Source organism: Bradyrhizobium sp. BWA-3-5 (assembly GCF_032917985.1).
Lineage (GTDB): Bacteria > Pseudomonadota > Alphaproteobacteria > Rhizobiales > Xanthobacteraceae > Bradyrhizobium.
Genome location: NZ_CP136626.1, coordinates 4,449,684 through 4,504,801, shown reverse-complemented (window position 1 = coordinate 4,504,801; position 55,118 = coordinate 4,449,684). Strand labels below are relative to the sequence as shown.

Annotated in this window: 61 protein-coding genes (2 of these 61 cut by a window edge); 37 read left to right on the top strand and 24 right to left on the bottom strand. The window is 63.7% G+C overall.

Translation table 11 applies throughout. The annotated features are described in order from the left end of the window. Positions 1-308, bottom strand: partial view of an SRPBCC family protein gene (locus tag RX331_RS21935; protein WP_317251994.1) — the 5' portion only. 148 nt of this gene lie to the left of the window's left edge; the window shows 308 of its 456 coding nt (coding positions 1-308); it begins with the start codon at positions 306-308; its stop codon lies beyond the left edge, outside the window. A gap of 112 nt (positions 309-420) precedes the next feature. Between RX331_RS21935 and RX331_RS21930 the strand changes: the two genes are divergently transcribed. From RX331_RS21930 to RX331_RS21885, 10 genes are all read left to right on the top strand, one after another. Next, entirely contained in the window at positions 421-1,506 is a 1,086-nt protein-coding gene (locus RX331_RS21930; protein WP_317251993.1) for an adenylate/guanylate cyclase domain-containing protein, read from the top strand. Positions 1,507-1,584: 78 nt separating this feature from the next. Then, positions 1,585-1,941 (top strand): metalloregulator ArsR/SmtB family transcription factor, encoded by a 357-nt coding sequence (locus RX331_RS21925; protein ID WP_317258205.1) that lies wholly within the window; start codon positions 1,585-1,587, stop codon positions 1,939-1,941. Between the two features lie 3 nt (positions 1,942-1,944). Continuing rightward, entirely contained in the window at positions 1,945-2,478 is a 534-nt protein-coding gene (locus RX331_RS21920; protein ID WP_317251992.1) for an SRPBCC family protein, read from the top strand. Positions 2,479-2,520: 42 nt separating this feature from the next. Next, entirely contained in the window at positions 2,521-3,270 is a 750-nt protein-coding gene (locus RX331_RS21915; protein WP_317251991.1) for a DUF899 domain-containing protein, read from the top strand. Continuing rightward, entirely contained in the window at positions 3,267-3,542 is a 276-nt protein-coding gene (locus RX331_RS21910; RefSeq protein WP_317251990.1) for a hypothetical protein, read from the top strand. Before RX331_RS21915 ends, RX331_RS21910 begins: the two co-directional genes overlap by 4 nt. A 98-nt stretch (positions 3,543-3,640) precedes the next feature. Then, positions 3,641-4,054, top strand: a complete 414-nt coding sequence (locus RX331_RS21905) for a GFA family protein (protein WP_317251989.1) — start codon at positions 3,641-3,643, stop codon at positions 4,052-4,054. Positions 4,055-4,262: 208 nt separating this feature from the next. Continuing rightward, a complete protein-coding gene (locus tag RX331_RS21900) occupies positions 4,263-5,441 on the top strand; it encodes an alpha-hydroxy acid oxidase (protein WP_317251988.1) in 1,179 nt (392 codons plus the stop codon). An 89-nt stretch (positions 5,442-5,530) separates the two neighbouring features. Then, positions 5,531-5,881: a Lin0512 family protein gene (locus tag RX331_RS21895; RefSeq protein ID WP_317251987.1), complete on the top strand. Its 351-nt coding sequence runs from the start codon at positions 5,531-5,533 to the stop codon at positions 5,879-5,881. Positions 5,882-5,950: 69 nt separating this feature from the next. Continuing rightward, on the top strand, positions 5,951-7,672 hold the full coding sequence (locus RX331_RS21890; RefSeq protein WP_317251986.1) for a dihydroxy-acid dehydratase: 1,722 nt from the start codon (positions 5,951-5,953) through the stop codon (positions 7,670-7,672). 39 nt (positions 7,673-7,711) lie between these two features. Then, positions 7,712-8,293, top strand: coding sequence for a 2'-5' RNA ligase family protein (locus tag RX331_RS21885; RefSeq protein WP_317251985.1), 582 nt, complete (start codon positions 7,712-7,714; stop codon positions 8,291-8,293). A gap of 44 nt (positions 8,294-8,337) precedes the next feature. On the opposite strand, the gene RX331_RS21880 is transcribed toward RX331_RS21885, so the two are convergent. Next, complete coding sequence (locus tag RX331_RS21880; RefSeq protein ID WP_317251984.1) at positions 8,338-8,988, bottom strand: HAD hydrolase-like protein; 651 nt, start codon at positions 8,986-8,988, stop codon at positions 8,338-8,340. 34 nt (positions 8,989-9,022) lie between these two features. After that, positions 9,023-9,895, bottom strand: coding sequence for an SDR family oxidoreductase (locus RX331_RS21875; protein WP_317251983.1), 873 nt, complete (start codon positions 9,893-9,895; stop codon positions 9,023-9,025). An 80-nt stretch (positions 9,896-9,975) separates the two neighbouring features. Between RX331_RS21875 and RX331_RS21870 the strand changes: the two genes are divergently transcribed. Next, complete coding sequence (locus RX331_RS21870) at positions 9,976-10,680, top strand: glutathione S-transferase family protein (protein WP_317251982.1); 705 nt, start codon at positions 9,976-9,978, stop codon at positions 10,678-10,680. A gap of 70 nt (positions 10,681-10,750) precedes the next feature. Beyond that, complete coding sequence (locus tag RX331_RS21865) at positions 10,751-11,116, top strand: ArsC family reductase (RefSeq protein ID WP_317251981.1); 366 nt, start codon at positions 10,751-10,753, stop codon at positions 11,114-11,116. A gap of 2 nt (positions 11,117-11,118) precedes the next feature. On the opposite strand, the gene RX331_RS21860 is transcribed toward RX331_RS21865, so the two are convergent. Continuing rightward, the gene (locus tag RX331_RS21860; RefSeq protein WP_317251980.1) at positions 11,119-11,721 is read right to left on the bottom strand and encodes a PAS domain-containing protein; all 603 of its coding nucleotides are present in this window, start codon (positions 11,719-11,721) and stop codon (positions 11,119-11,121) included. 373 nt (positions 11,722-12,094) lie between these two features. On the opposite strand from RX331_RS21860, the gene RX331_RS21855 reads away from it, so the two are divergent. From RX331_RS21855 to RX331_RS21825, 7 genes are all read left to right on the top strand, one after another. Further along, positions 12,095-12,850: an ABC transporter ATP-binding protein gene (locus RX331_RS21855; protein ID WP_317251979.1), complete on the top strand. Its 756-nt coding sequence runs from the start codon at positions 12,095-12,097 to the stop codon at positions 12,848-12,850. Beyond that, on the top strand, positions 12,843-13,586 hold the full coding sequence (locus RX331_RS21850; protein ID WP_317251978.1) for an ABC transporter ATP-binding protein: 744 nt from the start codon (positions 12,843-12,845) through the stop codon (positions 13,584-13,586). Before RX331_RS21855 ends, RX331_RS21850 begins: the two co-directional genes overlap by 8 nt. 38 nt (positions 13,587-13,624) lie before the next feature. Further along, a complete protein-coding gene (locus RX331_RS21845; protein WP_317251977.1) occupies positions 13,625-14,845 on the top strand; it encodes an ABC transporter substrate-binding protein in 1,221 nt (406 codons plus the stop codon). A gap of 85 nt (positions 14,846-14,930) precedes the next feature. Next, positions 14,931-15,851: a branched-chain amino acid ABC transporter permease gene (locus tag RX331_RS21840; RefSeq protein ID WP_317251976.1), complete on the top strand. Its 921-nt coding sequence runs from the start codon at positions 14,931-14,933 to the stop codon at positions 15,849-15,851. Between the two features lies 1 nt (position 15,852). Beyond that, positions 15,853-16,821, top strand: coding sequence for a branched-chain amino acid ABC transporter permease (locus tag RX331_RS21835; protein WP_317251975.1), 969 nt, complete (start codon positions 15,853-15,855; stop codon positions 16,819-16,821). 151 nt (positions 16,822-16,972) lie between these two features. Further along, positions 16,973-17,617 (top strand): DUF47 domain-containing protein, encoded by a 645-nt coding sequence (locus RX331_RS21830; protein ID WP_317251974.1) that lies wholly within the window; start codon positions 16,973-16,975, stop codon positions 17,615-17,617. 15 nt (positions 17,618-17,632) lie between these two features. Next, positions 17,633-18,637: an anion permease gene (locus RX331_RS21825; RefSeq protein WP_317251973.1), complete on the top strand. Its 1,005-nt coding sequence runs from the start codon at positions 17,633-17,635 to the stop codon at positions 18,635-18,637. On the opposite strand, the gene sugE is transcribed toward RX331_RS21825, so the two are convergent. Continuing rightward, complete coding sequence (gene sugE, locus RX331_RS21820) at positions 18,629-18,952, bottom strand: quaternary ammonium compound efflux SMR transporter SugE (protein WP_317251972.1); 324 nt, start codon at positions 18,950-18,952, stop codon at positions 18,629-18,631. The two genes, RX331_RS21825 and sugE, sit on opposite strands and share 9 nt — an antisense overlap. Positions 18,953-19,105: 153 nt before the next feature. Between sugE and RX331_RS21815 the strand changes: the two genes are divergently transcribed. The 5 genes from RX331_RS21815 to RX331_RS21795 all read left to right on the top strand — a co-directional run bounded on the left by RX331_RS21815 (position 19,106) and on the right by RX331_RS21795 (position 24,884). Further along, complete coding sequence (locus RX331_RS21815) at positions 19,106-20,725, top strand: peptide chain release factor 3 (protein ID WP_317251971.1); 1,620 nt, start codon at positions 19,106-19,108, stop codon at positions 20,723-20,725. Between the two features lie 319 nt (positions 20,726-21,044). After that, on the top strand, positions 21,045-21,647 hold the full coding sequence (locus RX331_RS21810) for a hypothetical protein (RefSeq protein ID WP_317251970.1): 603 nt from the start codon (positions 21,045-21,047) through the stop codon (positions 21,645-21,647). 225 nt (positions 21,648-21,872) lie between these two features. Beyond that, complete coding sequence (locus RX331_RS21805; RefSeq protein ID WP_317251969.1) at positions 21,873-22,457, top strand: NnrU family protein; 585 nt, start codon at positions 21,873-21,875, stop codon at positions 22,455-22,457. Between the two features lie 2 nt (positions 22,458-22,459). Beyond that, a complete protein-coding gene (gene panB / locus RX331_RS21800) occupies positions 22,460-23,281 on the top strand; it encodes a 3-methyl-2-oxobutanoate hydroxymethyltransferase (protein ID WP_317251968.1) in 822 nt (273 codons plus the stop codon). A gap of 10 nt (positions 23,282-23,291) precedes the next feature. After that, on the top strand, positions 23,292-24,884 hold the full coding sequence (locus RX331_RS21795) for a class I adenylate-forming enzyme family protein (protein WP_317251967.1): 1,593 nt from the start codon (positions 23,292-23,294) through the stop codon (positions 24,882-24,884). A gap of 7 nt (positions 24,885-24,891) precedes the next feature. Here the strand turns inward: RX331_RS21795 and RX331_RS21790 are convergent, their stop codons facing one another. Continuing rightward, a complete protein-coding gene (locus RX331_RS21790) occupies positions 24,892-25,746 on the bottom strand; it encodes a hypothetical protein (RefSeq protein WP_317251966.1) in 855 nt (284 codons plus the stop codon). A gap of 243 nt (positions 25,747-25,989) precedes the next feature. Here RX331_RS21790 and RX331_RS21785 point away from each other — a divergent pair, with 243 nt between their 5' ends. The 4 genes from RX331_RS21785 to RX331_RS21770 are packed head-to-tail and all read left to right on the top strand — an operon-like array spanning position 25,990 to position 29,873. Beyond that, the gene (locus tag RX331_RS21785) at positions 25,990-26,643 is read left to right on the top strand and encodes a tetratricopeptide repeat protein (protein WP_317251965.1); all 654 of its coding nucleotides are present in this window, start codon (positions 25,990-25,992) and stop codon (positions 26,641-26,643) included. A gap of 52 nt (positions 26,644-26,695) precedes the next feature. Next, on the top strand, positions 26,696-27,199 hold the full coding sequence (locus tag RX331_RS21780; RefSeq protein WP_317251964.1) for a hypothetical protein: 504 nt from the start codon (positions 26,696-26,698) through the stop codon (positions 27,197-27,199). A gap of 56 nt (positions 27,200-27,255) precedes the next feature. Further along, complete coding sequence (gene der, locus RX331_RS21775) at positions 27,256-28,635, top strand: ribosome biogenesis GTPase Der (protein WP_317251963.1); 1,380 nt, start codon at positions 27,256-27,258, stop codon at positions 28,633-28,635. Further along, the gene (locus RX331_RS21770) at positions 28,632-29,873 is read left to right on the top strand and encodes a TCR/Tet family MFS transporter (protein ID WP_317251962.1); all 1,242 of its coding nucleotides are present in this window, start codon (positions 28,632-28,634) and stop codon (positions 29,871-29,873) included. The genes der and RX331_RS21770 overlap by 4 nt, the downstream gene beginning before the upstream one ends. Positions 29,874-29,978: 105 nt before the next feature. Here the strand turns inward: RX331_RS21770 and RX331_RS21765 are convergent, their stop codons facing one another. The 10 genes from RX331_RS21765 to RX331_RS21720 all read right to left on the bottom strand — a co-directional run bounded on the left by RX331_RS21765 (position 29,979) and on the right by RX331_RS21720 (position 41,275). Further along, a complete protein-coding gene (locus tag RX331_RS21765; RefSeq protein WP_317251961.1) occupies positions 29,979-31,205 on the bottom strand; it encodes an ABC transporter substrate-binding protein in 1,227 nt (408 codons plus the stop codon). Positions 31,206-31,298: 93 nt separating this feature from the next. Continuing rightward, on the bottom strand, positions 31,299-32,363 hold the full coding sequence (locus RX331_RS21760) for a hypothetical protein (protein WP_410708302.1): 1,065 nt from the start codon (positions 32,361-32,363) through the stop codon (positions 31,299-31,301). Positions 32,364-32,660: 297 nt separating this feature from the next. Further along, on the bottom strand, positions 32,661-33,401 hold the full coding sequence (locus RX331_RS21755) for an SDR family oxidoreductase (protein ID WP_317251959.1): 741 nt from the start codon (positions 33,399-33,401) through the stop codon (positions 32,661-32,663). A gap of 157 nt (positions 33,402-33,558) precedes the next feature. Next, positions 33,559-35,073: an amidophosphoribosyltransferase gene (gene purF / locus RX331_RS21750; protein WP_410707967.1), complete on the bottom strand. Its 1,515-nt coding sequence runs from the start codon at positions 35,071-35,073 to the stop codon at positions 33,559-33,561. Positions 35,074-35,095: 22 nt separating this feature from the next. Beyond that, positions 35,096-35,725, bottom strand: a complete 630-nt coding sequence (locus tag RX331_RS21745) for a CvpA family protein (RefSeq protein WP_317251957.1) — start codon at positions 35,723-35,725, stop codon at positions 35,096-35,098. Positions 35,726-35,889: 164 nt separating this feature from the next. Further along, a complete protein-coding gene (gene radA, locus RX331_RS21740; RefSeq protein WP_317251956.1) occupies positions 35,890-37,347 on the bottom strand; it encodes a DNA repair protein RadA in 1,458 nt (485 codons plus the stop codon). Positions 37,348-37,428: 81 nt separating this feature from the next. Next, positions 37,429-38,844, bottom strand: a complete 1,416-nt coding sequence (locus RX331_RS21735; protein ID WP_317251955.1) for an adenylate/guanylate cyclase domain-containing protein — start codon at positions 38,842-38,844, stop codon at positions 37,429-37,431. Between the two features lie 193 nt (positions 38,845-39,037). After that, positions 39,038-39,451, bottom strand: coding sequence for a hypothetical protein (locus RX331_RS21730; RefSeq protein ID WP_317251954.1), 414 nt, complete (start codon positions 39,449-39,451; stop codon positions 39,038-39,040). A gap of 71 nt (positions 39,452-39,522) precedes the next feature. After that, positions 39,523-40,419, bottom strand: coding sequence for a prohibitin family protein (locus tag RX331_RS21725; RefSeq protein WP_317251953.1), 897 nt, complete (start codon positions 40,417-40,419; stop codon positions 39,523-39,525). Positions 40,420-40,552: 133 nt separating this feature from the next. Beyond that, positions 40,553-41,275 carry a sulfite exporter TauE/SafE family protein gene (locus RX331_RS21720; protein WP_317251952.1) on the bottom strand — a complete coding sequence of 241 codons (723 nt, stop codon included), beginning with the start codon at positions 41,273-41,275 and terminating at the stop codon, positions 40,553-40,555. A gap of 88 nt (positions 41,276-41,363) precedes the next feature. Here RX331_RS21720 and RX331_RS21715 point away from each other — a divergent pair, with 88 nt between their 5' ends. Further along, positions 41,364-41,732, top strand: a complete 369-nt coding sequence (locus RX331_RS21715; RefSeq protein ID WP_317251951.1) for a GFA family protein — start codon at positions 41,364-41,366, stop codon at positions 41,730-41,732. Positions 41,733-41,829: 97 nt separating this feature from the next. Then, entirely contained in the window at positions 41,830-42,279 is a 450-nt protein-coding gene (locus RX331_RS21710) for a cupin domain-containing protein (protein WP_283028151.1), read from the top strand. Between the two features lie 62 nt (positions 42,280-42,341). On the opposite strand, the gene RX331_RS21705 is transcribed toward RX331_RS21710, so the two are convergent. Further along, positions 42,342-43,112, bottom strand: a complete 771-nt coding sequence (locus RX331_RS21705) for an exodeoxyribonuclease III (protein ID WP_317251950.1) — start codon at positions 43,110-43,112, stop codon at positions 42,342-42,344. A 48-nt stretch (positions 43,113-43,160) separates the two neighbouring features. Between RX331_RS21705 and RX331_RS21700 the strand changes: the two genes are divergently transcribed. After that, complete coding sequence (locus RX331_RS21700) at positions 43,161-43,382, top strand: cysteine rich repeat-containing protein (RefSeq protein ID WP_317251949.1); 222 nt, start codon at positions 43,161-43,163, stop codon at positions 43,380-43,382. Between the two features lie 35 nt (positions 43,383-43,417). Here RX331_RS21700 and alr read toward each other — a convergent pair whose 3' ends face one another. Together alr and RX331_RS21690 are read right to left on the bottom strand one after the other, a co-directional pair. Beyond that, the gene (alr, locus tag RX331_RS21695; protein WP_317251948.1) at positions 43,418-44,650 is read right to left on the bottom strand and encodes an alanine racemase; all 1,233 of its coding nucleotides are present in this window, start codon (positions 44,648-44,650) and stop codon (positions 43,418-43,420) included. Between the two features lie 51 nt (positions 44,651-44,701). Next, positions 44,702-46,198 carry a replicative DNA helicase gene (locus RX331_RS21690; protein WP_317251947.1) on the bottom strand — a complete coding sequence of 499 codons (1,497 nt, stop codon included), beginning with the start codon at positions 46,196-46,198 and terminating at the stop codon, positions 44,702-44,704. Positions 46,199-46,691: 493 nt separating this feature from the next. Here RX331_RS21690 and RX331_RS21685 point away from each other — a divergent pair, with 493 nt between their 5' ends. Beyond that, positions 46,692-46,994, top strand: coding sequence for a hypothetical protein (locus RX331_RS21685; protein ID WP_317251946.1), 303 nt, complete (start codon positions 46,692-46,694; stop codon positions 46,992-46,994). 21 nt (positions 46,995-47,015) lie between these two features. Here the strand turns inward: RX331_RS21685 and RX331_RS21680 are convergent, their stop codons facing one another. Beyond that, complete coding sequence (locus RX331_RS21680; protein ID WP_317251945.1) at positions 47,016-48,266, bottom strand: cyclopropane-fatty-acyl-phospholipid synthase family protein; 1,251 nt, start codon at positions 48,264-48,266, stop codon at positions 47,016-47,018. Positions 48,267-48,523: 257 nt separating this feature from the next. Between RX331_RS21680 and RX331_RS21675 the strand changes: the two genes are divergently transcribed. The 3 genes from RX331_RS21675 (at position 48,524) to RX331_RS21665 (ending at position 50,680) form a co-directional block, all read left to right on the top strand. After that, entirely contained in the window at positions 48,524-49,513 is a 990-nt protein-coding gene (locus RX331_RS21675; protein ID WP_317251944.1) for a hypothetical protein, read from the top strand. A gap of 100 nt (positions 49,514-49,613) precedes the next feature. Continuing rightward, on the top strand, positions 49,614-50,219 hold the full coding sequence (locus RX331_RS21670; protein ID WP_317251943.1) for a TetR/AcrR family transcriptional regulator: 606 nt from the start codon (positions 49,614-49,616) through the stop codon (positions 50,217-50,219). Further along, positions 50,216-50,680 carry a PaaI family thioesterase gene (locus RX331_RS21665; protein WP_317251942.1) on the top strand — a complete coding sequence of 155 codons (465 nt, stop codon included), beginning with the start codon at positions 50,216-50,218 and terminating at the stop codon, positions 50,678-50,680. The genes RX331_RS21670 and RX331_RS21665 overlap by 4 nt, the downstream gene beginning before the upstream one ends. A 46-nt stretch (positions 50,681-50,726) precedes the next feature. Here RX331_RS21665 and rplI read toward each other — a convergent pair whose 3' ends face one another. From rplI to rpsF, 4 genes are all read right to left on the bottom strand, one after another. Next, positions 50,727-51,326, bottom strand: a complete 600-nt coding sequence (gene rplI / locus RX331_RS21660) for a 50S ribosomal protein L9 (RefSeq protein ID WP_317251941.1) — start codon at positions 51,324-51,326, stop codon at positions 50,727-50,729. Positions 51,327-51,374: 48 nt separating this feature from the next. Then, positions 51,375-52,346: a hypothetical protein gene (locus RX331_RS21655; protein ID WP_317251940.1), complete on the bottom strand. Its 972-nt coding sequence runs from the start codon at positions 52,344-52,346 to the stop codon at positions 51,375-51,377. A 123-nt stretch (positions 52,347-52,469) separates the two neighbouring features. Further along, entirely contained in the window at positions 52,470-52,709 is a 240-nt protein-coding gene (gene rpsR, locus RX331_RS21650) for a 30S ribosomal protein S18 (RefSeq protein ID WP_011441353.1), read from the bottom strand. A gap of 5 nt (positions 52,710-52,714) precedes the next feature. After that, positions 52,715-53,188, bottom strand: a complete 474-nt coding sequence (gene rpsF, locus RX331_RS21645) for a 30S ribosomal protein S6 (RefSeq protein ID WP_065729761.1) — start codon at positions 53,186-53,188, stop codon at positions 52,715-52,717. A 391-nt stretch (positions 53,189-53,579) separates the two neighbouring features. Between rpsF and RX331_RS21640 the strand changes: the two genes are divergently transcribed. Both RX331_RS21640 and RX331_RS21635 read left to right on the top strand, forming a co-directional pair. Continuing rightward, positions 53,580-54,320: a TetR/AcrR family transcriptional regulator C-terminal domain-containing protein gene (locus RX331_RS21640; protein ID WP_317251939.1), complete on the top strand. Its 741-nt coding sequence runs from the start codon at positions 53,580-53,582 to the stop codon at positions 54,318-54,320. Then, a protein-coding gene (locus tag RX331_RS21635) for a fatty acid desaturase family protein (RefSeq protein ID WP_317251938.1) crosses the window boundary here: on the top strand, positions 54,317-55,118 show its 5' portion. Its footprint extends 224 nt past the window's final position; 802 of the gene's 1,026 nt are visible here — the first part of the coding sequence; the start codon lies at positions 54,317-54,319; its stop codon lies beyond the right edge, outside the window. The genes RX331_RS21640 and RX331_RS21635 overlap by 4 nt, the downstream gene beginning before the upstream one ends.

Here is a 55,118-nt window from a genome sequence, read left to right as displayed (position 1 = left end):
AGCAGCGTGCCGCCATCGCGTTCGATCAGGTCGATCTCGATCAGGCCTGATCCTGGCGGCACCTCGTCATTGCCCTCCCAGCCAAAGCTGTAGGCGAGGCGATGCACCGGCACGACCTCGCGAAACGTGCCGCGGCCCGTGGCGCTGCCGACGCCCTTCAGGAGATACAGCCCGCCCGGATGCGTCTCCGTCACGGCCTCGGTGCCCATCCATTGCACGATCTTCTCGGGGTCCGTCAGGAAGGCGAACACGCTGGCGCGCGGCGCGGCGATCTGGGTCTCGCGCTGGACCACAAATGACTCTGGCATCGAAAACCTCGTTGCTAGGTGGGGATGGCGGCGGCTGCAACCGAGCCAACATATGCCAGCTCAGGAATTTACCAAGTGCCCATGACGATGAAACGTGCCACATGATTGGCTCATGCAACTGAGTTCGACGCTGACATGGCTTGTCGATGAGGCCGCTGGATCGCCGGGCGCCGACCGGTTCCTTGCCAAACTCGGCGCGCGCCTGATCAAGGACGGCATCCCGCTCGCCGGCGGCGCGCTGACGCTTGCTGTGCCGCACCCGATCATCGCGCGGCGCACCTGGTTGTGGCGGGCCGAAAATGGCGAGGTGATCGAGGCGGTGGGCTTCGCTCCCTTGGGCCTTGGCGGTGTGGATTCGTCCGGTGATGCCGGCCGGCGCTGGTTGAGCGGGCTCGCCACTGGCGGGGCGGTGCATGAAGACATTGTAGGAGCGGGCGAGGGCGGGCCGCTGCTCGGCTGGATCGGCTCGCGCAGGTTCACGGAAGCAGAGATGGATCGGCTGCGTGAAGCGGCGCGTTTCGCTGCCGCGCCGCTTGCCGCGCTCTCGGCACGCGCAACGCTCTCGGCCGCGCTCGAGGCCTATCTCGGACGGCGCAGCGCGGCGCGCGTGCTGGCTGGGCCGCTGCGGCGCGAGGTCGGGGAGACCATCCGCGCGGTGCTGCTCTATGGCGATCTGCGCAGCTTCACCGCACTGTCGGAAGCGGAGCCGCCCGCTGCCGTCATCGCCGCGCTGGGCGGCTGGTTCGACTGTATCGGCGGTGCCGTCCATGCTTTCGGCGGCGAGGTGCTGAAATTCATCGGCGACGGCGTGCTCGCTATCTTCCCGGTCGGTGACAGGCCGCGCGATGCCTGCGACGCTGCGCTGCGCGCGGTTGTATCAGCGAAAGCCGGCATGGCGCATCTCGACACGACGAGGCGCGGGCAGGGGCTGCCGCCACTGTCGTTCGGCGTGGCCTTGCATCTCGGCGAAATTCTCTGGGGCAATGTCGGCGCGGCCGACCGGCTGGATTTCACCGCGATTGGCCCATCGGTAAATCTCGTCAGCCGGCTGGAGGGGCTTTGCCGGCCGCTTGGCCGCACTGTCCTGATCTCCAGCACGGTCGCTGCCGAAACCGGCGCCGCATTGGTTCCGCTGGGTACGCATGCGTTGCGCGGCATCGCGACGCCCTGCGCCGTCTACACTCTGCCGGACGATTGAGGGCGCTTCCGGAAACCCATCACGAAGATGTTAAACCGATCGGTTGACTATCCACGCTGCACGCCTATACTAAACCGTATGGTTGAGTATTCGATGCATCTCGATGCCGTTTTTCACGCGCTCTCGGACCCAACGCGGCGGGCGATGCTTGGACAATTGGCGGAGCGCGAACTCACGATCGGGGAACTGGCAACTCCGTTCGAGATGAGTTTTGCAGGTGCGTCGAAGCACGTGCGGGTACTGGAGAATGCCGGCCTGGTAACGCGCGAGATCCGCGGCCGCACGCATCTGTGCCGTCTCGAGCCGACGCGGCTTGCGGAGGCTGATGCCTGGCTCCGCCGCTATGAACGTTTCTGGAGCGCAAAGCTCGACACGCTGGAAGCCCTGCTGCGTGCAGAGGACGAGGCGAAAGCAAAGCAAGGGAAGAAGGAGTAGACAATGAACTCAACAACAAAGCCCGATGCCTATGGCGAATTGATCGAGCCGACCACGCTCAGGATCCAGCGGCTGCTGCCCGGTCCTATTGAGCGCATCTGGGCCTATCTCACCGACAGCAAGCTGCGCAGCAAATGGCTGGCTGCCGGTGCGATGGAAATGAAAGTCGGCTCGCCCGTCGAACTTGTCTGGCGCAATGATGAACTTAACGATCCCCCCGGCAAGCGGCCCGAAGGATTCCCAGAAGAGCACCGCATGCAGAGCCGGATCACCGAGCTCGAACCGCTCCGCAAGCTCTCCATCACCTGGAACAACAGCGGCGACGTGACGTTCGAACTGGAGCCCAAGGGTACGGCCGTGCTGCTCACGGTGATCCATCGCCGTCTGCCCGATCGCTCGACCATGCTCAAGGTCAGCGCCGGCTGGCATATGCATCTCGACGTGCTGGTCGCCCGCGCGAGCGACAAGGAACCGGCGTCATTCTGGGACGGCTGGGCCCGCTTGCGCGACGAATATGATCGTCGGCTGCCGGCCTGACCGGCTCGACACACAAGCATCCCAACAAACAGGAGATCAGCTATGCAGATTCATGCTGTTTCAGCGCAGGAGTGGGAAGCCGCACGGCAAAAGTTGCTCGTGAAGGAGAAGGAGCTGACGCACGCCCGTGACGCATTGGCCGCCGAGCGTCGGCGCATGCCGTGGCTGGCGGTGGAGAAGAATTACGTATTCGAGGGACCTCGCGGCAAGGCGAGCCTGCTGGACCTGTTCGAAGGCCGCCATCAACTGATCGTCTACCGCGCCTTCTACGAGCCGGGTGTGTTCGGCTGGCCGGAGCATGCCTGCCGCGGCTGCTCGATGGTCGCCGACCAGGTCGCTCATCTCGCGCACCTCAATGCCCGCGATACCACGCTGGTGTTCACCTCGCGCGCGCCGCAGGCCGACATTGCGCGGCTGAAGGCACGCATGGGATGGGAGATGATCCCCTGGTACACCATCACGGACAGTTTTGACGCCGACTTCGACGTCGGTGAATGGCACGGCACCAACGTGTTCTTCCGCGACGGCAACAACATGTACCGCACCTACTTCATCAACAACCGTGGTGATGAGCAGATGGGTGGCACCTGGAACTATCTCGACATCACGCCGCTCGGACGGCAGGAGGTCTGGGAGGATTCGCCCGACGGCTATCCGCAAACGCCGACCTACAAATGGTGGAATTGGCACGACAGCTACGTCGAAGGCGCCGCGCCCGACAAGCGATGGGTCGAGGTGTCGGATGCGGGAGAGGCGGCATTCCGCAAGCAGAGCGGGAGCGCGAAGCCATGAGCCAAGCTTGCTCCACCCAAGCCTGCTCCGGCGGATTCGACGACAAGGCGCTCCGCCGGAGCGCCGCGGCGCTAAGGTCGTCCAATCGGCTCTATCTCGCCGCCGCGCCGACGTTTGCGATGATGGCGCTGCTGACGGCCGTCCTTGGTGACGGATCGGCATTGTGTACGGTCGCGGGCACGTCACCGCTGAGCGGAATGGAAGCGATGTATTTGCTGATGAGCGTTTTCCACCTGCCGCCGTGGCTCAAGCTGATCGCAAGCAGCATCTGACAATATCTCGAATCGGCGAAAGCCGAACGCGATACGCGTTCGATATGACCTGAACTATTCGTTGGCCAACAATGCTGTTCTACAGAAGGGAAAGACAGATGAGTGCCGCCTATACCGGCGGATGCGCCTGCGGCGCGATCCGATATGAAATTTCTGCAGAACCGATTGAGATGAACGACTGCCAATGTCGGCAGTGCCAGCGCAAGAGCGGCACCGGCCACGGCTCCTATTTGACGTTCCCGCGGCCAGCGGTGAAGGCCAACGGCGATGCAAAGCACTGGGACGTCATCGGCGACGGCGGAACAGTGAAATCCCGCGCCTTCTGCCCGACATGCGGCTCACCGGTTTATCTGACATTCCCCGGCATTCCCGAGATATTCATCGTCCACGCCGGGAGTCTCGATGATCCCAGCCGATACAAGCCGCAAAAAGTTTTGTGGACCGCGGCTGGCCATGCTTGGGATCATCTTGATCCAGCCGCGGCGAAATTCGACAGGATGCCGCCGGGGTGAGGGACGGGCCGGTTTCTACCGAAGCGTTGCATCTATAGACAGTCGGGCTCGGGCCACTTATGCCCGGGCCTGCTTTGCTTGCCGTGCGGACGACGGCCGCCTCGCACCTCACATGTGGATTCCTGTGCCAAGAACTCGGCGAGATGCTAGCCTGTCCTCATGAGAACGCTGCTACGGCAAGCGAGATTGTTATCAACCGAGAAATGCGATGCGTCTGAAGAACTGCCACAACTTCCATGATTTTCGCCGGATGGCGAAGCAGCGCCTGCCTGGACCGATCTTCAATTACATCGACGGCGCGGCCGACGACGAAACGACACACCGCCGCAATACGCGAGCGTTCGAGGATTGCGACCTGGTGCCGAACATCCTGCGCGGCGTGGGCGAGGTGGACATGTCGGTCACGATCATGGGGCAGAAGCTGGCCATGCCGGTCTATTGCTCGCCGACGGCGCTGCAGCGATTGTTCCATCCCCAGGGCGAGCGCGCAGTGGCGGCCGCCGCCGGCAAATACGGCACCATGTTCGGCGTCTCCTCGCTCGGCACCGTAAGCCTCGAGGAAGCGCGCAAGATCAGCAACACGCCGCAGGTCTATCAGTTCTATTTTCACAGGGATCGCGGCTTGAATCGCGAGATGATGAATCGCGCCAAGCAGGCCGGTGTCGAGGTCATGATGCTGACCGTCGACAGCATCACCGGCGGCAACCGGGAGCGCGACAAGCGCACCGGCTTCGCCATCCCGTTCAAGCTGAATCTGGCGGGCATCACGCAGTTTGCGATCAAGCCGGCCTGGGCGATCAACTATTTCTTGCATGAAAGCTTTAAGCTCCCGCAGCTCGATACCCATGTCGACATGGGAAGCGGCACCATGTCGATCAGTCGCTACTTCACCGAGATGCTTGACCCGTCGATGACTTGGGACGACGTTGCCGAGATGGTGCGGCACTGGGGCGGGCAGTTCTGCCTCAAGGGCGTGATGTCGGTGGCCGACGCCCGACGCGCGGTGGAGATCGGCTGCAGCGGGATCGTGCTTTCCAACCATGGCGGCCGGCAGCTTGACGGCTCGCGCAGTGCCTTTGACCAACTGGCGGAGATCGTCGATGCGGTCGGAGACAGGATCGACGTGATCATCGATGGAGGCGTGCAGCGCGGTACTCACGTGCTCAAGGCCCTGTCGCTGGGCGCCAAGGCGGTAGGCCTCGGCCGCTATTATCTCTTCCCTCTGGCCGCTGCGGGCCAGGCCGGCGTGGAACGCGCGTTGGAGCAGATGCGGACCGAGATCGAACGCGACATGAAGCTGATGGGCGTCACATCGCTCGACCAGTTGTCGCGCGAGAACCTGCGCTTCCACGGCAACGGCTTCACTTCTTCGCGCCACCCGTCGTAATATTGGCGATCTGAGGCCCTCGCGCCTCGCTGGTCGTTCGCATGATTGCGGGTGGCTGGTATCTCACTCAAACGATCGAAGGAATACCAATGGCACGCGTGCGCTGTATCACCGAGATGGGCATGGGCGTCGACGTTCACGGGCGCGATGCCACCAAGGCGGGCAAGCGCGCCGTGTCCGACGCCATCCGCCACTCCAGCCTCGGCTTCTTCCGGATGCTGGGCAAGACCGCCAATGACATGTTCGTCGATGTCACGATCGCCGTACCCAACCCGGAGGAGGTCGACACCGCTGTGGTGGCCAAGGAGTTGCCGTACGGCACGGTGAAGGTGACGGCTGTCGCCGGAGGGTTGGAGATTCCGTCCGATATCGGTAACGACCCCATCCTGATTGCCAACGCCGCCGTGATCGTCAGCTTCGACGACGGCAAGACGGCTTAACCTCGCTCAGTGCCAAACAGGCCGGACGCCGGCATCGCGGCCATCCAATCAGAATATCCGGAGCACGTCATGACGACGCAGGACAGCAGCACCTATTGGAAGCGGGGGCGGGTCGAGTTGCGCGCCGCCGGATTTGATCCGGATCGCGCGGCGCAGACCAACGCGGTGGTGACGATCGCGAGCGCCTACACCAACGCCCATCGTTGCAACAACCGCGTCCGCGCCATCACCGACCTCCTGGTGGAAATCCTCGCCGAGCGTGGCGGGCAGGGGCTGATCGTCGGCGCGCCGGCGGTGTCGGATGCGTTGACGCAGGGAACGCCGACGGCGGGCTACAGCCTCGTCTCCCGCGATGTCGTCGCCGACTGTTTCGAGATCGGCCATTACGCCCATCACGGCGACGCCATGATCGTGATCTCCGGCTGCGACAAGACCGGTGCCGCCGCGCTGATGCCGCTGGCGCGCACCAATGCGTTCGGCCTCGTGCTCTATCCCGGCACCAGCACGCCAGGCCGTGTTTCGTTCGGGGCGTGGGCCGGCAAGGGCAACAACCTCACCATCATGGATTACGCTGAGGCGCGCGCCGCCAACGAGTCCGGCCGCTTGTCCGGCGAGGAACTGCTGGAGGTCGAACGCAACGTGATGCCGGGCAGCGGCACCTGTGGTGCGATGTTCACGGCCAACACCATGAGCACGATCGCGGAATCGATCGGCATGATGCTGCCGCGGGGCGCTTCGCATCCGGCCGACTACAATGCCGGCAGCGACATCCACGCCGACGTCCGCGCTCAGGCCCGCGCCTCGATCGACGCGCTGTACCGCCTGATGGCTGCCGGCATCCGGCCGCGCGACATCATGACCGAGCGCGCCTTCGAGAACGCGATCACAACCATCTATGCCATGGGCGGCTCGACCAACATGTATCTGCATCTGCTCGCGGTCGCGCGCGAGGCGCAGGTGCCGGTTACGATCGAGCGGATTCAGCAGGTCGGCGAACGGGTGCCGCTATTGGCCGATTTGCAGCCGCACGGCCCGTTCGCGATGGGAAGTCTGCACGCGATCGGCGGCGTCCCCGTCGTGATGAAGGAGCTGCTGCGTGCCGGCTTCCTGCATGGCGACGTCATGACCGTCACCGGCAAGACGCTGGCGGAGAATCTCGCTGATGTTCCTACGCTGGAGGAGATGCCGCCGCAGGAGATCGTGTCTCCGGTTTCAAAACCGATCGCGCCGGCCAACAATCACATCAGCGTCCTCAAGGGCAATCTCGCGCCGGAAAGCTGTCTGCTCAAACTGTCGGGCAAGACGCTGGAGAAGGGCCAGTTTCGCGGCAGAGCGCGCGTCTTCGAATCCGAGGCCGACACGATGGCCGCGATCCGGGCCGGCGAGATCGTGGCGGGCAATGTCATCGTGGTGCGCAATGTCGGTCCGGTCGGCGGCCCCGGCATGCCCGAGATGGTGATGCTGACCATCCAGTTGCAGGGACGGGGCCTCGGCGAAGACGTCGCGCTGATCACCGATGGCCGCTTTTCCGGCGTCTCGCACGGCATCCTGATCGGCCACATCTCGCCGGAAGCGGCGCGCGGCGGTCCGATCGCCGCGGTGCGCGACGGAGACATCATCGTGATCGATCCCGGCGCCCGCACCCTGACGCTCGACGTGCCCGCCGAAGAGATCGCCCGCCGCATGGCCGACTGGCGCGCACCGGCTTCCGTTGCCGCGATACGGCCCGGCTCGGTGCACGACAAGTACATCCGCCTGGTGTCGTCGGCCCATTACGGATGCGTGGTGTGAGATCACGGGAATGTGCCAGGAGGTAGTTGTGCGTCAAGCTTGCCACAACCCAATGTTCATGATCTGTTCTGGTTCATCATGGACAGGTTTGCAAGCTCTGGTAGTGGCCGGCTCTTCTTCGCAATAATGCCCGATCGGGCCACGGCAGAGCGAATTTATCGCCTCGCCGGCGCGCTCAAGCGCGCCCATCGCTTTGACGGCAAGCTCATTGCGCCGGATCGGCTGCATATCTCGCTGTTTTCGCTCACCGGGTTATCGGATCGTCAGATTTGCGCGGCGTGCGAGGCGGCGACCGATTTGCGGACTGAGCATTTTGAGGTGTCGTTCGACCGGACGACGAGCTTCCGCGGCGGCCCGGGAAATCGTCCCTTTGTGTTGATCGGCGAGGACGGCCTGCGTCGGCTGCAATCATTTCGGCAGATGCTCGCTGCCGCGCTGACGCGAAGAGGATTGAGGCGACCGGCCAACACGAATTTCACGCCGCACGTCACGCTGTTATATGACGCGCGAAGCGTGGACGAGTATCCGGTCGAGCCGGTTGTCTGGACCGTGGCCGGATTTGTGCTCGTTCGCAGTCTGAAAGGTCATAAGCACCTCGAACGCTGGTGGTTGCAGCGCTAACCGCCGTCGACGATGGAGTGCGGCGGGAAGCGGCAGCGCTCCTACTATTTCATGCTGGCAAGCCGCTCGGTCATCTCTTCAATTGAATTGAACAAATGCGTTGGACCCGCCGCCTGCAGCGCAGTGGGTAAGGCAAAGCCCCAGGCCACCGCACCTGAATCCATCTCGGCGGTTTTCGCCGCCTCGATATCGCGGATCTCATCGCCGATGCAGATCGTCTCCGCTGGCTTGATTCCCAGGCGGCGTGCGACGCGCCGGAACTTCCTGTGTTTGCCGAACACCGCGGCGCCGCAGTCAAAGCCGGCGATGAGGGCGGTAGCCGGCCCAAGCACCTGCCGGATGGATGCCTCGCTGTCGGAGCTGACGATCGCGGCCTTGATCCCAAACTGTTGAAGGTCCGACAGCATCGCCGGGACGCCGTCGAACAAGGAAATCTCGCTCGCGGCGGCGAGCTTGCGCTTTCGCATGTCGTTCGCGATGGCGGGAAGCTGCCACATCGACACGCCAAGCCGCGCCATCATTTGCCGCGCGGACAGTCCGCGCATGCTCTCGAGTTCGTCGGACGTCGTCGGCGTCAGGCCAAATCGTGTGATGGTGTCCTGGAAGGAGGCGCGGAACCATGGCAGCGAGTCGGCCAGCGTGCCGTCAAAATCGAAGATTGCGAGGCGATAGCGCGTTGTAGGCAGGGATGTCATGGACAGGGATATCATGGGACCGGCTTTCAGCGTGTCATTCGGCATCGCCGCCGAAATACGCCGGCTTGCCGGTTGTCCAGGTTTCGCCCCAGAGCTGGCTGCCGCCATCGACGGTCAGGGTTTCGCCGGTCACGAATTTCGCCGATGGCCCGGCAAGGAAAGCGACCGCTTCCGCGACTTCCCAGGGCGAGCCGACGCGCATCATCGGGTTCGAGCGCGGATAGGCGGCGCGCGCTTCCGGCGTGTAGACGTTCCAGCCTTCGGTTTCGATCGCGCCGGGCGCCACGCAGTTCACCCGGACGTTCAAGGGGGCCCATTCGACCGCCACCGCACGCGATAGCCCGATCACGCCGCTCCGCGCGGCAATGGTGTGCGCTATGCCATAGAGGCCGTGCGTCGTCACCACCACGATGTTGACGATGCTGCCGGGATGCTTGTGGTCGCGCCAGCGCTGCGCGGCAGCCTGCATCATGTACCAGGTGCCACTCAGATTGGTGTTGATGACGGCATTCCAGCCCTTCACGGAGAAATCGATCGCCGCCTGCGGAAACTGTCCGCCCGCGCTGTTGACCAGGGCGTCGACGCGGCCCTGCGTAGTCCAGATCGTGTCGAACAGGGCGTTGACCGCATCCACCTCCCTGATGTCGGCGACATGCGCCGAGGCCTTGAGGCCGCGCTCCGCCAGCTGTGAGACAAGCGCGTCGAGCTTGCCGCCGTCGCGGCCGGCCACGGCGACATGCGCGCCGAGCCGCGCGAACAGCCAGGCAATGGCGCGTCCGATGCCGCCGGCGCCCCCTGAGACGACGACGACCTGATCCTTCAGCGCGTCGCTCACAAAGACCGTTGGATGAACCGCCAGCTCGGCGTCGGTCAGGCCGAGCTTCGATGATGATGGATGGTCAGTCATGGGGCAGGGCAGGTCTTGTTATATGCGGCATCGCCCGTACATTAGCCCGGCACCGCAAACCAGGCAAAAGAACGAATTTGATGCCCGATCTCTCCGTCTTTCCGATCACCAAACGCTGGCCCGCCAAACATCCCGACCGCCTTCAGCTCTATTCGCTGCCGACGCCGAATGGCGTCAAGATTTCCATCATGCTGGAGGAGATCGGCTTGCCCTACGAGGTGCATCTCGTCGATTTCGGCAAGGATGACCAGAAGACGGAGGAATTCCTGTCGCTGAATCCGAACGGCAAGATTCCGGCGATTCTCGATCCCGATGGGCCGGGCGGCAAGCCGTTGCCGCTGTTCGAGTCCGGGGCGATCCTGCAATATCTCGCTGACAAGACCGGCAAGCTTCTTCCTGACGATCCGGCGCGGCGATATCAGGCCATTCAGTGGTTGCATTTCCAGATGGGCGGGATCGGGCCGATGTTCGGCCAGGTCGGCTTCTTCCACAAATTCGCCGGCAAGGAATATGAAGACAAGCGCCCGCTGCAGCGTTATGTCGCCGAGTCGAGACGGCTGCTTGACGTGATGGAGACGCGGCTTGCCGGGCGGCAATGGATTATGGACGACGAATACACCATCGCCGATATCTCCATGCTCGGCTGGGTGCGCAACCTGATCGGCTTCTACGGTGCGCGCGATCTCGTCGCCTTCGATACGTTGAGAGAAGTGCCGGCATGGCTGGAACGCGGGCTCGCGAGGCCTGCGGTGCAGCGCGGGCTCGATATCCCGAAGCGGTCTTAAGCGCGTCGCCGGTCTGCTTACCTTCAATCCGGCCCGCGGGGCCAAATAACAACGTTCCGGAATACCGAAAATGCCCATCACCATCTATGGCATCAAGAACTGCGACACCATGAAGAAGGCGCGCGCCTGGCTCGACGATCATGGCGTCGCCTATGATTTTCACGACTACAAGCTTTCCGGCATCGCCAAGGACAAGCTGAAGCAATGGTCCGACGATGTCGGCTGGGAAACGCTGCTCAATCGTGCGGGCACGACATTCAAGAAGCTGCCGGACAGCGACAAGGAAGGCCTGAACGAGCGCAAGGCGCTGGCGCTGATGCTGGCGCAGCCATCGATGATCAAGCGCCCGGTGCTCGATCTCGGCCGCAAATTGCTGGTCGGCTTCAAGCCTGATGTCTACGACAAGGAATTGGCATCCAAATCGCGCGGACGTTAGGGCTAGTTGAACTCGAGTTCGTCGCCGGAGGGAATGCGGCCGGGCGCGCGATGAAAGAGATCGCGATCGATGATGGTGCGCAGCTTCGGCACGGGCAGCCTGTCGTTGCCGCGGATCAGGTTCTTGATCTCGAAGCCGCCGTCCTCGCTGATGGTCTTCAGCGAGGCGATGATATGGGTAACGCTGTCCTCGTCGGCGAACGGCAGCAACAGCCGCTCATAGGCGACGATCCGCCCGTAGATATCGTTCATGTCGGCGATGGTGTAGGCGGGAAGGCGGCGGGCAATGCACTCATCATAGACAGGCATCACCATCGGAGCGAGCCTCGTGCCGAGATACTCGTCGAGATAGCGCCCCTTGCCAGTATTGCCATAGGCGTTCGACATTCTCGTGCCGTCGCTCTGGATGGTCAGTCGTGGCGGCTGCACTTTCGTATCGACGGTGTAGAACACCAGGTCCGGAAGCTCATCCTCGATCCGCGCCGGCTGATATTCCGATACGCGCGGTATCGACTGGTTGCGGGCGTATAGCCGCAGCCAGGTGTTGAGCAGGTCGCGCTGCTTGATCGACTTGACGACCGACGGTCCGGCGCTCTCAAATTCCAAGGCGGCAATTCCTGGCTGGCCAAATCGCGCAAAGATGCGATGGAGGCGGAAATATTGTGTGAAACCGCCTGATTGCAGCAGAACACCGTTAATGATGGCTTGCTGGCGCAAGATTCGCACTGAAGGCGGCGCCGCGGCCGCGCGGGCGGCGGGACCAGCATTCGACTTATGGCGCATCCGGAACCGCCATGTGCCGCTTTTCCCCGCGGCAGCTTTCCACCTTGCCTAATCCACCGCGTTGACGGCATATTCCGGCCCGGAGGCGGCGGGTTCGGGACGGCTTTTCAAGCGACGTCCGGCAGAACTCGCCCGAACAGGGAAAAATGGCCGCGCGCGGACGGCTTCGCGGAGACGGCTGACGGGGGAAATTTGTTTGGCTGATGAGTTTATTCTCGAAACCCATGGATTAACCAAGGAGTTCGCGGGTTTCTATGCCGTTCGCGATGTCGCCCTAAAGGTGCGCCGCGGCAGCATTCATGCGCTGATCGGGCCTAACGGCGCCGGCAAGACCACATGCTTCAACCTCCTGACCAAGTTTCTGAAGCCCTCGGCGGGCCAGATTCTGTACAAGGGGCAGGACATCACCGCGATGGCGCCGGCCGACGTGGCACGGCTTGGCCTGGTGCGCTCATTCCAGATCTCCGCGGTGTTTCCGCATCTGACCGCGCTGGAGAATGTCCGCGTCGCGCTCCAGCGCCAACATGGACGCTCGTTCGATTTCTGGCGGTCCAAGAGCGTGCTGGATCGCTTCAACGGCCGTGCCATCGAACTCTTGAATGACGTCGGCCTCAGCGAGTTCGCCAATACGCCGGCGGTCGAAATGCCCTATGGACGCAAGCGCGCGCTCGAAATCGCAACGACGCTGGCGCTTGATCCGGAAATGATGCTGCTCGACGAGCCGATGGCCGGCATGGGCCATGAAGACATCGACAAGATTGCGGCACTGATCAAGCGCATCTCGGCGAAGCATACCATTTTGATGGTCGAACATAATCTCTCCGTGGTGGCCAACCTGTCCGACATCATCACCGTGCTGACGCGCGGGCAGGTGCTGGCGCAGGGCAATTACGCCGAGCTCTCGAAGGACGCGCGGGTCAAGGAAGCCTATCTGGGAGCCGGTCATGCCTGATGTGAAAATGGCCGAAGCCGCCGCCAAGCCGGCGGGCGCGGAAGTGCTTTCCGTTTCCGATCTGCAGGCCTGGTACGGTGAATCCCACATCCTTCACGGCATCAATTTCAACGTGAAGGCCGGCGAGGTGGTGACGCTGCTCGGCCGCAACGGCGCCGGCAAGACCACGACGCTGAAATCCGTGATGGGAATTATCGGCAAACGCACGGGCTCGATCCGCTTCAACAATGAAAACATCATCCGCGCCTCGTCGGACCGGATCGCGCGGATGGGCATCGCGTTCTGTCCGGAGGAGCGCGGCATTTTCGCGAGCCTGGACGTGCGCGAAAACCTGCTGCTGCCGCCCGTGGTGCGCAATGGCGGGCTGTCGCTCGATCAGATCTTCGATTTGTTTCCGAATCTGAAGGAGCGCCTGAGCAGCCAGGGCACCAAGCTGTCGGGCGGCGAGCAGCAGATGCTGGCGATCGCGCGAATCCTGCGCACCGGCGCGCGCTTCCTGATGCTCGACGAGCCGACAGAGGGCCTTGCGCCCGTCATCATCCAGCAGATCGGCCACACCATCGCGCGGCTGAAATCGGAAGGCTTCACCATCCTGCTGGTGGAGCAGAATTTCCGCTTCGCCTCCACGGTTGCCGATCGCTACTACATCGTCGAGCACGGCAAGGTGATCGACGGTTTTGCGAATTCCGAACTGTCGGCCAACATGGACAAGCTCCACACTTATCTCGGTGTTTAGTCGGTACTGGTGCTGCACTCTGGATTATTGGAGACCCTATGAAACATCAAATTTCAGCTCTGTTCCTCGGCACGGCGCTGGCGCTCGCTACAAGCGGTGTCGCGTTGGCCCAGGACAAGACCGTCAAGATCGGCGTGCTCACCGATAATTCCGGCCTTTATTCCGACCTCGGCGGCGCGGGCTCCACGCTTGCCGCGCAGATGGCGGTCGAGGATTCCGGCCTCGCGGCCAAGGGCTGGAAGATCGACGTCATCTCCGCCGACCACCAGAACAAGCCCGACATCGCAACCACCATCGCGCGGCAATGGATCGACGTCGAGAAGGTCGACATCTTCATGGACGTGCTGAACTCCGGCGTGGCCCTGGCGGTCAACAATCTGGTGAAGGAAAAGAACTCCATCATGATCAATACCGGCGCGGCGACGTCGGATCTGACCAATGCCCAGTGCTCGCCCAACACCATCCACTGGGTCTACGACACTTACATGCTCGCTAACTCCACCGGGCAGGCGCTGGTGAAGGCCGGCGGCGACACCTGGTACTTCCTGACCGCGGACTACGCGTTCGGTCACGCACTGGAGCGCGACACCACCGCCGTCGTCGTCAAGGCGGGCGGCAAGGTGATCGGCGGCGTCAAGCATCCGCTGAACTCGTCTGACTTCTCGTCCTTCCTGCTGCAGGCGCAGGCCTCCAAGGCCAAGATCATCGGCATGGCCAATGCCGGCGGTGACACCACCAACACGATCAAGCAGGCGTCGGAGTTCGGCATTGTCGCCGGTGGGCAGAAGCTCGCCGGTCTTCTTTTGTTCATCACCGACGTGCATTCGCTCGGGCTCAAGGTGGCGCAGGGGCTGAACTTCACCGAAACCTTCTATTGGGACTTGAACGACGGCACCCGCGCGTTTTCCAAACGCTTCTCCGAGCGCATGAAGAACAAGGCGATGCCCTCGATGGTGCAGGCGGGCGTCTATTCGGGCCTGGTCCACTATTTCAAGACGATCGACGCGATGGGCGGCAATCCGCATGACGGCGCCAAGGTGGTCGCGAAGATGAAGGAGATGCCGACGGACGATGCACTGTTCGGCAAGGGCACGATCCGCGCCGATGGCCGCAAGATTCATCCGGCCTACCTGTTCGAGGTCAAGAAACCCGCCGAATCGAAGGGACCGTGGGACTATTACAAGCTGATCGGGACCACCCCGGGCGACCAGGCGTTCCGGCCGCTTTCGGAAAGCGCTTGTGCGCTGGTGAAGAAATAACGACAACGGCCCGCCGGCACCGTGCCGGCGGGCCTCTCGCGTCCCCGCGGGATTTTGCTTCTTAACAAGATCGAGTGCGAAACCGATGCAAGCTCTCTATGCCCAGCTCCTGGTGGGACTGATCAACGGATCGTTCTACGCGCTGCTCAGCCTCGGGCTCGCCGTGATCTTCGGCATGCTCAACATCATCAATTTCGCCCATGGCGCGCTCTACATGATGGGCGCGTTCTGTGCGTATTTCCTGCTCCACCTGACCGGCATGGGCTACTGGTGGGCGCTGATCATCGCGCCGATCGCCGTCGGCATTTTCGGCATGATCCTGGAGCGGACCATGCTGCAATGGCTGACCGGGCTCGACCATCTCTACGGCCTCTTGCTTACCTTCGGCATCGCGCTGATCGTGCAGGGCGTATTCCAGAACTATTTCGGCTCGTCCGGTCTGCCCTACGCCATCCCGGACTATCCGCAGATCGGCGACTGCTCGCCGAACGCTCCGCCGGACGCGATCTGCCGGCGCGGCCTGCAGGGAGGCATCAATCTCGGCTTCATGTTCCTGCCGGTCTATCGCGGCTGGGTGGTGATCTTCTCGCTGGTGGTCTGCCTTGCCACCTGGTTCCTGATCGAGAAGACGCGGCTTGGCGCCTACCTGCGCGCCGCCACCGAAAATCCGACGCTGGTGCGTGCGTTCGGCATCAACGTGCCGCGCATGATCACGCTGACTTACGGGCTCGGCGTCGGCCTTGCGGCGCTCGCCGGCGTGCTGTCGGCGCCGATCAACCAGGTCCGGCCGCTGATGGGCGCCGACCTCATCATCGTCGTGTTCGCCGTGGTGGTGATCGGCGGCATGGGTTCTATCATGGGGTCCATCATCACCGGCTTCGCGCTGGGGGTGATCGAGGGCCTGACCAAATACTTCTATCCCGAAGCCTCCAACACCGTGGTATTCGTGCTGATGGTGCTGGTGCTGCTGGTGAAGCCAACGGGACTGACCGGACGGGCGGCCTGACATGAGCGCATTGACTGACGACACACTTCCCGTAACGCCGCGCGCCGTGCGCGACGAGATGATCGTGTTCGCCGGAATGGCGGTGCTGCTCGGCCTCGTGCCGCTGACGGGCATCTATCCGTTCTTCGTGATGCAGGCGCTGTGCTTCGCGTTGCTGGCCTGCGCCTTTAACCTCCTGATCGGCTATGGCGGCCTGTTGTCGTTCGGCCATGCGATGTTCCTGGGCACCGCAGGCTACTGCTCGGCGCATGCCCTGAAGGTCTGGGGTGTCTCGCCGGAAATTGGGATCGTGGTCGGTGTCGCGGCTGCCGCGGCGCTTTCGGTCATCACCGGCTTTATCTCGATCCGCCGGCAAGGCATCTACTTCTCGATGATTACGCTGGCGCTGTCGCAGCTTCTGTATTTCATCTACCTGCAGGCGCCGTTCACCCACGGCGAAGACGGCATCCAGGGCATTCCGCAGGGCTATCTGTTCGGGGTGTTCAACCTCGCCAAGCCGACGGTGCTTTACTACGTCGTGCTGGCCGGCTTCCTCGGCGGCTTCCTCCTGATCTACCGCACCATCAACTCGCCGTTCGGCGAGGTCCTGAAGTCGATCCGCGAGAACGAGCCGCGCGCCATTTCGCTGGGCTACAAGACCGACCAGTACAAGCTGCTCGCCTTCATCCTGTCCGGGACCATCGCGGGCTTTGCCGGGTCTCTGAAGGTGTTCGTGGCGCAAAATGCCTCGCTCACCGACGTGCACTGGACGATGTCGGGCGAAATCGTGCTGATGACGCTGGTCGGCGGCCTCGGCACCATCTTCGGCCCGGTGGTCGGCGCCTTCGTCATCATCGCCATGCAGCAATATCTGGCCGGGTTCGGCCAGTGGGTGACCGTGATCCAGGGCGTCATCTTCGTGGCCTGCGTACTGACCTTCCGCCGCGGCATCATCGGCGAAATCGCCCATTATTTCCGCCGATCCCTGTAAAACGGCCGGTTTCGGCGCGATTTTCGGCTTCACAAAGCGGTGGATGACCCGGTTCCCGGGTCCCGGTGTGGCGCGTTTTTCCCCTGAATGGTTTATGACAACCGCGTGACAGGCTGCTCTCGCGGCCGTTTTGAACCACGGAAAATACCCCATGCTGCGCTGGTTTCGTGCCTTTTTGCCCAAGGAGGAGCGGTTTTTCGACCTGTTTGCCCGACATGCCCAGACGGTCGTGCAGGGGGCCCTGGCATTGCAGGACATGCTCCGCGGCGGCGAGGAGACGCCGGTATTCTGCCAGCGCGTCAATCAGTTCGAAAACGATGCTGACGGCATCACCCGCGAGGTACTGACCGCCGTCCGCCGTACCTTCATCACCCCGTTCGATCGCGGCGACATCAAGAACCTGATCACGGCGATGGATGACGCCATCGATCAGATGCAGCAGACGGCGAAGGCGGTGATGCTGTTCGAGGTCCGTTCGTTCGAGCCGCCGATGCGGGAAATCGCCACGCTGCTCGTCGAATGCGCCAACCTCGTCAGCCGCGCGCTGCCCCTGATGCAGTCGATCGGCGCCAACGTCGCGATGCTGACCGCCATCACCGAGGAAATCGGCAAGCTGGAAGGCCGCATCGACGACCTCCACGACATCGGCTTGAAGGAGCTGTTCCTCAAGCACCGCAACGGCAATTCGATGGACTTTGTCGTCGGCGCCGAGATCTACAAGCATCTCGAGAAAGTGTCCGACCGCTTCGACGACGTCGCCAACGAAATCAATTCGATCGTGATCGAGCAAGTATAGGGCAGGGCCAATCCAGTGGACGCCACGCTTGGCCTTCCGATTCTGATCTTTCTGATCGCAGTCGCGCTGCTGTTCGATTTCCTCAACGGATTGCACGACGCCGCCAATTCGATTGCCACGATCGTATCGACCCGGGTGCTGCGGCCGCAATATGCGGTGATCTGGGCCGCTTTTTTCAATTTCATTGCCTTCCTGGTGTTCGGACTTCACGTCGCCAACACCATCGGCACCGGCATCATCGACGCCAGCGTCGTGGATGCCACCGTGATCTTCGCGGCGTTGGTCGGCGCCATCGTCTGGAACCTGATCACCTGGGCGCTCGGTATTCCCTCGTCGAGTTCGCACGCGCTGATCGGCGGACTGGTCGGCGCCGGCATGGCCAAGGCCGGCGTATCAGCGGCAGTCTGGAGCGGCCTGTCCAAGGCGCTGCTGGCGATCGTGCTGTCGCCGCTGGTCGGCTTCCTGCTGGCGCTGGTGCTGGTGGCGATCGTGTCCTGGCTGTCGGTGCGTTCGACGCCGTTCGCGGTCGACCGCGCTTTCCGGATCCTGCAGTTCGTCTCGGCCTCGCTCTATTCGCTCGGACATGGCGGCAACGACGCGCAGAAGACCATGGGCATCATCGCGGTGCTGCTCTATTCGCAGGGTCACCTCGGGTCGGATTTCTCCGTCCCGTTCTGGGTCGTGATCGCCTGCCAGGCGGCGATGGGGCTCGGCACGCTGATGGGTGGCTGGCGGATTGTCCGCACCATGGGGCTGCGGATCACCAAGCTGACGCCGATGCAGGGCTTTTGCGCGGAAACCGGCGGGGCGGCGACCCTGTTCATGGCGACCTTTCTCGGGGTTCCCGTCTCCACGACCCACACCATTACCGGCGCCATTGTTGGCGTCGGCGCCGCACGGCGGGTATCGGCGGTGCGCTGGAACGTGGCGAGCTCGATCGTCTATGCCTGGGTGATCACCATTCCGGCCTCCGCGATCGTGGCCGCGGCGACCTATTGGATAGCGCTGGCGCTACGCTGATCCGGTGACGAGCTTGAGGCCGACGATGCCGGCCACGATCAGGCCGATGCAGGCGAGGCGGGCCGCGGTGGCCGGCTCGCCGAACAGCGCGATGCCTAGGATCGCCGTTCCAACCGCGCCGATGCCGGTCCAGACCGCATAGGCGGTTCCGATCGGCAGCGATTTCAAGGCAAGCCCGAGCAGCAGGATGCTGCCCGCCATGCAGGCAAGCGTGAGAACAGACGGAATGGGGCGGCTGAAACCCTCAGTATATTTGAGGCCGATCGCCCAGCCCACTTCCATGAGGCCGGCGACGAACAGCACGATCCAGGCCATGACAACCCTCCGAAAATGGCAGGGTCGTCCCCGCGGGATGAGCTGGAATGGAAGGCCGTCCTTCCGCGTCCGATATGGGGCTGGCCAGCGGCCGCCGCAACCACCAAATGAGGCTTGATCAGCCCGGTTTTCCCTGCCAAACGCACTGTCCTCATGTCCGACATTGCCGCTACAGCCGAATCGCCGTCCCGCTCGCCGCTTGCAGATGAAGTGGCGCGCCGCCGCACGTTTGCGATCATCTCCCACCCGGACGCCGGCAAGACCACGCTGACCGAAAAGCTGCTGCTGTTCGGCGGCGCCATCAACTTGGCGGGGCAGGTCAAGGCCAAGGGCGAGCGGCGCAACACCCGTTCCGACTGGATGAAGATCGAGCGTGAGCGCGGCATCTCGGTCGTGACCTCGGTGATGACATTCGAGTTCCAGGACCTCGTCTTCAACCTCCTGGATACGCCGGGCCACGAGGACTTTTCGGAAGACACCTATCGCACGCTGACCGCGGTCGACTCTGCCGTCATGGTGATCGACGCCGCCAAGGGTATCGAGGCGCGGACGCGAAAGCTGTTCGAGGTATGCCGGCTGCGCGACATCCCGATCATTACCTTCATCAATAAGATGGACCGCGAGAGCCGCGATACGTTCGAGCTCCTCGACGAGATCGAAAAGACGCTGGCGCTCGATACCACGCCGATGACCTGGCCGGTCGGCCGCGGCCGCGACTTCCTCGGCACCTATGACGTCGTCAATGGCGGCGTGCGCCTGCTCGAGGGCGGCGGCGCCAAGACCGGAGCCACCGAGCAGATCGATATCGCCGATCTCGCCGGCCGCAATGCCAATCTGGATGTCGGGCAGGTCAAGGAAGAGCTGGAGCTGGTCTCGGAAGCCTGCAAGCCGTTCGATCTCGACGCTTTTCGCGAGGGACATCTGACGCCGGTCTATTTCGGCAGCGCGCTGCGCAATTTCGGCGTCGGCGATCTGCTCGAGGGCCTCGGCAAGTTCGCGCCGGCACCGCGCGCGCAGGACTCGAACATTCGCAGGGTAGAGGCCGCGGAGCCGCGCATGAGCGCCTTCGTGTTCAAGATCCAGGCCAACATGGATCCGAACCACCGCGACCGCATCGCGTTTGCGCGCCTGTGCTCCGGCAGGCTCAGCCGCGGTATGAAGGCGAAACTGGTGCGCACCGGCAAGAACATGTCGCTGTCTTCGCCGCAGTTCTTCTTCGCCCAGGACCGTTCGGTGGCGGACGAAGCCTTCGCCGGTGACGTCGTCGGCATTCCGAACCACGGCACGCTCCGGATCGGCGATACCTTGACCGAAGGCGAGGACATCACCTTCGTCGGCGTGCCCAGCTTCGCGCCGGAAATCGTCCGCCGCGTGCGCCTGACGGATGCGATGAAAGCGAAGAAGCTGAAAGAGGCGCTGCAGCAGATGTCGGAAGAGGGTGTGGTCCAGGTTTTCCGGCCGCGTGACGGTGCCCCGGCGCTGGTCGGCGTCGTCGGTCCGCTGCAGCTCGACGTGCTCAAGGCGCGGCTGGATGCTGAATACTCGCTGCCGGTGGAATTCGAGGTCTCGGAATTCCAGCTTGCGCGCTGGGTGTCGTCCGACGACCGCAAGAAGCTAGAGGCCTTCATTGCCGCCAACGGTTCGGGCATCGCCGACGATGTCGACGGCGATCCCGTGTTCATGGCCAAAAACGAGTTCTATCTCGGCTATACCCGCGAACGCGCCGAGGGGATCAATTTTTCCAACGTCAAGGACGTGAAGAAGAAGGCGTAAGACCCTCGGCTTCCCGCCTCAACCACCGGTGTCGCTGCAGCCTCCACTGTCGTCCTCCGCGAATGCGGGCGACCCAGTACCCCGCGGCCACTCCGTAAATCACCGATGTTTCTGGAATACTGGGTCGTCCGTTCAAGCCGGACGACGACACGCGTGGTGCGGGTGGCGGCGCATACGGCCGGCGTCCTCGACCAGCCGGGCGAAAAGGCCCTCATCGCGGAACTGTCCGCTATGAACGCGGGGATGTGAACGCCCTCCGCCTTGATAGCGACCAAGGCACGCATCAGCTTAGGTGGGATCCCCCGCAAGGACACGCGGCATGCTTCGGTTCGCCATCCTCTGCCTGATCGGCCTGTTCGCCGGGATCGGCGCCGTCGGGGCGCAGCCGCGGCGCCAGATCGACGCTACGCCGTTTTCGCACGCGCCCTGCAGCGTGCTCGACGGCCAGCCATGCACGCCGTCGTTCTGCAGCGTGTTCAACGACGGCCCCTGCATTCCCGAGATCGACTATCCCTACGGCCAGAACCTGCAACTCACGATCGAGACCGTGCCGCCGCAGGATCAGGCCGCGAAATACCAAAAGCCCGACCACGATCTCGATACGATCGGCGACCTCTTCGCGGCGCTGCGCTCCTGCTGGTCACCGCCGCCTTCCGACGTCGCGCGCGAGGGCATGCAGATGTCGGTCCGCTTCAGCTTCAAGCGGTCAGGCGAGATCATCGCGGCGCCCCGGGTGACCTATGCCACGGCCGGCGTTCCGTCCGATACAAGGGCCACGTATCTGAAAGCCATTAACGCCTCGCTCGCCGCCTGTGCGCCGCTCAAATTTACGTCCGGATTGGGTGGCGCCCTTGCGGGCCGGCCGATCGCGATCCGCTACGTCGATAATCGCGATCTGGGGAAGCAGGCGGGGAAGCCGTGAGCCGATCGATCCTGTCATTGCCGGGCTTGACCCGGCAATCCATCGCGCTTCGCGTGAATCACGTCTGTCCGCTGGCGCGGACGATGCATACGCGGGTCAAGCCCGCGTATGACACCTGTGGGCCTACCTTTAAACGCGTCGTGGATTTTTTGGCGCATTGCGTCCCAAGCCCCTAAAATGATACGCGGATAATCCGGAAAACCAGCCGCGTGACGGAGGGACATCATGGGACTGCTGGTGTTGATCCTGGGCCTGATCGTGTTCTTTGGTGTCCACACGATCACGATCCAGCGCAAGCTGCGTGCGCAGATCATCGCCGCCACAGGCGAGGGCGGCTACAAGATCGGCTATACGCTGGCCTCCTTCGTCGGCCTCGCGCTGATCATCTGGGGCTTTGCCAAATATCGCGCCACCGGCTGGATCGACGTCTGGTATCCGCCGGTGGCGTTCAAGCACATCACGGTAGCCCTGATGCTGCCCGCGGTCATTCTGGTGGTCGCGTCCTACATCCGTGGCCGCATCTACACGACGCTGAAGCATCCGATGCTGACTGGCATCAAGCTGTGGGCGGCGGCGCACCTGCTGGCCAATGGCGATCTCGGCTCGATCATCCTGTTCGGCTCGTTCCTCGCCTGGGCGGTCTATGACCGCATTTCGCTTAAATCCCGTACCGACGCCGGCGGACCGCCGATCCCCGTCGGTGGTCCCGGCAACGATCTGATCGCGGTTGCGGTCGGTCTCGTCGCCTATCTGGCGCTCGCCTTCGCGTTCCATCCGGTCGTGATCGGCGTCCCCGTGGTTGGAGCTTAGGCATGTCGGTTCAATCTGCCGTCAGGCGCAAGACCGCGCCTGACATCCGCGCGCGCAAGAACGGCGAGCCGATCGTGATGCTGACGTCGTACCACGCGCATACCGCCGCCCTGGTGGACCGCCATTGCGACGTCATTCTGGTCGGCGATTCCCTTGGCAACGTCATGCATGGTTTCGAGACCACCGTGCCGGTGACGCTCGACATGATGATCCTGCAGGGGCGCGCGGTGATGCGCGGCTCCAAGCGCGCGCTCGTCGTGGTGGACATGCCGTTCGGCTCGTATGAGGCTTCGAAGGAGCAGGCGTTTCATTCCGCCGTGCGGATCTTGAAGGAGACGCAATGCGGCGCGGTGAAGCTCGAAGGCGGCGAGCGAATGGCGGAAACGATCGCGTTCCTGTCCGAGCGCGGCGTGCCGGTCATGGGCCACATCGGACTGACGCCGCAATCGATCAACACGCTCGGCTCGTTCCGCGCGCAGGGCCGCGATGGGGGTAGTTGGGACCCGATCCTGAGGGATGCCCAGGCGATTTCGGATGCCGGCGCGTTTTCGGTGGTGATCGAGGCGGTCGCTGAACCCTTGGCGCGGAAGATCACCGAGAGCATCGCCATCCCGACCATCGGCATCGGCGCCAGTGCGGCCTGCGACGGCCAGGTGCTGGTGCTCGAGGACATGCTTGGCCTGTCGCCGCGGACGCCGAAATTCGTGCGCCGCTATGGTGACCTCGGCCCCGCGATCGAGGCGGCCATCAAAGGCTATGCCGATGACGTCCGCTCCCGCGCGTTTCCAGGACCCGAACACGTCTACGAGATGAAAAAGAACTGACGAGGGGACCATGGACTGGTCGCAGCACGCCATTCCACCGATGCGGCTTGAACCGCGCTTCGGCGACCGGATCGTCCCGGTGTTTTGCGATCGGCCCAGGAGTATTCCAGCGATGGTCGCCGAAGCCGTCGCGCGGAACGGCGAGGGCGAGGCGCTAGTTTGCGGCGCCACGCGTATGACCTGGCGCGAAGTCGCGCAGCGATCGGCGCAAATCGCCGCGGGTTTTCAAAAGCTCGGCCTGCAGCGCGGCGACCGCGTCGGGGTGCTGCTCGGCAATCGCGTTGAATTCGTGCTGACGATGCTAGGCGCGGCGCATGCCGGGCTGGTGACGGTTCTGCTTTCGACCCGCCAGCAAAAGCCCGAGATCGCCTATGTGCTGACAGATTGCGGCGCAAGGCTTTTGATCCACGAGGCCGCGCTGGCGGGCCGGGTGCCCGATGCGGGCGATATTCCCGAGGTCACGCACCGGATCGCCGTCGACGATGATCCGATTCTCTCGCGCTTTTCCGAGCTGGCCGACAACGCCCCGTTGGCCGTACCGGTCGAGGTCGGCGAGGAGGACACCGCGATGATCCTCTACACTTCGGGCACCACGGGACGGCCCAAGGGCGCGATGCTCGCCCATTGCACGATCATCCATTCCGCGATGGTGTTCGTGGCGGGCATGAATCTCACGAAGGCGGATCGCTCGATTGCCGCCGTACCGCTCGGCCACGTCACGGGCGTCGTCGCCAACGTCATGACCATGGTGCGCTGCGCCGGCGCGCTGATCATCATGCCGGAGTTCAAGGCCGCGGAATATCTCAAGCTGGCCGCGCGCGAGCGCGTCACCTATACCGTGATGGTGCCGGCGATGTATAATCTTTGCCTGTTGCAGCCGGATTTCGACAGCTACGACTTGTCGAGCTGGCGGATCGGCGGCTTTGGCGGCGCGCCGATGCCGATCGCCACCATCGAGAAGCTCGACGCCAAGATTCCCGGCCTCAAGCTGATGAATTGCTACGGCGCGACCGAAACGACATCGCCGTCGACCATGATGCCGGGCGAACTGACCGCAGGTCATATCGACAGCGTCGGCTTGCCCTGTCCCGGCGCGCAGATCATCGTGATGGATGCCGAGGGCCGCGAGCTGCCGCGCGGCGAGATCGGCGAAATCTGGATCCACGGCGGATCGGTCATCAAGGGCTACTGGAATAATCCGAAGGCAACGGCGGAGAGTTTTACGGCCGGCTTCTGGCACTCCGGCGATCTCGGCTCGATCGATGCTGAGAATTTCGTCCGCGTGTTCGACCGGCAGAAGGACATGATCAACCGCGGCGGCCTGAAGATCTATTCCGCGGAGGTCGAATCGGTGCTGGCCGGCCACCCAGACGTGGTCGAAAGCGCGATTATCGCAAAGCCGTGCCCGGTGCTGGGCGAGCGCGTGCACGCCGTCGTCGTAACGCGCAACGCGGTCGGCAGTGAGGCGCTGCGCACCTGGTGCGCCGAGCGGCTGTCCGACTACAAGGTGCCGGAAACCATGGATCTGCGCACCGAGCCGCTACCGCGCAACGCCAATGGCAAGGTGATGAAACGGCAACTCCGCGAGGCCATTTCGGCCTGAAAGTCGGCTAAAGTTTCGGGGTGCTCCCCGTCGGCATCGAACCGTTGCCTTGCCCTGCGGCGGCACTGTCAATGGCGGCCGCGCTGATGAGTTGTTTGACGTCGAGCAGCGTGAATTGCGCGATACCGACACGATCAGCCTGCGCGCCCGGTACGAGTTGCACGCTCAGCACGCCGTCGCAGTTGGCGCCCTTTGCCTCTGTGAGCATCGCGCTGGGATCCTTGACCTTGGCCTGCGCGCGCTTCACCACCGCGACGCAACTGCCGCGAACGGTGTCGCCGTTGAGCTTGACAGCGGCGCGTGCATCAAGCGGCTTGTCGATTGCTTCGAGGGCTGTCGTTTCCTTGTACTTGCCGCCGACCGACATGATCGAGCCCTTGCGGTAGATGTAGTACAGGTGCTGATCGCCGACGATGGTGGGCACGCCGTATTTGCCCATCACCTCTTTGATCATGTCCGCCTTCGACGGCTGCTGGTCCTGGGCGAAGGTCAGGTTGCGGGCGACGAAATAAGCGCGGTTGGCGCTCGCCGGCGAGGAGAAGCTGCTCGAGAGCATCTCGCCGTTCTGTTTCGGACCGGCCGGGAGGCTGAAATTCAGCGCCGCGACGTAGCTGTTTCCACCATTGCCGAGCTTCTGCTGCTGGATGTCGGTCTTGGTGTCGGTGTGGCCCTTGAACAGCGAATCAAAGACGCCGCGCGCGGCTTCGGCATTCGATTCGGTCGAGATACCCAGAATGTCCGGGCGCAACTTGCCCGAGAATGCCGTCTCTGGTGCTTTCGGCTTGATGTCGTCGGCCGGCGACGCTGCGGGCAGCAATGCCAGGCCCATGGCGAGGATCGAAACCAGCGCAGGGCGAGGCATGAAACACCTGAAAAATCGGATACGAGTCGGCAAACGGAAGCGGGCGGATTACGCCAAACTTTGAACCTCGGTGTCAACATTGCCGGCTGGTTTTAGAAGGCGAATCGGGGCGCTGTTAACGCTTTGATCCCGCTAGCTTTGCCTTGCCACCGCCATATCGATAGGCTACGCCCCGGCCATGCGGGGACCGGGTGCGCGAACCTGCCGCCGATGTTGCGGTTCCGCGGGATGGGATATACTTAAGTGTCTGAATTATTTGATGAAGTCGACGAGGAAGTACGTCGCGAACAGCTCAAGAAGCTGTGGGATAAGTATTCGATCTACATCATTGCCGTGATGATTTTGATCGTTGCCGGCGTGGGTGGCTGGCGCGGCTACCAGTATCTGGAAGCCAAGAAGGCGGCCGAGGCGGGCGCGGCCTTCGACAAGGCTGTCGAGCTTTCCGAAGCGAACAAGCATGCCGAGGCCGAGGCGGCTTTCGCCGATCTCGTCGCCAAGGCGCCGTTCGGCTACCGCACGCTGTCGCGGCTACGCCTGGCGGCGGAGATCGCCAATCGCGATGCGCCGGCGGCGGCCAAAATGTACGACGAGATATCGGCCGATCGCAGCGTCGGCGCCGCCGACCAGGATCTGGCGCGCATTCGTGCGGCCCAATTGCTGCTGGAAAGCACCAGCTATCCGAACATGAAGGAACGCCTCGAGGCGGCGGCTGCGCCGGGGGCGACCTTCCGCCACAGCGCGCGCGAATTGCTGGCGCTGTCGGCGTGGCGCGCCAACGATGCCGCGGCGACGCGGCAATGGCTGGACATGATTGCCAATGACGGCGAAACACCGCCGAGCCTGCGCTCGCGTGCCGAAGCGCTGCAGGCGCTGCTGCCGCCGGTCGCCAAGAGCTAATCCAAGAGCTAATCAGAGCTGAAGCCGGCAAGAACGAGTTGGGAAATCCGATATGCGCCGCCCGCAACGTTTGATCGCAACCGCCGTCCTCATCGCGCTCTCGGGCGCGCTGGCGGGCTGTGGCAGCTCGGGCAATTTCGATCCGACCGATCTGCTCGACTTCCTCGATACCAAGAAGAAGCTGCCCGGTGAGCGCAAGCCCGTCTTCCCCGAAGGTGTGCCGGGCCTCGAGCAGGGCGTGCCGAAGGATCTCTATAAAGGCGCACGTCAGGACGATCCGAACGCTCAGGCTGCCGCCGTGGCGCCGCCGGCAGAAGAGCCGAAAGCCAAGAAGGGCACGAAATCCAGGGGGAAGCAGGCTGCCGCACCCGCGGCGGCCGTCGACCCTGACGCGGCGCCCGAGGAAGAGGGCGGCACCGCCGCGCCACCGCCGGCGCCCAAGCCGGCCAAGATCGCGCGCAAGCGCACCACCGCGCCGCCGCCCGATCAGCCGGCTCAATCGTCGCAGCAATCGGCTTTCCCGGCCCCGATGCCGAGCGGCAGTTTCCAGCGCTGATTTCTGCTATTCGTTCGAATTGACACGCCCTTCAGAAAAGGGCGTTTGGATCATTTATGTCCTTTACGATCGCCATTATCGGCCGGCCCAACGTCGGCAAGTCGACGCTGTTCAACCGGCTGGTCGGGCAGAAGCTCGCGCTGGTCGACGACGAGCCCGGCGTGACCCGTGACCGCCGCGAGGGACAGGCGCGTCTCGGCGATCTCGAATTCACCGTGATCGACACCGCCGGCCTCGACGAGGGCGCCAAGGGCTCGCTGACCGCGCGGATGCAGGAGCAGACCGAGACCGCGATCGGTCTTGCCGACGCGCTGATGTTCGTGATCGACGCGCGTGCCGGGCTGACGCCGAACGATCGTGCCTTTGCCGACTTCGCGCGCCGCGCCAACAAGCCGGTGGTGCTGGTCGCCAACAAGAGCGAGGGCAAGCACGGCGAAATCGGCGCGATGGAATCCTACGCGCTCGGGCTCGGCGATCCCGTGCAGATTTCCGCCGAGCATGGCGAGGGCATGGGCGAACTCTACGACGCGCTCGCCGCGCTGATGCCGGAGCCGGCGGAGGAGGCCGAGGAGCTCGACGACGAGGCCGTGTCGGAGGAGGATCTCGCGCGGCGTCCGATCCGCGTCGCCATCGTCGGCCGCCCCAATGCGGGAAAATCCACGCTGATCAATCATCTGCTCGGCGAGGAGCGGCTGCTCACCAGCGCCGAGGCCGGCACCACGCGCGATTCCATTGCGGTGGAAATCACCTGGCAGGGCCGCGATTTCCGCGTGTTCGATACCGCGGGCCTCCGCCGTCGCTCGAGGATCGAGGAGAAGCTGGAAAAACTGTCGGTCGCCGACGCGCTGCGCGCCGTGCGCTTTGCTGAGGTCGTCGTGATGATGATGGACGCGCAGCACCGCTTCGAGGAGCAGGACCTGCGCATCGCCGATCTGATCGAGCGCGAGGGGCGCGCCATCGTGCTCGCGGTCAACAAATGGGATCTGATGGAGCGCAAGCCGCATCTGATCTCGGCGCTGCGCAGCGATGCCGATCACTGGCTGCCGCAGGTCAGGGGCGCGCCCATCGTCGCCGTATCCGGCCTGATGGGCGAGGGCATCGACCGCCTGATGAAAGCGATCCAGGAAGCCTACGCCGTCTGGAACAAGCGCGTGCCGACGGCCGCGCTCAATCGCTGGTTCGAGCAGGCGATCCAGGCCAATCCGCCGCCCGCGGTGTCAGGGCGCCGGCTGAAGCTGAACTACATCACGCAGACCAAGGGGCGTCCGCCGAGCTTCGTATTGTTCTGCTCGCGCGCCGATGCCGTGCCGCAGTCTTACTTGCGCTATCTCACCAACAGCCTGCGCGAGGCTTTTGAGCTGCCGGGCACGCCGATCCGCATCACGCTGCGCGAAAAGGCCAATCCGTTCGCCCACAAGCGCAAGCGGCCGTCATGAGCGAGCAGGCGTCCGTGGCCGTCGCCGACGACAAGCCGCCGGTGCGCAGCGGCGCGGCGGCCTTCATCTTCGTCACCATCCTGCTCGACATGCTGGCGCTCGGCCTGATCCTGCCGATCCTGCCCAAGCTGGTCGAGAGCTTTGTCGACAACGACACCGCCACCGCGGCGCGGATTTTCGGCCTGTTCGGCACCGCCTGGGCGCTGATGCAGTTTCTGTTCTCGCCGATCCTCGGCGCGCTGTCGGACCGCTTCGGGCGGCGGCCGGTGGTGCTGCTGTCGAATTTCGGACTGGCGCTGGATTATGTGCTGATGGCGCTGGCGCCGTCGCTGGTCTGGCTGTTTATCGGCCGGGTGATCTCGGGCATCACCTCGGCGAGCATCTCGACCGCGTTTGCCTACATCGCCGACGTGACGCCGCCGGAGCGGCGCGCCGCGGTGTTCGGCAAGATCGGCGCGGCGTTCGGCGCCGGCTTCATTCTCGGCCCGGCGGTCGGCGGCCTGCTCGGCGGCATGGATCCGCGCCTGCCGTTCTGGATTGCAGCGGGCCTCAGCTTTGCCAATGCGCTCTATGGCTGGCTGATCCTGCCAGAGTCGCTGCCGGTGGAACGTCGCGCGCCGTTTCGCTGGAAGAGCGCCAGCCCGCTTGGCGCATTGCATCTCCTGCGTTCGAACCGTGTTCTCGCTGGGCTGTCGCTGGCGAATTTCTTCGGACAGGTCGCGCATGTGGTGCTGCCGTCCACCTTCGTCCTTTATGCGACCTACCGCTATGGCTGGGATACGAAGACGGTCGGGCTGACGCTGGCCCTGGTCGGCGTCTGCGCCATGGTGGTGCAGGGCGCGGGCGTCGGGCCGATCGTCAAACGGCTTGGCGAGCGGCGGGCGCTGTTGCTCGGGCTGGCCTCTGGCGGTTTGGGATTCTTCATCTACGGCGTGGCGCCAACCGGGCCGTTGTTCTGGATCGGCATTCCCGTGATGGCGCTATGGGGCGTGGCGGGCGCGGCAGTCCAGGCGCTGACGACGCAGCTCGTGGCGCCGGACCAGCAGGGCCAGTTGCAGGGCGCGACCAACAGCGTCAACTCAATCGCGCAGATGGCCGGGCCGTTTCTGTTTACGCTGACTTTCGCCTATTTCATCAGCGACCAGGCCCCGGTGAAATTGCCGGGCGCGCCGTTCCTTCTGGCGGCGGCACTGCTGGGGCTTGCGCTGGTGATCGCCTGGCGTACGCTTAAAAAGTAGGGTGGGCAAAGCGAAGCGTGCCCACCATTCGCAACATGCATTCGGAGCGAAAGGGTGGGCACGGCGCTTGCGCGCCTTTGCCCACCCTACGCTTGCTGCTTTTTCTTATTTCTTCACCAGCGGGCAGTCGCTGGCTTCGAGCGGCTTGGCGGCGTCTTCCGCGGAGATCGTGGCGATCTGCTTGTAGTAGTCCCACGGTCCCTTCGACTCTGCCGGCTTCTTCACCTCGAACAGATAGGCCGGAATCAGGCGGCGGCCGTCGGCGCGCAGCGGGCCCTTGCCGAACAGCGGATCGTCGGTCGGCAATTCCTTCATCTTGGCGACGACCTTGGCGCCGTCATGCGGATTGCCGCCGAGCGATTCCATCGCCTTGAGATAATGCAGCACCATGGCGTAGTTGCCGGCCTGCGTCATCGAGGGCATCGCGTTCTTGCTGGCCTGCGCCACAAACCGCTTCGACCAGGCGCGGGTCTGGTCGTTCATGTCCCAATAGAAAGACTCCGTGAATGTCAGGCCCTGCGCGGTTTTCAGGCCGAGCGCGTGCACGTCGTTGATGAAGAGCAGCAGCGCGGCGAGCTTCTGGCCGCCCTGGACGATGCCGAATTCGGCGGCCTGCTTGATCGAGTTGGTGGTGTCGCCGCCGGCATTGGCAAGCCCGATGACCTTCGCCTTGGAGGCCTGGGCCTGCAGCAGGAAGGACGAGAAATCGGCGGTGTTGATCGGCGCCTTGACGCCGCCGAGCACCTTGCCGCCATTGGCGGTCACGACGGCCGAGGTGTCGCGCTCGAGCGCATGACCGAAGGCGTAGTCGGCGGTGAGGAAGAACCAGCTGTCGCCGCCGGCCTTGGTCAGCGCCTTGCCGGTGCCGTTGGCGAGCATATAGGTGTCATAGGTGAAGGAGATGGTGTTCGGCGTGCAGGCCTTGCCGGTCAGGTCGGCGGTCGCCGCACCCGAATTCAGCAGCACGGCATTCTTTTCCTTGACGAGGTTGCTGACCGCCAGCGCGACACCGGAGTTCGGCGTATCGGCGATCGCATCGACCTTGTCGTTGTCGATCCACTGCCGGGCGAGGTTGACGCCGACGTCGGGCTTGTTCTGATGGTCGCCGCTGATGACGTCGATCTTCCAGCCCTTCTTGGTCAGGCCGGAATCCTCGACGGCCATCTTGATCGCGACCACGGAATTGGGCCCGCCGATGTCGGCATAGAGGCTCGACATGTCGTTGAGCACGCCGATCTTGACGGTCTTGTCCTGGGCCAAGGCTGGCGTTGCGAGGCAGAGCGCGGTAAGCGCCACGGAAGCGGCAAAGCGCCGCGCAATTCTGGTGGTCATTGTATTTCCTCTCAAATTGTTGTTCGCCGGCTCTCTTGTCGGAACCTGCCAGCGGTTCTGCGATAGTCTTTCCCGCCCGGGCGGGCAATCCACCTATCGTAGCGCTTCCGACGTCAGCTTGAACTTCTGGATCCGCTTACCGGTGTCGACCTCGGCGGTGTAGACGTTCCCCTTGGCGTCCACGGCCATGGCGTGAACCCAGTGAAACTGCCCGGCCTGGCGGCCGCCGCGGCCAAAACTGCCGACTACGGTACCATCGTCCCGTTTCAGCACCCGGATTTCGTTGTTCTCGCCATCGGCGCTCAGCAAATAGGTCTGCTTCCGGTCGGGCCAGATCGCGATATCCCACACGGCGCCATTGCCGCGCGTGTTCTTTTCGTAAAACCATTCCTTAATGAAGGTTCCATCTTTCCTGAACACCTGGATGCGATTGTTCATGCGATCGCAGACATAGAGCAACCCGTCATTGGCGAGCTTCACGCAATGCACGGGGTTGGCGAATTGCTGCGGAGCCGGCCCGTTGGGATCGTAGGGCGGCTGCTTGTCGTCGCTTGGCGGCCTGCCGTAGGCGCCCCAGTGCCGCTTGTAGGCGCCGCTCGTCGCGTCGAACACGATGACGCGGCGATTGCCGTAGCCGTCCGCGATGAAGATTTCGTTGGCGTCCTTGTCGACGGCGGTCTCCGCGGGCTTGCCGAGCTGCGTCGTGTCGGCCGAGCCTTTGCTCGGCGCGATCGTGCCGATCTGCATCACGAATTTGCCATCGAGGGTGAATTTCAAAATCGCATTGTCGTTGTCTGCATTACCGCCGATCCACACAAAACCTTTGTCGTCCACCTCGATGCCATGCTCGCGGCCGACCCATTCGTAGCCTTCGCCCGGGCCGCCCCAGGAGCGCAAGAGATTGCCGTCGGCATCGAACTCGAGCACCGGCGGCGCCGGCACGCAGCATTTGGAGCGCGGCGGATTGAGCGTCGCGCCCTTTTCGTCATCGGTGAGCGAGCGCGGACGATGAATGACCCAGATGTGCCCCTGCGCATCCGTGGTGATGCCGCCGACCTGGCCGAGGATCCAGTTGTTCGGCAGCGGCTTTGGCCAGGACGCGTCGACGGTGGAGGTCGGGATATCACCGGCGTGAGCGGGCGCCATTGCCATCAGCATGGCGGCGGTGAAGCAGGCGGAAATGGTTTTGGAAAGATATCGGCGGGCGCGATTACGCGTCGGCGTCATGAGTGCCTCCCGGTGCTTTTTCTTGGCGGGTTGTCCCGCTTGGAAGGGCAGTCAATCGTGGGGAGGAGTGCGAGTCAACCTGTCCGGTCGTCATTGCGAGGAACTCGCCACAAAATTGCAAAAGCAATTTTGCGCTGAAGCGACGAAGCAATCCATGCCTTAACGAGCGGCAATATGGATTGCTTCGCTGCGCTCGCAATGACGGCAGAGGGCGCACAATGACGCGGCCTAACCCGGCGGATGGAAGCTCAACAGCTTGCGCGCCTTGTAATCGTACAGCTTGCCCGTCTCGGTCCACTCGGGCGCGCACATCGGTACGATGAACTCCGCGGCCTGCTCCGGCGTGTCCAGCGTCATCGGGTCTTCGCCGGGAAATACGCTGGCGCGCATGCGGGTGCGGATCGGCCCCGGGCTGAACAGGTTGACGCGCATCTTCGTGCTCAGGGTCTCATTGGCCCAGGAGCGCACCAGCGTGTCCAGCGCGGCCTTCGAAGCCGCGTAGGGGCCTTGATAGGCGTTCGCCATGCTGGCGGCGCCTGAGGTGATGAACACGGCGCGGGCGGCGTCGGAAACCCGGAGCAGCGGGTCCATGCAGCGGATCAGCTGGAAATTCGCGGTGACGTTGACCGCGATGACGTCGTTCCACGGCTTCAGCTCGATATGGCCGAGCGGCGAGGAGGGGCCGGCGACGCCGGCATTGCCGACGAGAATGTCGAGCTTGCCATGGCGCTCATGCAGCGCTGCGCCGAGGCGCGCGATGCCGTCGAAATCGGTGAGGTTGAGCGGCACCAGCGTGGCGCTGCCGCCGTCCTTGCGGATTTCGTCGTCAAGTTCCTCCAGCCCGCCCTGCGTGCGTGCGACGGCGACGATGTGCGCACCGGCGCGGGCCAGCGCGCGGGCGGTGGCGTAGCCGATGCCGCGCGATGCGCCGGTGACGAGCGCGATGCGGGAGGCGAGAGGTTGGGTCATTGAACTAAGCTCTCTCCACGGTCGTCCTCGCGAACGCGGGGACCCATACTCCGTGAAGCCTATGGTTGGAGATGGTGTCCGTGTCTAATTTTCTTCGAATAACCACGGCCGGTGGCTATGGGTCCCTGCTTTCGCAGGGACGACAGCGGTGGACGCCTCAGCTCGCCTCCGCCAGCAGCGACAATTGCCGGGGCTGCGGCTCGGTCTGGGTCTGATCGGTCAGGTGGGTCGGATAGGCGCCAGTGAAGCAGTGATCCGAGAATTTCGGATTGGCGGGATCGCGGCCCGGCTCGCCCATCGCGCGGTACATGCCGTCGATCGACAGGAACGCCAGCGAATCCGCGCCGATGATCTCGCGCATTTCCTCCAGCGAATGGGTGGCGGCGAGCAGGCCGCCGCGGTCCGGCAGGTCGATGCCGTAATAGTCGGGATAGAGGATCGGCGGCGAGGCGAGGCGGAAATGCACCTCGCGCGCACCGGCGTCGCGCATCATGCGCACGATCTTCTTCGACGTGGTGCCGCGCACCAGCGAGTCGTCGATCAGGATGATCCGCTTGCCTTCGATCGCGGCGCGGTTGGCCGAATGCTTCATGCGCACGCCAAGCTCGCGCACGCTCTGCGTCGGCTGGATGAAGGTGCGGCCGACATAGTGGTTTCGGATAATGCCGAGCTCGAACGGCACGCCGGAGAACTGGCTGTAGCCGACCGCCGCGGGCACGCCGGAATCCGGCACCGGCACCACGACGTCGACATCGGGATGGCTCTCGCGCGCGAGCTGCGCGCCGAAAGCCTTCCGGACGTCATAGACCGAGCGGCCGCCCACGATGGAATCCGGCCGCGCGAAATAGATGTATTCGAAGATGCAGGGACGCGGCGGCTTCGGCGGGAACGGCTTGTGGCTGTGGGCGCCGGCCTCGTCGAACACGATGATCTCGCCCGGCTCGATGTCGCGGACATAGCGGGCGCCGATCATGTCGAGCGCGCAGGTCTCCGACGTCAGGATCGGCCGGCCGTCGAGATCGCCGAGCACCAGGGGACGGATACCGAGCGGATCGCGCGCGCCGATCAGCTTCTTGTTGGTGAGCGCGGTGAGCGCATAGGCGCCTTCGATCGCGCGCAGCGCCTCGATGAAGCGGTCGATGAACCGGCTGCGCTTGGACTGCGCGACCAGGTGCAGGATGACCTCGGTGTCCGTGGTCGACTGCATCATCGCGCCGCCCTTGACCAGCTCGCGGCGCAGCGTCAGCCCGTTGGTGAGGTTGCCGTTATGGCCGACCGCAAAGCCGCCGGCGTTGAGCTCGGCGAACAGCGGCTGGACGTTGCGCAGGATGGTGGCGCCTGTGGTGGAATAGCGGACATGGCCGACCGCCATGCTGCCGGGCAGGCGCTCGATCACCTCGCGGCGGGAGAAGGTGTCGCCGACGAGGCCGAGGCGGCGCTCGGAGTGGAAGCGGCTGCCGTCGAAAGAGACGATGCCGGCGGCCTCCTGGCCGCGGTGCTGGAGGGCGTGTAGTCCGAGGGCGGTGATCGCGGCGGCCTCGGGGTGGCCGAAAATGCCGAACACGCCGCATTCTTCGCGTAGCGTGTCGCCTTCGAGATCGTCCTGCAACTCGATACCGGAATCTAGATCGAGTTGGCCGGCGGGATCGGAAGGGTTTTGCATCGCGTCCATCGCCTCTCTATTTTGGCCAGAATTAGCGGCCTGCGGGTTTCTCGATCAGCTTTTTAAGGCTGTCGCGGGCAGGTTTCGTGTAGCCATCGCCTGACGCAGGGGCTGCCTGCTCGGCGTCAGTTTGGTCGTCTTCCGGTTTATTCTTCTTGAATCTCTTTAAGATGGTGTTCTCGGGGTCATCAGGCAAGAGCGCCATTAACCAATCCCCGGTTCCCTGCAGGACCACCCGGGACTTCGCACCGGTGATCCAGTCCGGCCGTTGCTTGTCAGGAACGAGCCAGCTGAAGAACAGGAAGGCGACCACGACGATCAGAAGGCCACGGCCGAGGCCGAACAGGAAGCCGAGGGTGCGATCAAGCGCCCCGATCCGGGAATCCAGGATCATGTCCGAAATTCGCACCGTGATCACGGAAACCACGATCAGGGTGCCGATGAAGGTGCCGGCCACGACCACCACCGTCGCGATCGTATCGCTGCCGAAATAGGCCTTCGCGGATGGCATCAGCTTCGAATAGGCGTACAGCGTCACCAGCGCCGCCGCGCCCCAGGCCGCGATCGACAGGATTTCGCGCATGAAGCCGCGCACCATGGCGAGCAGCCCCGAGATCAGCATCACTCCGAGCAGGACGAGATCGAGTATCGTAATCGGCATCGGCTGGTCAGGTCCGCTCGTAAATCCTTTAGGAACGAATCGGCGGAATTAGGTCACCCCAAGTGAGGGGCAGATGGCCCATCCCGCAAGGCCGGATATCGCGCCATCCCGCCCGCCATTCGCGCGGGTTGTATAGCGGCGAGGGCCGGGCGCGTCACGCCGCTTTAGCTGTTTTCACGACGGAATCGCGCCGGTGTGGCATTTTTCTCCGCCACACCCTCGCGATTGTTATCCCGGTTGGCTCTGGGGCTGCCGCGGGCTGCGACTTCGGCAACCAGGCTGGTCAGCCCGCCGACAGCGTTCAGCACGAGGCCACCATCGCCGCCGACCTCGCCCCGGGCCGATTCGGGCAGAACGGCGCGGCCAAAGCCGAGTTTGGCGGCCTCTTTCAGTCGCGCCGAGGTCTGTGCCACCGGTCGGACCGCGCCCGAAAGCGAAATTTCGCCGAAATAAACCGCATCCGTCGGTAACGGTGCGTTCACCAAGGATGAAACCAGAGCGGCGGCAGCGGCAAGGTCCGCCGCAGGCTCCTGGATGCGCAGGCCGCCCGCGACGTTCAGATAGACGTCGTAGCCGGATAATTTGACCCCGCAATGGGCCTCCAGCACCGCCAGCACCATCGAAAGCCGGCTTGGATCCCAGCCCACCACGGCCCGGCGCGGGGTGCCCAGCGTCGTCGGCGCCACCAGCGCCTGCAATTCCACCAAGACGGGGCGGGTGCCCTCGATGCCGGCAAACACTGCCGTGCCGGGGCTACCGAGGTCGCGTTCAGAAAGGAACAATTCGGAAGGGTTGGAAACCTCGCGCAGACCGAGGCCGGTCATCTCGAACACGCCGATCTCGTCGGTCGGCCCGAAACGATTCTTCATCGCGCGCAAGATGCGGAAATGCTGCGAGCCTTCGCCTTCGAACGAGAGCACCGCGTCGACCATGTGCTCGACCACGCGAGGTCCCGCGATCTGGCCGTCCTTGGTGACGTGGCCGACCAGAATGATCGCGGCGCCGGTCTTCTTGGCGAATCGAATGAGCGCCTGCGCGGAGGCGCGGACCTGCGTCACCGTTCCCGGCGCCGATTCCACCGTATCGGTCCACATGGTCTGGATCGAATCGATCACGATCAGGCGCGGCACCGCGCCCTCGGACAGCGTCGAGACGATGTCCTCGACCGAGGTTTCGGAGGCGAGCTGCACTGGCGCATCGGCGAGGCCCAGCCGCTCGGCGCGCAGCCGCACCTGCGCCACCGCCTCTTCGCCCGAAATATAGACCGCGCGATGCCCGGCGCGCGCCAAAAGGCTGGTGGCTTGCGTCAGCAGCGTCGACTTGCCGATGCCGGGATCGCCGCCGACCAAGAGCACCGAGCCGCGCACAAAGCCGCCGCCGGTGACGCGGTCAAGCTCGGCCATGCCGGATGACAGGCGAGGGGCGTCGTTGCTTTTGCCGGTCAGCGACTCCAGCGCAAACGTCCGGCCCCGGCGCTTCGAACGGATCGACACCGGCACGTTGCCGCCCGTGTCCTCCTCGGCCAGCGTGTTCCACTCGCCGCAGGACTCGCACTTGCCCTGCCAGCGGTTATACGCCGCGCCGCAGTTCTGGCAGACGAAGGAGATGGTGGATTTGGCCATGATAGGGAAATAGCAGACTCGGTGAACGGGCGGCACTGTCTAGCACGGAAAGACGCCATGTGGCGCGGTGCGCCGGTGTCGTCAAGCACGCGTCAGATCATCAGGAACAACGCTTGCACACGTCCATATGCCTACCGGCTGCTCAAGCCCACGAATGCTCTGTGCCGGCTGCTCGACCAGCGATGCGAAGTCGGCGGTCGATTGGCTGGTTTCGCTGCGGGCCTGCTGCACCAGCGCGTCGCTGACGACGATGGCGCAGCCGAATTCGCGGGTCAGCGCTTCGAGCCGGCTCGCGGCATTGACGGTGGTGCCGATCACGGCGAATTCGAGCCGGTTGAGGCCGATATCGCCGAGCACGACCTGCCCGTAATGCAAGCCGACGCTGACCTGGATCGGCGGCTGGTTGCGAGTGATCCGTTCCCTGTTCAGCTCGGCGATCGAGGCGATCATGCCCCGCGCGCAGCGGAGCGCGTTCAGCGCATCGGAATCGCCCGCGAATGGCGTGCCGAACGTCGCCATCAGGCCGTCGCCGAGATATTTGTCGAGCGTTCCGCCGTGCTGGAACACCTCGCGCTCCATTCGCTCATGGAATTGTCGCAGCGTATCAATGACCTCATTCGGGTCTCGTCCATCGGTGTAGGCGGTGAAACCGACGATATCGGCAAACAGCACTGCAACGTCCTGCGTGCGAACGCGCGTCAGCGGTTCGTCATTCCCCGACAATTCGTTGACGACGTTGGGGGAGAAGTAACGCGCGAGATTGGCCCGTTCGCGCTCAAGGCCGGCGTGGCTGACCAGCAGCGCATTCGAACGGCGCACGGCGAGCGCCAGGATCCCGGCCACGATGACGAACACGGTGACCTGCTGGAAGCGGGCGCCGAATCCGATCGAGGAGGGATCGAGGATCTCGAACATGCGGATGTCGGCACCGATCGCTTCCTTGACGCGCGCCGACAACGCTGCGTGGCGTTCGGGCTGCAGGTAGGCCCAGCCGACGGCGATGGCCCACAGGGTCGCAGTCCACCCGCCGATCGCGACGACCGTTCGCCACGAATAGGCCAGGGTGGCGGTGGCAAGGAAAATGAAGAAATAGAGGAAGCTGTCGAAGCGGAACTGCATGCCGATCGGCCAGTCAAAATTGCCCCACGGATTGGGAACGACGCTGAGGAAGGTCAGCAGCGCAAGATCGCAGATGATCAGGAAGACCTCGAGCGGTGAACGGCCGACCTTGCCGACCTTGAGCTGCGCCCAGCCGATCAGGGCAAAGAAGCCGAGCATCAGGACGTAGTAGATCACGTCCCAGTTCGGATTCATGATCGGCAGGGTCGCGGCAGTGATCGCCAGTGCGACCCAGCGGGCGCGGACGGCAAGCAGCAGGCCTTCGCGCTTGCTGTCGACAAGGGCTGCTTCCGCGAATTTCAGGGTGTCCTGCCGGGCCTCGGTACGTCCTGTACGCTGGTCGCCCAGATAGGAGACATCGGCCGTTTCTGCCGCCATGCTCAAAACACGTACTCCCCAGTCGAGAATCAGCCCATGCAACCTGCATGGTACCGTCGATCAGGATGCCACGTCTGAGATCATGCGGCCACCGATCGACCGCGTCATATCCGATAAAGACTGCGCGAGTTAGGCCGTCGGGCATCATTGTCTGGACGGAACTGGCCCGAGGGCCAGTACGGACCCGCAATGATCAACGCTTGGGAAGGCCGTTCTTGCGCTTGCACAACAAATAGGGCTTGCCGTCGATCTTGATCGTGTCCTTTGGCCCGGGCGACAGCTTGATCACCACCTTCCGTCCGTTCGCGCCCTTATTGTAATCGTCCCAGAATTCGAAGCAGGTCGTCGACAGGACCAGCCCGTCGCCAGACAGCGTCGTGCGATTGACCCGGCAATGATTTTCGTAACTGTCGACGAGCGGCGCCGGCTTGCCCTTGATGACGTTGTCGAGGTCGATGAAGGTCTTGCTGTCAGGCCCATCCTTGTCGCGGCAATCCTTTTTGCTGGTCGCCCATAATCCATCGAATGCAGGCGCGGCATGCGGGGACGTTTGCACGGCAAGAACGGCAAGGAAGCTCGCGAGCGCGATGGTGTGGACTTTCGGCATGATCAGTCTCTGGCATCGACACGTCATGGCGGCGTCCGCGGTCCGGGCGCCGCTACTTTTGCGACGTGGCTCTATTTCACCGATACGAACGGCACGGCCGAGCCCGGCACCATCGTGGTCGGCAGCACGCCGTTCCAGCGTTCAGCCTGCACCAGCGTGACGAGGTTCGGGTTGGTGCCGAGCGCCTTGGCGCGGGCTTCGATGGCGGCGGCCTCGGCCTCGCCGGTGATCCTGATATTGGTGGCGCGGGCTTCGCCGTTGAGCCGCAGCGCGTCGGCCGCGGCCTGGGCCTCGGCGCGGACGGCGTTGGCCTTGGCGGTCGCCTGGGTGACGGTGATCTGCGCCTGCACCTTCTCGCGCTCGGCGTTCTGCTGCAGCTTCTGCACCTCGACCTCGGCCAGCATGCGCTGCTCGATCGAGTGCAGATAGTTGGCGGAGAATTCGATGTTTTCGAGCTGGACGCTCTCGATCATGATCATCGGATCGTCCTTCAGCGACGCCGTGATGGCGTCCTTGATCGCGGAGTTGAGCGCGCCACGCTCCTGGATCGCCTTCACGGCCGTGTAGCGGCCGAACACGATCTTGACCTGCTGGTTCACGGCCGGGCTGACCACCTGCTTGACCGCGGTGTCGAGCCCGCCGAACTTCGCATAGAGATCGGCCACCTTCTCCGGCGAAGCGCGCAGGGTGACGCTGATCTTGAGGTCGGCGGGCTGCTGATCGAAGGAATAGGAGTTCATCTTGTCCCAGGTATAGGTGAGCGTCTTGACGCTAACCTTCTCGACGCTGTCCATCAGCGGCAGCTTGAAGCCGAGACCCGGCTGCGCGGTGCCGATGACCGCGCCGTAACGCAGCCTCACGCCGCGTTCGGTCTGATCGACGGTGTACCAGCTTCCCGCTGCGATGATGGCAATGACAATGACGGCGATGACAGCGCCGATTATTCCGCCGCTGATTCCCTTGGGCATTTCGGTCTCTCCGAACGTGGGTGATGCGAATCCAAGCCCGGCATTGATCTATGGTGACCTGCGGACTCGATGTGACACGCGTCACTTGGTCGGCCATTGCAGGCGGATGGTTCAGGCCGCTGGTCCGGTTTCCTTACGAAAAAGCCGTCCACAACAGGGCGAGACCCGCGGCCAGCATGATGCCGTCCATCAAGAGCCGGAAGACGTCAGGCTTGAGCCGCAGCACAAAGCCTTTAGCGATGAAGGCGCCGAACATCAGGGAAGAGCCGGCTATCAGGCCCTTCAGCGCGATATCTGGCGTCAACGCGCCAAAGCGCTCGAACGTGACCGATTTGCTTAAGTAAAGCCCGAGCGAGCTTGCCGCCTCGGTGGCGAGGAAAGCGCCTTTGGTCAACCCGTAAAACAGAAACAGCGGCACGCTGAGCGGACCGGTCGAAACCACGATGCCGGTGAGATAGCCGATGATCGCGCCACCGACTGCAAGATGCCAGAGCTTCGCTTTGAGCTGATGCCGCGCGAGCCAGTGCCGGACCGGCACCATCGCGATCAGAAACAGGCCGATCGCGATATCGACGGCATGCGAGGGCAGCGCCAACAGCGTGCGGGCGCCAATGGCTGCGGCCGGAATGCCCGTGGCGGAATAAGCCAGGCAGGCGCGCCAGTCGACCTCGCGCCACCAGGCGAGAATGCGCGACAGGTTAGCCATCACGGCGGCAACCGCCATGATCGGAACGGCTTCCTTCGGCCCGTATTGATAGATCAATACCGGCATCAGCATGATCGACGATCCCGTGCCGACGATGCCCGAGATGGTGCCGGCGATGAGGCCGACAATGAGGACGAAAAGGAAGCCCACCCTAAAATCTCGCGATTCCTGATGCTGACATCATGGTGTCAGCAGGGGCAGGTTACGAGTCCGGATATCAGAGCGAAAGGAGGCGATCGTGCCAATCAAGGGGAGCTGCCATTGCGGCCAGACGCAATTCGAGGTGAGCGAGGCGCCGGCCGACGTGACGCGCTGCACGTGCTCGCTGTGTTCCAAGCGCGGTGCCTTGTGGGCTTATTACAAGCCGGCACAATTTCGCCTGACCTCGCCGCCGGAAAATGTCGCGACCTATCTGTGGGGCAGCCGGACCGTCAAGCATCATTTCTGCGCCAGTTGCGGCTGCGGCACCTATTCCGAATCGCCTGATTGGTCGACAGGCAAGCCGGACTTCGACAATCCCAAGGTCGGCATCAATGCGCGGCTGTTCGACGATTTCGATCTCGACGCTGTGCCGGTGACGGTGATCGACGGCAAGAATTTGTGGTGAGGGGCGTTTACGCCTCCCGCAACGCACACCGGCCGTCTGGTGGCGATAGGCAGAGCTGCTAGGATCGCGTCCAAACAATCAGAACGGAGGATCGCCAATGGACGCCGTGACGCCAGCAAAGGCGCAGACTGCAGAGACGCATTCCCATCTGGTTCGCCCCGCCAGCATGGAATGGCAGAAGACGCGGTTCCCAGGCTGTGAAGCCAAGACGCTGTTGTTCGATCGCAAGACCGGCCTGATGACGGCATTGATGCGGTTCGCACCGGGCGCCGTGCTACCCGACCATGAGCACGTCAACATCGAGCAGACCTACGTGCTCGAAGGCTCCCTCGTCGACAAGGAAGGTCCGGCGCAGGGCATCGAGTGCAAGGCCGGCGAGTTCATCTGGCGCGAGGAGGGCAGCCGTCACGTCGCCTGGTGCCCGGAAGGCGGGCTGATGCTGGCGATCTTCCAGGTGCCGAACAAGTTCTTCGAGGCCGACGGCCGCGTCATCGACGCCGCCGGCGAGGATTGGGATGCGGCCTGGGGCCACACGCGTAAGGGCTGACGGCAGCCAGGCCTACTGTGCATGGGGTTGTTTTCGCGTAATCCGCGCCCTGTGTTGTACTGCTAGCGCAGCACGATCCACGCCGGCGCATGGTCGCTGGCGCCTTCTTCGCCGCGCACCTTGCGATCGATACCGGCCTTGACAAGGCGCGGCGCGACCGCTGGGCTCAGCAGCAGATGATCGAGCCGTAGTCCGGCATCGCGTGGCCAGCGGTTGCGCTTGTAGTCCCAGAACGTGAACATCGGTTTTTCCGGATGCAGGGTGCGGATCGCATCGGTCCAGCCCTGGTCTACCAGTGCCTTGAACGCCGCACGGCTTTTCGGCTGGATCAGCGCGTCCTTGTCCCAGGACTTTGTCGGATAGATATCGGTGGCGGTCGGCGCAACGTTGTAGTCGCCGGCCAGCACCACCGGAATATCCTGCTTGAGCAGTTTTGCGGCATGCGATCGCAGCCGCCTGAACCAGTCGAGCTTGTAATCGAATTTCGGCCCGGGCTGCGGGTTGCCGTTTGGCAGATAGAGGCTGGTGACGAGGATGCCGTTGACGGCGGCCTCGATGTAGCGCGCTTCGTTGTCGTCGCGATCGCCGGGCAGGGCGGTTCGGGTCAGCACCGGCTCGGCGTTGCGCGCGAGGATGGCGACGCCGTTCCAGCTCTTCTGTCCGCGCCACACCGCGCCATAGCCGGCTTTTTCGAGAGCTGAAGCCGGGAATTCGGCATCGGTCGATTTCAGTTCCTGCAAGGCAACGACGTCAGGCTTGGCCGCGCGCAGCCAGCGCAACAGGTTCGGCAGGCGTCGGTTGACATTATTAATGTTGAAGGTCGCGATCTTCATGTAGAGCTAGCCGACATCACTGTGCGTCGCCTGACATCTGGAGATTCCATGTCGAAACTACATGCCGCCTTTCTCGTGCTCGCCATCGGATGCTCCGGATCCGCCTTTGCTCAAAGCGGCGATGGGCGCGGCGCCTGCAAGGCGGACTATGACAAATATTGCGCCGGTACGCTGCCCGGCGGCGGCCGTGTCGTCGCATGCCTGAACAAGCAGCAGAACCAGCTCAGCGATGCCTGCAAGAAAGTATTGGCCGGTCGGAAGAAGCAGTGAGATAGCTGCCGCGAGGCGACACGGCGAAACGCAGATCAGGTCGAAGCTGCGGCGGGCTCCGCCGAAGGCAGAGCAGCGGGGGCCGTAGCATTGCCGCCCTTGTAGACCCGGGCGTAACGTCGGCCGAGGCTGGTCATCACCTCGTAGCCGATGGTGCCGTAATGGTGCGCGAGTTCGTCGACCGTGATGCCTTCGCCGATCAGTGTCACCATGTGGCCGCGCCGTACCGCGTTCTTCTCGAGATCGGTGATATCGACCGCCATCAGGTCCATCGAAATCCGTCCCGCGACCGGGCAGCGCTTGCCGGCAACCACCACTTCGGCGCCGCGGGTGCCATCATTGGCGCTGGCGGCGCGGAAATAGCCATCGGCATATCCGGCGGCGACGATTGCCAGGCGGGTCGGGCGCCGTGCGGTCCAGGTCCCCCCATAGCCGACGGTCTCGCCGCGCTCGACGTTGCGGATCTGCACGATGCGGGCCTTCAATTCCACGACCGGCTGCATCGGATTGTCGGCTTCGGGTGTCGGGTTGATACCGTAGAGCGCGCAGCCCGGCCGCACCAGGTCGAACTGGAATTGGGGGCCCAAGAAAATGCCGGACGAATTCGCCAGCGAAGCCGGCACGCCGGAGAAGACGCTCGCGATCTCGCGGAAGGCGTTGAGCTGCCGGGCGTTGGCCGGATTGTTGAGGAGTTCGGCCGAGGCGAGATGGCTCATCACCAGCGTGATGCCGTGATCGCCGGCATTGATGCGCGGGATGATGCCTTGGGCCTCGGTCACGGTCAGCCCGAGCCGGTTCATGCCGGTATCGATGTGAATGGCCGCGCCGCCGGACCAGCCGGAGCGGCGGCAGAACACGTCCCATTCGGCGAGCTCGTTGAGGTCGCCGAGGACAGGCTTGCAGTCGATCTCGGCATAGGCGGGGCCGCTGTTCTGGAAGAAGCCGCCGAGCACGTAGAGGGCCGTCCCCGGCACTGCTGCGCGGACGACGCGGGCTTCATCGAGCGTCGCGACGAAGAAGGTCTTGCAGCCGGCACCGGCGAGGGCGCGCGCAACCTGCGCGGCGCCGCAGCCATAGGCATCCGCCTTGACCACACCGGCGCATTCGGCCGGCACCGCCGTCTTCTCGAGCTTGCGCCAATTGGCGACGATGGCGTCGAGATCGACTGTCAGCACGCCGGTTGCGGTCGCAAGGGCTGCAGCCTGGTTCGCTCCGGGCGAGAGCAGGGTGCCTTGCGGCATGGACTTAGGATCGGGAGCGACGTTCATGCCACCGTTTTACGCGGCGGAACGCCGCGGTTCAACTGCGCTGAAAGCCGATCACGGCACGCGGTAGGGCAGATTGTCCTCTTCGATGAAATCGCTGAACCGGGTGTATTGCCCTTCGAATTGCAGCGGGACGGTGCCCGTTGGCCCGTGGCGCTGCTTGGCAATGATGACCTCGGCCTTGCCGTGGGCGAGCTCCATGTCGAGCTTCCACTTCTCGTGCTCAGGGGTGCCGGGCTTGGGTTCCTTGTTCTGCAGATAATATTCCTCGCGATAGACGAACAGCACGACGTCCGCGTCCTGTTCGATCGAGCCCGATTCACGCAGGTCCGACAATTGCGGATGCTTGTCGTCGCGATTCTCGACCTGGCGCGAGAGCTGCGACAGGGCGATGATCGGAACGTTGAGCTCCTTGGCGAGCGCCTTCAGGCTGGTGGTGATTTCCGTGACTTCCTGGACGCGGTTGTCGGTGCCGCGCTTGCCTGACCCCTGAAGCAACTGGATATAGTCGACGACGATGACGTCGAGACCCCGCTGCCGCTTTAGCCGCCGGGCGCGCGCCGTCAATTGCGAGATCGAAAGGCCGCCGGTCTCGTCGACATATAGCGGCAAGTGCTCCAGCTCGATCGTGTAGTCGCGGATCTTGTCGAATTCTTCCTGTTTGATGCCGCCGCGGCGGATCATGCTCGAGGCGATGCGGGTTTGCTCGGCAAGAATACGCGTGGCGAGCTGCTCGGCCGACATTTCGCAGGAGTAGAAGCCGACAACGCCGCCGTTGACGGCTGTCGTGGTGCCGTCCGCCTTGGTTTCAGGCTGGTATGCCCTGGCAATGTTGTAGGCGATATTGGTTGCCAGCGAGGTTTTGCCCATGCCGGGACGACCGGCCAGGATGATCAAGTCGGACCGCTGCAGGCCGCCCATCTTCGAGTCCAGATCACGCAGGCCGGTGGAGATGCCGGACAGCTTGCCGTCGCGTTGGTAGGCATTGGCCGCCATGTCGAGAGCGATTTTCATCGCCTGCGAAAAGCGCTGGAAGCCGCCTTCGTAGCGGCCGGACTCGGCAAGCTCGTAGAGCTGGCGCTCGGCATCCTCGATCTGGGTGCGCGGGGTGAAGTCAACCGGCGCGTCGAAGGCGACGTTGACCATGTCCTCGCCGATCCGGATCAGGTCGCGGCGCAGCGACATGTCGTAGACCGTGCGGCCGTAGTCCTGCGCGTTGATGATCGTGGTGGCCTCGGCGGCGAGGCGTGCGAGGTATTGGCCGACCGTCATGCCGCCGATGTCGGTATCGGCCGGCAGGAAGGTCTTCAAAGTCACGGGGGTCGCGACCTTGCCCATCCGGATCAGGCTGCCGGCGGTTTCGAAGATGGTCTGGTGGATCGGCTCGAAGAAGTGCTTCGCTTCCAGGAAGTCGGAGACCCGGTAGAACGCGTCATTGTTGACCAGAATGGCGCCCAGCAGGCTCTGTTCCGCTTCGATATTGTGGGGGGCGCTCCGGTACACCGGAGTTCCCGCGTCGGGAGCGAGCTTAAGAACGTTCGAATCAGCCATGGGTTGGATTATGCTTCAGATTTTTGGCGCTGTCGGGATTCCGGAAAGTAACGATTGCCGGAAGCGGGCGGCGATAAAGCGCCACTCGCGCGCGCGGTGAAAGTGGGAAGGTTTCTTATGCACGATTCACACATGCGAGGTGTGATGAATCCCGGCCAGTGCACGTTCCGCCTTGACGGGTTGCGGCGGAAACCGGGCGGCCCGCGGCGCTTTCCCGGAAAATGTCAGGCAAAATGTTAGGGAAGCCTGAACCTTACCTCAACGTGGACAGACCTATCCAATGGCGCGGGGTGTTTTCGAGCCTCGCCCTTAAGCGTTGATCAAACCACTATCAGGTAGATGAACGAAAACACGGTGGCGGCGATCCCGGTTGCGATCAAGGCGTAATCGATCCGGATGTCGGAATCGAACGGGGCTGGGTAGGTCGGTTGGCTCATGTCCGCAAAACTACGGCGGACCGGTAAGGCCTTCTGTGAAGTAGATCACATCGGGTGTGATTTTCTTCGCCGCAGAATGGGTTTGGTTACGAGATCGGGAACGGCCTGGCGATCTTCGAGTTGCCAGTAGCAACGGACCGGAAGGACAGGCGATGGGTCAGCAAGTTCAGGGATGGCGATCGGCAAGCGGTCAGCGTTCGTGGCTGCTGAAGCTGATCGAGACCATGGAACAGATTTCCCGTCCGGAACGGCGTGCCGTGCCCTGTGATGCGCAGTTGCTTGCCACCGTGCGCGCCCAGCTTGCCCGTCCGGCGCTGGCGCGTTCGCCTTATGCATCGAATTACAGCCTGCGAAACTGACGCGCAGGTCGTGACGCCGGCTTATTCGCCCGCCAATTGCAGCTGTGGCCGTCTTCCGAGTTCCACCCAACGCAACCTTGCCTCTTCCCGCGTGATGTAATCGCGTGTCATCGGCGCGATTCCCTGGCGCTTGGTGAGCTGGATCTGGAAATTCATCAGGTTCTGCTTGCGGAACGACATTTCCGACGCCGCCAGATAGAATTCCCACATCCGGGCAAAGCGCTCGTCATAAAGGCGCACGGCCTCCTCGCGCCGCGCCATGAAACGGTCGCGCCAGGACTTCAGCGTTTCCGCGTAGTGCAGGCGCAGGATCTCGATGTCGCAGACCAGAAGGCCTGCCTTCTCGATCGCAGGAACGACCTCGGAAAGGGCGGGGATATAGCCGCCCGGGAAGATGTATTTGGTGATCCACGGACTCGTCACGTCGGGCCCGGTGGAGCGGCCGATCGAGTGCAGCAGCATGACGCCGTCGTCGGATAGCAGATCGGCGCAGCGCCGGAAAAAGGTCTCGTAGAAGTCGACCCCGACATGCTCGAACATGCCGACCGAGATGATGCGATCGAACGGGCCTTTGATATCGCGGTAATCGCTGAGCAGGAACCTGACCGACTGCGTCAGATTCCCCTCCGCGGCGCGGCTATTGGAGATCTGCAATTGCTCGGTCGAGAGCGTGATGCCGGTAACGTCGGCGCCAGTCATTTCGGCCAGATAAAGGCCGAGACCACCCCAGCCAGAGCCGATATCGAGCACGCGGTCGCCGCGCCGGATCAGGAGCTTGGCCGCCAGATGGCGCTTCTTGGCAAGCTGGGCATCGTCGAGCGTCGCATCCGGCGTTTCGAAATAGGCGCAGCTATATTGCTTGTCAGCGTCGAGGAAGAGGGAATAGAGCCGCCCGTCAAGGTCGTAGTGGTGGGCGACGTTGTTCTTCGCCCGGCCGCGCCAGTTGAATTGCCTGAAGTGCCTTACGAAATACCGCAGCCACCATTGCAGCTTGGCCCAGTGCGGCACCATTTCGGGCTGGTCGAGTACGATTGCCAGCACATCCGCGATGGTGCCGTTTTCGACGATGAATGTGCCGTCCATAAAGGCTTCGCCGAGCGCCAGTTCCGGATTGAGGAGAATGCGGCGCTGGGTCCGTTCGGTCATGAACCGCGCCGCCACCGCAGGGCCGGTTCCATCTCCGCAGGTAAATCTTGTCCCCCTCGCGGTCGTAAACGTTATCGCACCGCGACGAATGAATTGGCTTAAGAAATAACGCAACAGCCGGTCCATCGAGACACCAATGGAGCGATACCCTTATACCTACGCATCCCGGAACGGTTGGTTCCATGGATGGATCAAATTATCATAAGTACGATGATGCCTTGACGCTAGGGTGTTGGACTCAAAGTGGATATTCTCAAATGTCACACTCACGCAGATGCGTAATAAGCGCGCTTCCATTCGCGTCATAATCGGCTAAAAGGTGACCCCGCCGTCGTGACCTCATGGGCTGCGGGCAGCGATTCCACCTCTGGAGAATGCAGGGAATGTTGAGCCGAGCGCTCAGTTTAGCGACGGTGACGCTCCTGGTCGGCTGCCTCACAGCAGGCGTGGCGCGGGCCGAAAATCTCGACGCCGGCAAGAGCCCGTCCCAGATATTCTCGAGCACTTGCAGCGCCTGCCACAAGAGCCCGCGGGGGCTGTTGAAGAACACGCCGGCCTCATCGCTGCCGGGCTTTCTGCGCCAGCACTATACGACGGGCTCCGATATGGCCTCGGTGCTCTCGTCCTACCTGATCTCCAATGGTGCCGCCGATCCCAAATATCAGAGCAAGGATCAGGCGAAGAAAGACGCCAGGCAGAAGGATGCCAAGCAGGATGCGAGGCCGGACCAGCCTGGGCGGTTTGGCCGCCGGCAGCAGCCGGCGCCCGCCAAGGAAGCTTCCCGGCCGGATGCCGAGCCTACGCCGCAAGTCGAGGGGGGACGCCGGGGCCGCGATCGCGTGGCACGGCCGCGAGCGACGCCCGAGGCCGCCAATCCGCCCGACGGCCAGGCCCCGCCGGTGCGGGCCGCCACCGACAGCAAATCTGACGTCAAGCAGAAGCGGGGCCGACGCGCCAAGCCGGCCACCGTTGAAGAGCCGCCGAAATCCGACGCGGAAGAGCCGATCCGCATCGAGAGCCCAAAAGAAGATGTCTCGCGGGACGTGATCAAGCCTGAAACCTCCGCGGTCGATCCGGGCAAGACTGACGCGATCAAGCGCGACGCAGACAAGCCGGACAGCGAGGCGACTAATAAGCCCGCCGTCGATTCGGACCGACCATCCCGTGACGTCAAATCCGATAGCACCAAGGTAGACCCTTCCTCCAGGGAAGGCGTCGGCAACGACCCGGCGCCGCCAGCGGCTGCCACTGCGCCTGAGCCGGACGCGAACTCCGCAGCGCCGTCACCCGCATCGCCCTCGTCGGTGGAGGCTACGGCGCCCGCTTCGCCGCCTGCGTCCTCCGGCCCGCCGGCTCCGCCTATTTCCCGCTAGTACTTCTACATCCGACCGCCATCCGCCGGCGCGACGTCGCTTGACCAATTCTAGAGTGCTGCTCTAGAGTAATAATCCATCGACATTGGAGGCGGCGCGGGTGACGACGGCACGCGAGGATCTGCTGGCGGCGGGATTGGCGGTCTTTGATCGCGACGGTTTCGACGGCGCCACGGTGGCTGCGATTCGCAGCCGCGCCCGGGCGTCCAACGGCAGCTTCTTCCACTTCTTCGGTTCGAAGAAGGAACTGGCCGGCACGCTGTTCCTGGAAATTCTCGCCCGTTACCACGCCGCCATCATCGCGGCGGTCGATGGCTCCTGCGGCGCGCGGGAAGGGGTCGGTCGCCTGATCCGCGCCCACCTGCAATGGGTCGTGAACTCTCGGCGCGAGGCGCGCTATCTGTTCGAAATTTCCCGCAGCGAATGGACCGAAGATGTCCGCGGCGCGCAGCGCGCCCAGAATTCGCGGCTTGCGGAAGCCGTGGAGCGATGGCGCGCGCCGCTGGTTACGCGCGGCGAATTGCTGCCGATGACGTCACCCGTCTTCTTCAGCCAGATCATCGGGCCGGCACAGATTTTCTGCCGCGCCTTTCTGTCGGGCCGCGACCGCTCCGATCCCAGAGAGCAATCCGATATCCTGATCGCCTGCGCCATCCGCGCGGTGGTTGCGCCAGATGCGATCCAAAAACCGGGAGAGACCGCATGAATGCGAATGCCGACCCAGACTTCGCGCGGATCGCCACGCACATCCGTAACAATGTCGGCCGCCAGGGGTTTATGAATCATGTCGGGGCGGAACTGTCCGAGATAACACGGGGTACCTGCACGCTTGCGGTCGACCGCCGGCCCGAGCTGCTGCAGCAGCATGGCCTATTCCACGGCGGTGTCACGGCTTTCCTGGTCGACAATGCCACCACGATCGCGGCCGCGACCTCGCGTGGCCAGCCGGCACTGACCGCGGAATACAAACTGAACCTGCTGTCGCCGGCGGTCGGCGAACGCCTGATCTGCCGGGCGCGCGTGATCAAGCTCGGACGTCAGGTCGCCGTGGTCGCAGCCGACGTGTTCTGCGTCACCGATGGCGTCGAGAAGCACACCGCGACTGCGCTCGCCTCGATCGCCATGCTCGACGAGAAGGCAGCCGCCAGAATCTCAAGCCCGGCCTGAGGAGCCGGGCTTGAAGCAATCATTGTGCGTTTGAGCGAGACGCGCGTTACTTCTCGGTAGCGGCGGGCGCCGGGGCCTCTTCGTCGTGCTGGGCTTCCGGGTCGAAGAACTCGCCGGCGGCCGCGAGCGCCTCGGCGGCCGCATCCTGGTCTTCCTGACGGGTCGAGATGTCCTCGCCGCGGTTGATGCGATCGGCTTCATCGGCGCTGCGCGCCACCGTGACGCTGACGGCGACTTCGACCTCGGGGTGGACGGCGATGTTGATCTCGTGCTTGCCGATGGTCTTGATCGGCGCGTCGAGCAGCACCTGGCTGCGGCTGATGGTGACGCCGTCGGCCTCGAATGAGGCGATGATGTCGCGCACGCTGACCGAGCCGAACAACTGGCCGGATTCCGAGGCCTGACGCAGCACGATCACGTTGCGGCCGTTGATCTTCTCCGCGACCTTTTCCGCTTCGCCCTTGGCCTTGAGGTTGTTGGCCTCGAGCTCGGCCTTCATGCCGTCGAACTTGGCGCGGTTGTCGGCGGTAGCGCGCAGCGCCTTGCCGCGCTTGAGCAGAAAGTTGCGGGCATAGCCGTCGCGGACGCGGACGACTTCGCCCATCTGACCGAGCTTGGCGACGCGTTCGAGCAAGATGACTTCCATTTTCGTTCTCCTTTGATGTTCGTATTCGATCGGGTGGACGTTGCAGTTTCAGGATGCGGGCAGGGGTGGAGGTTTGCCGCGCAGGTAGCGTGGGCGAAGCCCGAAGATGGCGTCCGCAAGCCCAAGCGCGATCATCGCGAGCACGGGCCAGCCGAACGCGACGACGATCGCGTAGGTGCAGCAGAGCCAGAAGATGCGGCTCTTGAGCGCCAGCGTCAGCGTGTGCAGCACGGCAAAGCCGGTGAGGCCATAGGCCATCATCAGCGCGGTGGCCACGATCTGCGAGAACATCGCGGCAAGCCCGCCGATGAAACAGAAGGCCAGGGCAACCGACAGCGCCACCAGCGTCATCGGCGGCAGTTCCGCGCTTCTGAGATCAGGCCAGGGACGCTTCAGCCGGCCCGACGTTGCCGTGATTTTTCCGGCAAGCCAGAGATTGAGCGTCAGCGTCATCATCGCGACGATCGTCGCAGCCGCCGGCGCGATGATGGCGAGCGCGGTGACCCAGCGCTCGATGTCCTGCGACGGCGTGGTCCCGCGCGGCGCCAGAATTCGCGTGAGGCCGCGGCGCAATACGCCCGTGATGGCTTCGACGTCGCCGCCAAGCGTCAGCATGGCGGCGATCGTGGTCAGGGCGGCAAAGCCGGCAATCCATAGCAGGATGCGGCCGACCGGATACCATTCGAGCTGAATAGCGGCAGGCGCCGAACCGTCTTCGGAAGCTACGACTGGCAGCGGCCGTCCGAGCAAAGCGAGGTGGCCGAGCCACCACGCGGGCACCGCCACGGTGATCGCAAAGGCGATGCAATAGGGCAGGCCGAATATCAAGCCGAGGCCGCAGGCCGCCGCGATGCCGCCGATCGTTGCCGCAAGCGGCCCCCATCCGAGGGCTGCCACCATCAGCGGCAGCGGCGCCAGATAGAACAGCAGCAGTGAGATCAGCGCGCCCGAAATGATCGAGGCGAACATCAGCGCCGACGCTGCGCCGGCCGCAAGACCAATGAGGACAATCGCGATCATCAGCTGTCCCGCCCCTTTCGAGCGGTTAGAGGCCCACTTGGGCCCCAACCATCGGCGACCGGACGATCCGGAAGCCTTATGAATATGAAGGTCCGCGGCGCGAACGCCGCGGACCGGGGAGTCTTAGCGAATGACGTAGGGCAGCAGGCCGAGGAAACGGGCGCGCTTGATGGCGCGCGCGAGTTCGCGCTGCTTCTTGGCGGAAACGGCGGTGATGCGGCTCGGCACGATCTTGCCGCGCTCCGAGACGTAACGCATCAGCAGCTTGGAATCCTTGTAGTCGATCTTCGGCGCATTCGGACCCGTGAACGGGCAGGTCTTGCGACGACGGAAAAACGGACGGCGTGCACCAGCTTCAGCCATTGTTCTTACTCCTCTTCCGTCGCTTCAACAGCGTCTTCGCGCGGACGGCGCGGGCCACGGTCCCCACGGAAGCCGCCGCCTTCACGATCGCCACGGAAGCCGCCTTCGCGGTCACCGCGGAAACCGCCGCCGCGATCGTCGCGCTCGCGATCACGGTCGGCCTTGCGCATCATCGCCGAGGGGCCTTCCTCGTGCTCTTCGACACGGACGGTGAGGTAGCGGATGACGTCTTCGGAGATCCGCTCCTGGCGCTCGATCTCGGTGACCGCAGCGGAGGGCGCATCGATGTTCATCAGCACGAAGTGTGCCTTGCGATTCTTATTCATGCGGTAGGTGAGGGAGCGCACGCCCCAGTTCTCGGTCTTGGTGACCTTGCCGCCGAGCCCTTCGACGATGCCCGTCATCTGGGTGGTCAGCTCTTCGACCTGCTGGGTGCTCGCATCCTGACGCGCGAGAAAAACATGCTCGTAAAGAGGCATGGGTGTCCTTTCCAAGAGTTAGCGCATCTCCCGGCGGCAAGCCCTTCGAGACCTTCGGAAAGGACTCGATAATGCTCAGAAGGCGGAAGCACGGGACGACGGGCCGACTGGCCCTGCCACATCAAAAACGCCCGGATAAGGAGTGATTGCTGAGACCGTCCGTTCAGCTCCCGGCCGGGATCTGCGGATGCGCGCGTTATAAGGATTTTAGCCCGGATGGCAAGCAGAAGGACGGGGATGGCCGGGGAGAGCCCGCCATGGCGAACGGTTCCACCCTCATTTTTTGGAAAACAACCCCATGCACAGTAGCGCCAAGGGCTCCGCGAGGGGTGCGAATAACCCCCTTGCAGTATTTGTTTGTATGACATACAAATAACAGCAGGAGAAAACGATGGGCCCCAAGCGGACCGAAACGGCGGCCGAGCCGATTTCCGGCGATCCCAATCCCGGCGATCCCAAGCACGCCGTGCGCGCCACGCGTACGGCGGGGCGCAGGATGCGCTCGCTGCTGCTCGATGGCGCAAGCCGGCTGTTCAAGGAGCGCGGCCTCGCCGGGACCTCGATCTCGGATATCGCAGCCGCCGCCGACGCCTTCCCAAGCCAGATCACCTACTATTTCCGCACCAAGGAGGCGCTGTTCGTCGAGGCCGCCTGCCGCGACATGCTCTATGTCGCGCGCGCCACCGAGCAGGCGGCCCTGCGGGCGCAGACGCCCCGCGACTACACCCGGGCGCTGGTCGAGACCGTCACCGCAACCGATTCCGTCGCCTTCTTCGCCGAGGCGCTGACGCTCACGCGGCGCAGGCCCGATCTCGCGCCGCTGGTGGAGCGCACCATCGAGCGGCTGCATGCCGAGGGCATGCGCGCATATGCCGAGCAGATCGCGCGCCACGGCTGGCGGTCCTTACGCGATCCCGATGCATCCTCGCGGCGCTTCTGGGCCCTCGCGATCGGCGTGATGGTCGAGGGATTTGCGATGGGCCGCTCGCCTGAGGAAATGGCCGCCGAGATGCTGCGCGTGCTGGGCGATCAGGCCGCCGCCAAGACCGCCACCGAGACAGCCGGCAGCCGGCTGCGCCTCGTCGGCAGCGGCGTGACCGAAGAAGCATCGGAAGGGGAGAGCGAGAGATGACCGCACTTCGCATGGGTGCCCGCGATTTCCTCAGCGAGGACCAGTTGATCGCGGTGCGCCAGCGCGTGACGTGGAAGGGCGCGGCGCTGATCGCGCATGCCTGGGCGCTGATCATCGCCGCCATCGCGCTGGTGGCGTGGTGGCCGAACCCGCTGACCTGGCTGCTTGCGGTCCTCATCATCGGCTCGCGCCAGCTTGGTCTTGCGATCCTGATGCATGACGGCGCCCATGGCTGCCTGTCGCCGGACGAGAAGACCAATCTGTTCCTGAGCCAATGGTTCTGCGCCTATCCGGTGTTTGCTGAGACGCGCGCCTACCGCCGCTATCACCTGCAGCATCACGCGCGCACCCAGCAGGATGACGATCCAGATCTGATTCTATCGGCGCCGTTCCCGATCACCCGGCTGAGCTATCGCCGCAAGTTCTGGCGCGATCTCACCGGGCAGACCGGCTATCAGCAACGCAAGGCGCAACTGCTCAATGCGCTCGGGCCTGCAGAATGGCCGCTAGGGAAGCGCGCCGCGCATTTCTGGGAAAAGCTCGGGCCGCAATGCGCCGTCAACGCGATGATGTTCGCCGGGCTCGCCGCAGCCGGCCTCTGGTGGGCCTATCCGCTATTATGGTTGGTGCCGCTGCTGACCTGGCAGATGGTGATCACCCGCATCCGCAACATCGCCGAGCACGCCGTGGTGCCGGACTCCAGCGATCCCTTCCGCAACACGCGCACCACCCATGCCAACTTCCTCGAGCGGTTGTTCATCGCGCCGTACTACGTGAACTACCATCTCGAGCATCACC

Bases quoted from the DNA above. Each gene is read 5' to 3' on its own strand.
- RX331_RS21680 (WP_317251945.1), bottom strand. From the start codon at position 48,266: ATGGACCGGCTGTTGCGTTATTTCTTAAGCCAATTCATTCGTCGCGGT.
- RX331_RS21875 (WP_317251983.1), bottom strand. From the start codon at position 9,895: ATGACTGACCATCCATCATCATCGAAGCTCGGCCTGACCGACGCCGAG.
- RX331_RS21880 (WP_317251984.1), bottom strand. From the start codon at position 8,988: ATGACATCCCTGCCTACAACGCGCTATCGCCTCGCAATCTTCGATTTT.
- RX331_RS21840 (WP_317251976.1), top strand. From the start codon at position 14,931: ATGCAAGCTCTCTATGCCCAGCTCCTGGTGGGACTGATCAACGGATCG.
- alr (WP_317251948.1), bottom strand. From the start codon at position 44,650: ATGAACGTCGCTCCCGATCCTAAGTCCATGCCGCAAGGCACCCTGCTC.
- RX331_RS21690 (WP_317251947.1), bottom strand. From the start codon at position 46,198: ATGGCTGATTCGAACGTTCTTAAGCTCGCTCCCGACGCGGGAACTCCG.
- RX331_RS21705 (WP_317251950.1), bottom strand. From the start codon at position 43,112: ATGAAGATCGCGACCTTCAACATTAATAATGTCAACCGACGCCTGCCG.
- RX331_RS21865 (WP_317251981.1), top strand. From the start codon at position 10,751: ATGCCCATCACCATCTATGGCATCAAGAACTGCGACACCATGAAGAAG.
- RX331_RS21930 (WP_317251993.1), top strand. From the start codon at position 421: ATGCAACTGAGTTCGACGCTGACATGGCTTGTCGATGAGGCCGCTGGA.
- radA (WP_317251956.1), bottom strand. From the start codon at position 37,347: ATGGCCAAATCCACCATCTCCTTCGTCTGCCAGAACTGCGGCGCGGCG.
- RX331_RS21870 (WP_317251982.1), top strand. From the start codon at position 9,976: ATGCCCGATCTCTCCGTCTTTCCGATCACCAAACGCTGGCCCGCCAAA.
- RX331_RS21835 (WP_317251975.1), top strand. From the start codon at position 15,853: ATGAGCGCATTGACTGACGACACACTTCCCGTAACGCCGCGCGCCGTG.
- RX331_RS21770 (WP_317251962.1), top strand. From the start codon at position 28,632: ATGAGCGAGCAGGCGTCCGTGGCCGTCGCCGACGACAAGCCGCCGGTG.
- RX331_RS21780 (WP_317251964.1), top strand. From the start codon at position 26,696: ATGCGCCGCCCGCAACGTTTGATCGCAACCGCCGTCCTCATCGCGCTC.
- RX331_RS21730 (WP_317251954.1), bottom strand. From the start codon at position 39,451: ATGCCGAAAGTCCACACCATCGCGCTCGCGAGCTTCCTTGCCGTTCTT.
- RX331_RS21810 (WP_317251970.1), top strand. From the start codon at position 21,045: ATGCTTCGGTTCGCCATCCTCTGCCTGATCGGCCTGTTCGCCGGGATC.
- RX331_RS21725 (WP_317251953.1), bottom strand. From the start codon at position 40,419: ATGCCCAAGGGAATCAGCGGCGGAATAATCGGCGCTGTCATCGCCGTC.
- RX331_RS21850 (WP_317251978.1), top strand. From the start codon at position 12,843: ATGCCTGATGTGAAAATGGCCGAAGCCGCCGCCAAGCCGGCGGGCGCG.
- RX331_RS21915 (WP_317251991.1), top strand. From the start codon at position 2,521: ATGCAGATTCATGCTGTTTCAGCGCAGGAGTGGGAAGCCGCACGGCAA.
- RX331_RS21755 (WP_317251959.1), bottom strand. From the start codon at position 33,401: ATGACCCAACCTCTCGCCTCCCGCATCGCGCTCGTCACCGGCGCATCG.
- RX331_RS21815 (WP_317251971.1), top strand. From the start codon at position 19,106: ATGTCCGACATTGCCGCTACAGCCGAATCGCCGTCCCGCTCGCCGCTT.
- RX331_RS21900 (WP_317251988.1), top strand. From the start codon at position 4,263: ATGCGTCTGAAGAACTGCCACAACTTCCATGATTTTCGCCGGATGGCG.
- rpsF (WP_065729761.1), bottom strand. From the start codon at position 53,188: ATGCCTCTTTACGAGCATGTTTTTCTCGCGCGTCAGGATGCGAGCACC.
- RX331_RS21655 (WP_317251940.1), bottom strand. From the start codon at position 52,346: ATGATCGCGATTGTCCTCATTGGTCTTGCGGCCGGCGCAGCGTCGGCG.
- rplI (WP_317251941.1), bottom strand. From the start codon at position 51,326: ATGGAAGTCATCTTGCTCGAACGCGTCGCCAAGCTCGGTCAGATGGGC.
- RX331_RS21675 (WP_317251944.1), top strand. From the start codon at position 48,524: ATGTTGAGCCGAGCGCTCAGTTTAGCGACGGTGACGCTCCTGGTCGGC.
- RX331_RS21795 (WP_317251967.1), top strand. From the start codon at position 23,292: ATGGACTGGTCGCAGCACGCCATTCCACCGATGCGGCTTGAACCGCGC.
- sugE (WP_317251972.1), bottom strand. From the start codon at position 18,952: ATGGCCTGGATCGTGCTGTTCGTCGCCGGCCTCATGGAAGTGGGCTGG.
- RX331_RS21895 (WP_317251987.1), top strand. From the start codon at position 5,531: ATGGCACGCGTGCGCTGTATCACCGAGATGGGCATGGGCGTCGACGTT.
- RX331_RS21665 (WP_317251942.1), top strand. From the start codon at position 50,216: ATGAATGCGAATGCCGACCCAGACTTCGCGCGGATCGCCACGCACATC.
- RX331_RS21710 (WP_283028151.1), top strand. From the start codon at position 41,830: ATGGACGCCGTGACGCCAGCAAAGGCGCAGACTGCAGAGACGCATTCC.
- RX331_RS21925 (WP_317258205.1), top strand. From the start codon at position 1,585: ATGGTTGAGTATTCGATGCATCTCGATGCCGTTTTTCACGCGCTCTCG.
- der (WP_317251963.1), top strand. From the start codon at position 27,256: ATGTCCTTTACGATCGCCATTATCGGCCGGCCCAACGTCGGCAAGTCG.
- RX331_RS21910 (WP_317251990.1), top strand. From the start codon at position 3,267: ATGAGCCAAGCTTGCTCCACCCAAGCCTGCTCCGGCGGATTCGACGAC.
- purF (WP_410707967.1), bottom strand. From the start codon at position 35,073: ATGGACGCGATGCAAAACCCTTCCGATCCCGCCGGCCAACTCGATCTA.
- RX331_RS21790 (WP_317251966.1), bottom strand. From the start codon at position 25,746: ATGCCTCGCCCTGCGCTGGTTTCGATCCTCGCCATGGGCCTGGCATTG.
- RX331_RS21745 (WP_317251957.1), bottom strand. From the start codon at position 35,725: ATGCCGATTACGATACTCGATCTCGTCCTGCTCGGAGTGATGCTGATC.
- RX331_RS21890 (WP_317251986.1), top strand. From the start codon at position 5,951: ATGACGACGCAGGACAGCAGCACCTATTGGAAGCGGGGGCGGGTCGAG.
- RX331_RS21700 (WP_317251949.1), top strand. From the start codon at position 43,161: ATGTCGAAACTACATGCCGCCTTTCTCGTGCTCGCCATCGGATGCTCC.
- RX331_RS21765 (WP_317251961.1), bottom strand. From the start codon at position 31,205: ATGACCACCAGAATTGCGCGGCGCTTTGCCGCTTCCGTGGCGCTTACC.
- panB (WP_317251968.1), top strand. From the start codon at position 22,460: ATGTCGGTTCAATCTGCCGTCAGGCGCAAGACCGCGCCTGACATCCGC.
- rpsR (WP_011441353.1), bottom strand. From the start codon at position 52,709: ATGGCTGAAGCTGGTGCACGCCGTCCGTTTTTCCGTCGTCGCAAGACC.
- RX331_RS21845 (WP_317251977.1), top strand. From the start codon at position 13,625: ATGAAACATCAAATTTCAGCTCTGTTCCTCGGCACGGCGCTGGCGCTC.
- RX331_RS21920 (WP_317251992.1), top strand. From the start codon at position 1,945: ATGAACTCAACAACAAAGCCCGATGCCTATGGCGAATTGATCGAGCCG.
- RX331_RS21640 (WP_317251939.1), top strand. From the start codon at position 53,580: ATGGGCCCCAAGCGGACCGAAACGGCGGCCGAGCCGATTTCCGGCGAT.
- RX331_RS21805 (WP_317251969.1), top strand. From the start codon at position 21,873: ATGGGACTGCTGGTGTTGATCCTGGGCCTGATCGTGTTCTTTGGTGTC.
- RX331_RS21735 (WP_317251955.1), bottom strand. From the start codon at position 38,844: ATGGCGGCAGAAACGGCCGATGTCTCCTATCTGGGCGACCAGCGTACA.
- RX331_RS21905 (WP_317251989.1), top strand. From the start codon at position 3,641: ATGAGTGCCGCCTATACCGGCGGATGCGCCTGCGGCGCGATCCGATAT.
- RX331_RS21830 (WP_317251974.1), top strand. From the start codon at position 16,973: ATGCTGCGCTGGTTTCGTGCCTTTTTGCCCAAGGAGGAGCGGTTTTTC.
- RX331_RS21760 (WP_410708302.1), bottom strand. From the start codon at position 32,363: ATGCTGATGGCAATGGCGCCCGCTCACGCCGGTGATATCCCGACCTCC.